Source organism: Solibacillus sp. R5-41 (genome assembly GCF_002736105.1).
Taxonomy (GTDB): Bacteria; Bacillota; Bacilli; order Bacillales_A; family Planococcaceae; genus Solibacillus.
The window spans coordinates 1-57,671 of sequence record NZ_CP024123.1 but is presented as its reverse complement, the minus strand read 5'-3'; the positions used below and the strand labels follow the sequence as shown (position 1 = coordinate 57,671).

45 protein-coding genes, 1 tRNA gene, 6 rRNA genes, 1 other RNA gene and 1 other annotated feature (1 of these 54 running past the window's edge) are annotated in these 57,671 nt (G+C 39.2%); of the genes, 9 read left to right on the top strand and 44 right to left on the bottom strand.

All coding sequences use genetic code 11. The features are described 5' to 3' along the window. The 7 genes from CSE16_RS00265 to metG form a co-directional block, all read right to left on the bottom strand. Positions 1–65 carry the start of a small, acid-soluble spore protein, alpha/beta type gene (locus tag CSE16_RS00265; protein ID WP_099422040.1) on the bottom strand. It extends 127 nt beyond the left edge of the window, so 65 of the gene's 192 nt are visible here — the first part of the coding sequence; the start codon lies at positions 63–65; its stop codon lies beyond the left edge, outside the window. A gap of 380 nt (positions 66–445) precedes the next feature. Continuing rightward, positions 446–703 carry a biofilm formation stimulator Veg gene (veg, locus tag CSE16_RS00260; RefSeq protein WP_099425703.1) on the bottom strand — a complete coding sequence of 86 codons (258 nt, stop codon included), beginning with the start codon at positions 701–703 and terminating at the stop codon, positions 446–448. 140 nt (positions 704–843) lie between these two features. Beyond that, on the bottom strand, positions 844–1,731 hold the full coding sequence (gene rsmA, locus CSE16_RS00255; protein WP_099422039.1) for a 16S rRNA (adenine(1518)-N(6)/adenine(1519)-N(6))-dimethyltransferase RsmA: 888 nt from the start codon (positions 1,729–1,731) through the stop codon (positions 844–846). Then, entirely contained in the window at positions 1,724–2,287 is a 564-nt protein-coding gene (gene rnmV / locus CSE16_RS00250; protein ID WP_099422038.1) for a ribonuclease M5, read from the bottom strand. The genes rsmA and rnmV overlap by 8 nt, the downstream gene beginning before the upstream one ends. Before the next feature lie 280 nt (positions 2,288–2,567). After that, on the bottom strand, positions 2,568–3,767 hold the full coding sequence (locus tag CSE16_RS00245; RefSeq protein ID WP_099422037.1) for a resuscitation-promoting factor: 1,200 nt from the start codon (positions 3,765–3,767) through the stop codon (positions 2,568–2,570). A 385-nt stretch (positions 3,768–4,152) separates the two neighbouring features. Then, complete coding sequence (locus CSE16_RS00240; protein WP_099422036.1) at positions 4,153–4,926, bottom strand: TatD family hydrolase; 774 nt, start codon at positions 4,924–4,926, stop codon at positions 4,153–4,155. 250 nt (positions 4,927–5,176) lie between these two features. Further along, positions 5,177–7,135 carry a methionine--tRNA ligase gene (gene metG, locus CSE16_RS00235; RefSeq protein ID WP_099422035.1) on the bottom strand — a complete coding sequence of 653 codons (1,959 nt, stop codon included), beginning with the start codon at positions 7,133–7,135 and terminating at the stop codon, positions 5,177–5,179. Positions 7,136–7,478: 343 nt separating this feature from the next. Here metG and CSE16_RS00230 point away from each other — a divergent pair, with 343 nt between their 5' ends. Then, on the top strand, positions 7,479–7,754 hold the full coding sequence (locus CSE16_RS00230; RefSeq protein ID WP_099422034.1) for a transition state genes transcriptional regulator AbrB: 276 nt from the start codon (positions 7,479–7,481) through the stop codon (positions 7,752–7,754). 159 nt (positions 7,755–7,913) lie between these two features. Here CSE16_RS00230 and rsmI read toward each other — a convergent pair whose 3' ends face one another. From rsmI to ffs, 19 genes are all read right to left on the bottom strand, one after another. Continuing rightward, on the bottom strand, positions 7,914–8,786 hold the full coding sequence (gene rsmI / locus CSE16_RS00225) for a 16S rRNA (cytidine(1402)-2'-O)-methyltransferase (RefSeq protein WP_099422033.1): 873 nt from the start codon (positions 8,784–8,786) through the stop codon (positions 7,914–7,916). Then, positions 8,767–9,045, bottom strand: a complete 279-nt coding sequence (locus tag CSE16_RS00220; RefSeq protein ID WP_099422032.1) for a GIY-YIG nuclease family protein — start codon at positions 9,043–9,045, stop codon at positions 8,767–8,769. The genes rsmI and CSE16_RS00220 overlap by 20 nt, the downstream gene beginning before the upstream one ends. Next, entirely contained in the window at positions 9,029–9,778 is a 750-nt protein-coding gene (locus CSE16_RS00215) for a tRNA1(Val) (adenine(37)-N6)-methyltransferase (protein ID WP_099422031.1), read from the bottom strand. Before CSE16_RS00215 ends, CSE16_RS00220 begins: the two co-directional genes overlap by 17 nt. A 95-nt stretch (positions 9,779–9,873) precedes the next feature. Then, positions 9,874–10,233: a DNA replication initiation control protein YabA gene (gene yabA, locus CSE16_RS00210; protein WP_099422030.1), complete on the bottom strand. Its 360-nt coding sequence runs from the start codon at positions 10,231–10,233 to the stop codon at positions 9,874–9,876. A 24-nt stretch (positions 10,234–10,257) separates the two neighbouring features. Continuing rightward, positions 10,258–11,073, bottom strand: a complete 816-nt coding sequence (locus CSE16_RS00205) for a PSP1 domain-containing protein (protein WP_099422029.1) — start codon at positions 11,071–11,073, stop codon at positions 10,258–10,260. Further along, positions 11,066–12,070, bottom strand: a complete 1,005-nt coding sequence (holB, locus tag CSE16_RS00200; protein ID WP_099422028.1) for a DNA polymerase III subunit delta' — start codon at positions 12,068–12,070, stop codon at positions 11,066–11,068. Before holB ends, CSE16_RS00205 begins: the two co-directional genes overlap by 8 nt. Before the next feature lie 451 nt (positions 12,071–12,521). Next, positions 12,522–12,962, bottom strand: coding sequence for a YaaR family protein (locus CSE16_RS00195; RefSeq protein WP_099422027.1), 441 nt, complete (start codon positions 12,960–12,962; stop codon positions 12,522–12,524). Positions 12,963–12,983: 21 nt separating this feature from the next. Further along, positions 12,984–13,313, bottom strand: coding sequence for a cyclic-di-AMP receptor (locus CSE16_RS00190; RefSeq protein ID WP_099422026.1), 330 nt, complete (start codon positions 13,311–13,313; stop codon positions 12,984–12,986). Between the two features lie 69 nt (positions 13,314–13,382). Continuing rightward, positions 13,383–14,012 carry a dTMP kinase gene (gene tmk / locus CSE16_RS00185; protein ID WP_099422025.1) on the bottom strand — a complete coding sequence of 210 codons (630 nt, stop codon included), beginning with the start codon at positions 14,010–14,012 and terminating at the stop codon, positions 13,383–13,385. Positions 14,013–14,031: 19 nt separating this feature from the next. Further along, positions 14,032–15,453: an aminotransferase class I/II-fold pyridoxal phosphate-dependent enzyme gene (locus CSE16_RS00180; protein WP_099422024.1), complete on the bottom strand. Its 1,422-nt coding sequence runs from the start codon at positions 15,451–15,453 to the stop codon at positions 14,032–14,034. A gap of 156 nt (positions 15,454–15,609) precedes the next feature. Then, positions 15,610–15,725 (bottom strand): 5S ribosomal RNA (gene rrf, locus CSE16_RS00175). Positions 15,726–15,785: 60 nt separating this feature from the next. Next, positions 15,786–18,712 (bottom strand): 23S ribosomal RNA (locus CSE16_RS00170). 210 nt (positions 18,713–18,922) lie between these two features. Then, positions 18,923–20,479 (bottom strand): 16S ribosomal RNA (locus CSE16_RS00165). Together the 16S, 23S and 5S rRNA genes form the textbook arrangement of a ribosomal RNA operon. A gap of 352 nt (positions 20,480–20,831) precedes the next feature. After that, positions 20,832–21,098 carry a pro-sigmaK processing inhibitor BofA family protein gene (locus tag CSE16_RS00160; RefSeq protein WP_099422023.1) on the bottom strand — a complete coding sequence of 89 codons (267 nt, stop codon included), beginning with the start codon at positions 21,096–21,098 and terminating at the stop codon, positions 20,832–20,834. Positions 21,099–21,194: 96 nt separating this feature from the next. Then, positions 21,195–21,410, bottom strand: coding sequence for a YaaL family protein (locus CSE16_RS00155; RefSeq protein ID WP_099422022.1), 216 nt, complete (start codon positions 21,408–21,410; stop codon positions 21,195–21,197). A 16-nt stretch (positions 21,411–21,426) separates the two neighbouring features. Then, a complete protein-coding gene (gene recR / locus CSE16_RS00150) occupies positions 21,427–22,023 on the bottom strand; it encodes a recombination mediator RecR (protein WP_099422021.1) in 597 nt (198 codons plus the stop codon). A 72-nt stretch (positions 22,024–22,095) separates the two neighbouring features. Continuing rightward, entirely contained in the window at positions 22,096–22,410 is a 315-nt protein-coding gene (locus CSE16_RS00145; RefSeq protein ID WP_099422020.1) for a YbaB/EbfC family nucleoid-associated protein, read from the bottom strand. A gap of 27 nt (positions 22,411–22,437) precedes the next feature. Further along, positions 22,438–24,192, bottom strand: coding sequence for a DNA polymerase III subunit gamma/tau (dnaX, locus tag CSE16_RS00140; protein ID WP_099422019.1), 1,755 nt, complete (start codon positions 24,190–24,192; stop codon positions 22,438–22,440). A gap of 176 nt (positions 24,193–24,368) precedes the next feature. Continuing rightward, positions 24,369–24,636: signal recognition particle sRNA large type (gene ffs, locus CSE16_RS00135), an RNA gene on the bottom strand. 130 nt (positions 24,637–24,766) lie between these two features. Between ffs and CSE16_RS00130 the strand changes: the two genes are divergently transcribed. The 4 genes from CSE16_RS00130 (at position 24,767) to CSE16_RS00115 (ending at position 28,511) form a co-directional block, all read left to right on the top strand. After that, a tRNA-Ser gene (locus CSE16_RS00130) sits at positions 24,767–24,859 on the top strand. 158 nt (positions 24,860–25,017) lie between these two features. Further along, the gene (locus CSE16_RS00125; protein WP_099422018.1) at positions 25,018–26,280 is read left to right on the top strand and encodes an ATP-binding protein; all 1,263 of its coding nucleotides are present in this window, start codon (positions 25,018–25,020) and stop codon (positions 26,278–26,280) included. Between the two features lie 2 nt (positions 26,281–26,282). Further along, positions 26,283–27,161, top strand: a complete 879-nt coding sequence (locus CSE16_RS00120; protein WP_099422017.1) for a response regulator — start codon at positions 26,283–26,285, stop codon at positions 27,159–27,161. Between the two features lie 81 nt (positions 27,162–27,242). After that, positions 27,243–28,511, top strand: a complete 1,269-nt coding sequence (locus CSE16_RS00115) for a cation:dicarboxylate symporter family transporter (RefSeq protein WP_305849724.1) — start codon at positions 27,243–27,245, stop codon at positions 28,509–28,511. 98 nt (positions 28,512–28,609) lie between these two features. On the opposite strand, the gene CSE16_RS00110 is transcribed toward CSE16_RS00115, so the two are convergent. Continuing rightward, on the bottom strand, positions 28,610–29,236 hold the full coding sequence (locus CSE16_RS00110) for an RraA family protein (RefSeq protein WP_099422015.1): 627 nt from the start codon (positions 29,234–29,236) through the stop codon (positions 28,610–28,612). Between the two features lie 160 nt (positions 29,237–29,396). On the opposite strand from CSE16_RS00110, the gene CSE16_RS00105 reads away from it, so the two are divergent. Further along, positions 29,397–29,777, top strand: a complete 381-nt coding sequence (locus CSE16_RS00105; RefSeq protein WP_099422014.1) for a sodium:proton antiporter — start codon at positions 29,397–29,399, stop codon at positions 29,775–29,777. A gap of 76 nt (positions 29,778–29,853) precedes the next feature. Here the strand turns inward: CSE16_RS00105 and CSE16_RS00100 are convergent, their stop codons facing one another. Together CSE16_RS00100 and CSE16_RS00095 are read right to left on the bottom strand one after the other, a co-directional pair. Next, entirely contained in the window at positions 29,854–30,522 is a 669-nt protein-coding gene (locus CSE16_RS00100) for a deoxynucleoside kinase (RefSeq protein ID WP_099422013.1), read from the bottom strand. Positions 30,523–30,524: 2 nt separating this feature from the next. Further along, entirely contained in the window at positions 30,525–31,157 is a 633-nt protein-coding gene (locus CSE16_RS00095; protein WP_099422012.1) for a deoxynucleoside kinase, read from the bottom strand. Positions 31,158–31,569: 412 nt separating this feature from the next. Here CSE16_RS00095 and tadA point away from each other — a divergent pair, with 412 nt between their 5' ends. After that, a complete protein-coding gene (gene tadA / locus CSE16_RS00090; RefSeq protein ID WP_099422011.1) occupies positions 31,570–32,064 on the top strand; it encodes a tRNA adenosine(34) deaminase TadA in 495 nt (164 codons plus the stop codon). Positions 32,065–32,142: 78 nt separating this feature from the next. Beyond that, on the top strand, positions 32,143–32,829 hold the full coding sequence (locus CSE16_RS00085; protein WP_099422010.1) for a YwaF family protein: 687 nt from the start codon (positions 32,143–32,145) through the stop codon (positions 32,827–32,829). Here CSE16_RS00085 and CSE16_RS00080 read toward each other — a convergent pair. Next, positions 32,824–33,258, bottom strand: coding sequence for a GNAT family N-acetyltransferase (locus CSE16_RS00080; RefSeq protein WP_099422009.1), 435 nt, complete (start codon positions 33,256–33,258; stop codon positions 32,824–32,826). The genes CSE16_RS00085 and CSE16_RS00080 overlap by 6 nt on opposite strands. Before the next feature lie 63 nt (positions 33,259–33,321). Next, entirely contained in the window at positions 33,322–34,614 is a 1,293-nt protein-coding gene (gene serS / locus CSE16_RS00075) for a serine--tRNA ligase (RefSeq protein ID WP_099422008.1), read from the bottom strand. 97 nt (positions 34,615–34,711) lie between these two features. Continuing rightward, positions 34,712–34,924, bottom strand: a binding site (T-box leader). A gap of 153 nt (positions 34,925–35,077) precedes the next feature. On the opposite strand from serS, the gene CSE16_RS00070 reads away from it, so the two are divergent. After that, positions 35,078–36,475: a MocR-like pyridoxine biosynthesis transcription factor PdxR gene (locus CSE16_RS00070; protein ID WP_099422007.1), complete on the top strand. Its 1,398-nt coding sequence runs from the start codon at positions 35,078–35,080 to the stop codon at positions 36,473–36,475. A 4-nt stretch (positions 36,476–36,479) separates the two neighbouring features. On the opposite strand, the gene asnB is transcribed toward CSE16_RS00070, so the two are convergent. The 13 genes from asnB to dnaA all read right to left on the bottom strand — a co-directional run bounded on the left by asnB (position 36,480) and on the right by dnaA (position 57,332). Further along, positions 36,480–38,306, bottom strand: coding sequence for an asparagine synthase (glutamine-hydrolyzing) (gene asnB / locus CSE16_RS00065; RefSeq protein WP_099422006.1), 1,827 nt, complete (start codon positions 38,304–38,306; stop codon positions 36,480–36,482). A gap of 243 nt (positions 38,307–38,549) precedes the next feature. Next, a complete protein-coding gene (locus tag CSE16_RS00060) occupies positions 38,550–39,884 on the bottom strand; it encodes a D-alanyl-D-alanine carboxypeptidase family protein (RefSeq protein ID WP_099422005.1) in 1,335 nt (444 codons plus the stop codon). Positions 39,885–40,022: 138 nt separating this feature from the next. Then, the gene (guaB, locus tag CSE16_RS00055; protein WP_099422004.1) at positions 40,023–41,489 is read right to left on the bottom strand and encodes an IMP dehydrogenase; all 1,467 of its coding nucleotides are present in this window, start codon (positions 41,487–41,489) and stop codon (positions 40,023–40,025) included. 286 nt (positions 41,490–41,775) lie between these two features. After that, positions 41,776–41,891, bottom strand: a 5S ribosomal RNA gene (gene rrf / locus CSE16_RS00050). 60 nt (positions 41,892–41,951) lie between these two features. Further along, positions 41,952–44,878: ribosomal RNA gene (locus tag CSE16_RS00045) — 23S ribosomal RNA — on the bottom strand. A 210-nt stretch (positions 44,879–45,088) separates the two neighbouring features. Then, positions 45,089–46,645 (bottom strand): 16S ribosomal RNA (locus CSE16_RS00040). 525 nt (positions 46,646–47,170) lie between these two features. Then, the gene (locus tag CSE16_RS00035) at positions 47,171–48,247 is read right to left on the bottom strand and encodes an HD-GYP domain-containing protein (protein WP_253896134.1); all 1,077 of its coding nucleotides are present in this window, start codon (positions 48,245–48,247) and stop codon (positions 47,171–47,173) included. A gap of 194 nt (positions 48,248–48,441) precedes the next feature. Beyond that, a complete protein-coding gene (gene gyrA / locus CSE16_RS00030) occupies positions 48,442–50,919 on the bottom strand; it encodes a DNA gyrase subunit A (RefSeq protein ID WP_099422002.1) in 2,478 nt (825 codons plus the stop codon). A 278-nt stretch (positions 50,920–51,197) separates the two neighbouring features. Next, positions 51,198–53,123: a DNA topoisomerase (ATP-hydrolyzing) subunit B gene (gene gyrB / locus CSE16_RS00025; RefSeq protein WP_099422001.1), complete on the bottom strand. Its 1,926-nt coding sequence runs from the start codon at positions 53,121–53,123 to the stop codon at positions 51,198–51,200. Positions 53,124–53,209: 86 nt separating this feature from the next. Continuing rightward, a complete protein-coding gene (gene recF / locus CSE16_RS00020; protein ID WP_099422000.1) occupies positions 53,210–54,322 on the bottom strand; it encodes a DNA replication/repair protein RecF in 1,113 nt (370 codons plus the stop codon). Between the two features lie 3 nt (positions 54,323–54,325). Beyond that, entirely contained in the window at positions 54,326–54,562 is a 237-nt protein-coding gene (yaaA, locus tag CSE16_RS00015) for a S4 domain-containing protein YaaA (RefSeq protein WP_099421999.1), read from the bottom strand. Positions 54,563–54,684: 122 nt separating this feature from the next. Beyond that, positions 54,685–55,821 carry a DNA polymerase III subunit beta gene (dnaN, locus tag CSE16_RS00010; RefSeq protein WP_099421998.1) on the bottom strand — a complete coding sequence of 379 codons (1,137 nt, stop codon included), beginning with the start codon at positions 55,819–55,821 and terminating at the stop codon, positions 54,685–54,687. 167 nt (positions 55,822–55,988) lie between these two features. Beyond that, the gene (gene dnaA, locus CSE16_RS00005) at positions 55,989–57,332 is read right to left on the bottom strand and encodes a chromosomal replication initiator protein DnaA (protein ID WP_099421997.1); all 1,344 of its coding nucleotides are present in this window, start codon (positions 57,330–57,332) and stop codon (positions 55,989–55,991) included. Positions 57,333–57,671: the final 339 nt, after the last annotated feature.

Sequence of the window (57,671 nt, the reverse complement as noted above, 5' to 3'; positions counted from 1 at the left end):
TAAAATCCGAGTTCCTTGGCGATCTCTTCTTTAAGACGGTACGACATGATTTTTTGTTTTGCCATGCAGAAAACCTCCTTTGTTGAAAGTTCCTTTGTTTAAATTAAACATCGGCTTTCTTGATCAAAAGTTTCGTTGACCTTTCTAGTATGTACAAAAAATAAAAAGACATACGTTGGCTAACTTGATGATAATTAAGAAGGCTAAATCATTGATTTTAGGAGGATTAGGATTTCTTTAAATTTTTTTGCCCACTAAAAAAACACTCAAAAATGAGTGCTTTTATCAAGTATACCTTGGCGTACTTGTGACCAGATTTTACCCAGCAGGCTCAATAAAATCCGTTTAAAAATCTGTGACATCCGTCAGGGCTTAACTTCTTTCAGCGGGTGCCCAAAACATCTGCTGAAAGAAGTTAAAATATTAAAAATAAGTACTAGAAAAACTATTTGACGGCTGCAACTGCATCATCTAAAAAAGTAATCTCTACTGCTTCTGTAAGTATATCTGTGTAACTGTAAGATACGCGCTTAAACGCACTGTTTTCTTGATTAAGCTCAACGACGAATATTGCGTGATAAGTTTCGCTTAAAACCCCTTCACATTCAATCGTTTTCTTGCGACCACCGTTTGCTCGTAATTGCAAACGTTTACCCAAATGACCATCTAACAACTTTTTAATGTCTGCTAAAGTTTTTGGCATTTTCGCATACACCTCACTATTAAATACTTTAACATGAAGTGAAATATTTGTCAATAAAATATAATATTTTATCACCAAAAAACCCAAACCGTCAACTCTTTTATATGCGTTTTTCAGATTTTTTTTGAACACTATTCATTTTATTGTCTCATACAAAAGTTTGGGTGTAGGAAATCTGCCAATTGACCGAATTCTTGGATCGTTAATGTCTCTCCTCGTCGAGATGGGTCAATTCCAGCTTTCTCTAATGCTTCTATAATTTTTTGCTTATTTTGCTTGCCATTCATTAAACCATTTTGTAAATTATTTAAAATTGTTTTACGACGCTGTGCAAATGAAGCACGGGATACTTCAAATAAGAAGTCTTCATCAATTACTTGAACAGGCGGTGTGTCATGCTTAATTAATCGAATCACAGCTGAATCAACATTTGGTTGTGGCATAAATACCGTTTTTGGTACAATCATAGCCACTTCTGCCGTCATATAATATTGGATGGCAATCGATAATGAGCCGTACGCTTTAGTACCAGGCTTTGCAGAAATGCGGTCAGCTACTTCCTTTTGCATCATAACTACAAACCCGCGAATTGGTAAACGATCGTTTAATAGTTTCATTAAAATTGGCGTTGTTACATAATAAGGTAAATTTGCGACAACCATAATGTCTTCAATTCCTGGAAATTCCTGTTCAATTACGTTCACTACATCTGCTTTTAAAATATCTGAGTGGACAATTTTTACATTATCGTACGGGCTTAGTGTATCTTCTAATACCGGCAATAAGCGCTGATCAATTTCAAACGATACTACTTTTTTCGCTTCACGTGCTAAATGTTCTGTTAAGGCACCAATCCCCGGTCCTACTTCGATTGCACCACTGTTTTCTGTTAAGTTCGCATGACTCACGATATTACGTAAAATATTTGGGTCAATTAAAAAGTTTTGCCCTAAACTTTTTTTGAATGAAAATCCGTATTTTTCCAATATTTCTTTTGTGCGAATTGGCGTTGCAATGTCTTTATACATGCTGTTCCTCCTGATCTAATTCTTGAATAGCTTCTGCAAATTGTTCCGTCGTAATTTGGAACATCATTAATCGTTTATGGAGCTGTTTTCCATTGGTCATGCCTATATTTAAAATCTCTCCTAATTGATCACGTCTTGCTTTTGATTGTGGATGACCAATTAATCGAGCCATCATTAAATCTTCTAATGTAATTTGTTCTATTATTTGTGAATCCGTTAGTGTATACACATTGGCCAGTGCCTCACGTATATCCGCGTCACTCGCATGTTCAATGCCTAAGCCTTTACCATTTTTCGCAATCGTTTTTGCTTTGGCTAAAAACGCATGCTTCACACCCGGTACACGCTCTTCAATAATGGCGCGAATCCGGCGTCCAGGATAATCGGGATCTGTAAAAACAATAACCCCTCGCTTTTTTTGAGCATGGGCGATCCGGCGAAGCGCTTCTTCAGAAATTGCTGATCCATTTGTTTCAATTGTATCGGCACCTGTCGCTCGTTTAATGGCTGTTGTGTCGTCTTTCCCCTCTACAACAATAATCTCTTGTATATCCAAGAAACGTTCCTCATTTCTAACTTAGTCTTTCGCTATTTTACCATAATTAACGGCTGCTTACTTCGCTTATGGTTCTTCTTGTGTTTCACAGAGAAAATTGCACCTGTTCATTACTAGCATGAAGATACATCACCTGCTCTAAGAACTCGCTTTAAAATACCATTTTTCTTCCCCACTAAAAAAGCTTTCTCGCCATCAGTCAATGAGCGAGAAAGCAATATTACATTTTGGAATAACCCTTCCTTCGTGAAACAACGCACAAAGAAAGGATTAGGAAAAGTTAATTTAATACTTTCATACGAACTTTTTTGCGTCCCCAACTATTAGCTTCGGACTCGGATTGCACTAAAATATCGATTTTCTTCCCCTTAATTGCACCACCAGTATCTCCGGCTACAGCATAACCATACCCTTCTACCCATACTTTCGTGCCTAACGGAACAATGCTTGGGTCTACCGCAACAATCTTTAAATTTGGATTATCGCGCAAGTTAATACCCGCTGCTGAAATCCCTGAACATCCCGGACAATAAGGTGTATACGCAGTCGCTTCTACATAAAATTCCTTACCATTCGTTGGTTCGGCCGAACGAGAAACGCTCGCTGTTACAACTTTTGTTCCCACAGAGACTACTTTTGTCTTTGCTGCTTCTACAACATTTTCAGATGCTACTTGTTTCGATATGGTTTTCCCGTTTTCTTTGACGACATTGTACGTCCGTTCAACCTTACCTTTTTTACCTTCTGTCACTACTTTTTCTTTACCCTTCAACAACGAAGAATCATTTTTCTTTTCAACTGCGAAATCTATTGATTCCTCCACTACATCGGTAACCTTTTCTACGCGAACAACTGCGATTTTTTCATTTGGAGTGATAACTTTTTCCAAATCTTTGTCTACACGATCAAATTCATTTAACTGAATTCCTTGTTGTTTTAAAAAGTTAGCGACCGTAGTCGAAGTGGACCATACTTGTCTCTTTTCTAAGCCATCGACAAGCGTTAACTGAAACGCTTTTTGAATATCGATTTTGTTATCTGCTCCTACTTCTGTATCTAAGCTATGCGATATTATATCTTGCTCTTTTACTTCGATATTTGCTTCTTCCAAAATGTTCTTCACTACTTTTTCAGTTGTCCAAACGATTGACTGATTTCCGTCAACTGAAATGACTATTTCTTTTGCCTGTTCCCATTCAATCGACATTCCACTGTCGATTTCGGTACTCAGTGAGGGTGATACTTTATCATGCTCTGATATATCTATATTTTCTGCTTCTAAAAGCTCGGCAACCGTAACTGCGTGTGTGTATAATTCGGTTGATTCACCGTTTACAGTTAATGCAACTGGTGTTTTCGTTCCTTGATAAAGAACAAATGTAATTACGAATACAAACAGGGCTATCGAAATAATTCTTACTCCTGTTTGCTTACTCCTCAATGATCCTAAGAACTGGCTTTTCATGGAATGATTTGACATGAAAATAACGCCTCCTTAATACAAAGTTGGATTATACGGACTAGTTTTCTTGCTGTCAATAGAAAGGATTTCCTAATAAAAATGATAACTTTACTGAAACTAGTGCTACAACTAGTATTGGAGGCAATTTTTAATACTAAACATTTATTTTTAAATTGAGATATATTTTTTGTCGAAAAGACTCATTGAATGCGAAAATATCAATTACACCTTTGCATAATTGCGGCCAGATTTTGAATTGTACTTGCTCAATTAACTTCCTTCAAAACCTGTGATATCTGCCGATGGCTTCATCTTCATTTAGTGTGATTTCTCTACTGAATGAAGATGGAATTTTACCGACAAATACTTCACTTTTTAGTCCTTCAACTATTACTAAAATTTATTATTCAATTTTAAAAAAGCGTTTTGCATTTTCCGTCGTTTTTTTAGCAACTTCCTCTACTGGCAATTCTTTTAATCGAGCAATTTCCTCAGCGACTAATGGGACGTACGAAGGTTCATTACGTTTTCCACGGTAGGGATGCGGTGTTAAATACGGTGCATCAGTTTCGATTAATAAGTACTGTAACGGAATTTCGGTTGCTACTTCTTTTGGTTGACGAGCATTTTTAAATGTTACTGGGCCTCCAAGACCGATCATAAAGTTCATTTTGATGCATTCATTTGCTGTCTCAACACTTCCACTGAAACTATGCATAATCCCACCAACTGACGCTGCATTTTCTTCTTGTAAAATTCGAACCACATCTGCTGTTGCTTCGCGATTATGAATGATAATTGGCAAATCCAATTTTTGAGCTAACTGAATCTGTTTTCGGAACCAATATTCCTGAATTTCTTTCGGTGATTTATCCCAATAATAATCTAGTCCTGTCTCTCCAATTCCAACGACTTTTGGATGTTTTGCAAGCGTTTCTATCCATTGCAAATCCTCCTCTGTACAGTCAATTGCATCTACTGGGTGCCAGCCAATGACCGCGTATAAAAAATCATAGTCTTCAACTAACTTCATCGCACGCTCGATTGTTTTACGGTCAAAACCAATGACTACCATTTTTTCTACATTTGCTGCCAGTGCGCGATCAATAACCTCTTGTAAATCTTCATCATATTGATCTGCATTTAAGTGGACATGTGTATCGATATAAGTGCTCATTCCCAATTCTCCCATCATATATTGTATGTGAATAAATAAGTACTAATTTACCCGAATTATTAAATTTCCATTACAGAATGTATCGATTTTGTCATTATACTTATATAACATCTTTTATTTAGTTGTTACGAACTACTTTTTTTACTATTTTTAACATTTTAAAATTATATTAATATATCTTATTCTGTTTGGTACATTTAAAATGATGAAAAGTCTGCCGAACAACATACGTTCAACAGACTCCATTCATTTATTTTACTTGCGCACCATTTGTAAGTTTTGGATCTACCGTAGCAAGTGTTAGTACCCCATCATGGGAGCCAGCCAAAATCATCCCCTGAGATAATTCACCACGAAGCGTTACCGGTTTTAAATTGGCCACGACAATTACCTTTTTACCGATCAATTCCTCACATTTGTAATGCTCGGCAATCCCCGATACGACTTGACGTTGTTCATAACCTAAGTCTACTTGGAGTTTCAATAATTTTTTTGCCTTTGCTACCGGTTCACATGCCGTAACCGTTGCAACACGTAAATCAACTTTCATGAAATCATCGATCGTAATTTCATCTGTTTGTGGTGCTTCTACTGCCACCACTTCTTCTTGAGGTGTTTTTACGGATGCTTTCATTTGTTCGCGAATATAAGAAACTTCGACTTCGACTTCTAAACGCGGGAAAATTGGTGTTCCTTTTTCTACCACTTTTATATTTTGTGAAATAGTATTACCGAATGTTTCAATTGTGTCCCATTCTAGCAGTTTTTCATCAAATCCTAATTGATCAATAATTTGCTTTGGCGCAGTCGTCATAAATGGTTGTAATAATACAGCAATATGACGTAGGCTTTCTGCTAAATTGTACATCACAGCAGCTAATTTTGGTTTGTCTGCTTCATCTTTTGCTAATACCCATGGAGATGTTTCATCAATGTATTTATTTGTGCGTGAAATAAGCGACCAAAGCTCACTTAATGCAATACTAAATTGCATTTTTTCCATACTTTCTTCATATTTAATATGAACATTTTCTGCATGTGCTTTTAATGTCGCATCAAACTCGGTTGCTTCTAAGTTTTCTGTTGGAATTACACCATCAAAATACTTATTCATCATCGATACAGTACGGTTTAAAAGATTGCCTAAATCATTTGCTAAGTCAAAGTTTGTACGCTCAACAAACGACTCCGGTGCAAATACCCCATCTTGTCCAAATGGCAGCTCACGTAATAAGAAATAACGTGTTGCATCTAAGCCATAACGTTCGATTAACATTTCTGGATACACGACATTTCCTTTAGATTTTGACATTTTCCCGTCTTTCATCATAATGAAGCCATGTGCAAAAATTTTCTTCGGTAATGGTAAATCCAATGCCATTAAGAAGATTGGCCAATAAATTGTATGGAAACGAACAATATCTTTCCCTACTACATGTACATCTGCTGGCCAATACTTATTAAATAGTTCTTCATTGTCTGAACCGTAGCCAAGCGCCGTAATATAGTTTGTTAATGCGTCTACCCACACATAAATAACGTGCTTTGGATCTCCAGGCACTTTAATGCCCCAGTCAAATGACATACGAGAAACTGATAAATCCTCGAGACCTGGTTTAATGAAGTTATTAATCATCTCATTTTTACGAGATTCAGGTTCAATAAATTCTGCATTTTGTTCATAATATTTTAGTAATCGATCTGCATATTTTTTCATATTAAAGAAATAAGACTGTTCTTTAACCTTTTGCACATCACGGTTACAATCGGGGCACTTTCCATCGACTAATTGCGTCTCAGTATAGTAAGACTCACACGGCACGCAATATAGTCCTTCATATTCACCTTTGTAGATGTCGCCATTGTCTAGGAATTTTTTGAAAATCTTTTCCACCGAATTCGAATGACGCTCTTGTGTAGTTTGAATAAAGTCATCGTACGTAATATCCATAGTAGCCCAAAGTTTTTTTGCTACATCTGCAATTTCATTTACGTAATCTTGTGGATGCTTATCTTCCTCTTGTGCTTTTTCTTGGATTTTTTGACCATGCTCATCCATGCCCGTTAAAAATCGTACATCAAAGCCTTTTAGTCGTTTGTAGCGCGCAATCGCATCAGATGCAACCGTTGTATACGCTGTACCGATGTGGAACTTCCCACTCGGATAATAAATCGGGGTTGTTATATAAAATGTTTGTTTTTCACTCACGGCAATTGCCTCCATTTGCTTTACAGTATCTTCTTTATTCTAACGAAGTACGAAATTTGTTTCAATCAAAGTTTATTACAACTCCTTTATTGTTGAGAAATAATGACTAAAACTTGGTAAATAGTTAGAACTTTTCAACTATTAGAAAATCTTTTTATTAAAAATCGTTAAAAAAAGCAGGTATAAACCGAAATATAACAAAAAAGTTTCTTAAAAATAGTAAATCTGAATACTAATTAATTGACGATTATGGTATTAATTGTTATGATTTAAAATAGACAAGGAATCAATGTCGAATTTTGACGAAATATAATATCTATCATAAATAGGAGGAAATATTGATATGAAATCAACAGGTATCGTTCGTAAAGTCGATGAATTAGGGCGTGTAGTAATTCCAATAGAATTACGTCGTACATTAGGCATTGCAGAAAAAGATGCATTAGAAATTTACGTTGATGACGATAAAATTATTCTAAAAAAATATATGCCTAACATGACTTGTGCTGTAACTGGCGAAGTTTCAGACGACAATATGCGCTTAGTTGGCGGCAAACTTATTTTAAGTTCTGAAGGCGCAGAAATGTTAGTGAAAGAAATCCAATCAAACATTAAATAATTAGCGTCATTTAACGAAAGGGAAATCTCAATAATTGGGTTTTTCCCTTTTTGCTTTTAGTATGGGCAATGAAACTGCTAATTATTAGTATGGGCTATGTTCTACTACCTTTTCCATAAAAAAACTGTGAAGAGCAATTCCCCTCTTCACAGTTTTGCATTATTGATGATACGCTTGATAAACTTCTCGCTTTGGTAAGTTACGTAATTTCGCAACTTCCTTAATCGCATCTTTAGACGATAGCTGACTTTCTTCTATTAAATACTCCACATGCTGCTCCAAAGTGAAGTTCGTCCAGTAAGCTTCCTCTTCTTCGGTAATTTCACTTGCTGAATTTCCCTCTATTACAATACAAAATTCCCCTCGAATTTCATTTTGCTGTGACCATTCAATGGCTTCCGTTACTGTACCACGTAAAAACTCTTCAAATTTCTTTGTTAATTCACGGGCTAGTGTAATCTTTCGGTCCCCTAGCACAAGTTCTAAATCCTTTAATGTCTCTTTCAATCGATGGGGCGCTTCATAAAATACTAATGTTTCTTGGCGTTTTGCTAATTTTTCTAGTTGCACACGACGATCCTTTTTATTACGTTTTAAAAATCCAAAAAAATAAAACGGCTGTGGTGTCAGCCCAGATGCAATTAAAGCGGTTAATGCAGCATTGGCACCCGGAATTGGTACGACTGCAAATTCCTCCTCAATGGCTTTTACAACTATGTCTGCTCCTGGATCTGAAATGCATGGTAAACCTGCATCACTAACAAGTGCAATGGATTTCCCTTCTCGTAAATAAGCTAATAATTTCTCTCCGCCGACTTCTATATTATGTTCATGATAACTTATGAGTGGCGTTTGAATATCAAAGTAATTACAAAGTTTTTTCGTATTGCGCGTATCCTCTGCAGCAATGACATCAACTTCTTTTAAAATACGTAAAGCACGTACAGTCATATCCTCTAAGTTGCCAATCGGTGTCGCAACTAAGTATAAACAGCTACCTTGCTCGTGCTGACTACTTTTCTGTGATTTCATCGGTAGGTCTCCTCATATATTCTATTTTTTTTATGCGTGGTAATTGCTTAAATGCATATTCTGCACGCATTGCCTCTTGTTTTGTCTCAAATAGTTCATAATAAATACACTTTACTGGACCGCGTGCCCTCGTATATTTCGCACCTTTACCAGTATTATGCACAGTAATACGTTTTTCCAAATCATTTGTATAGCCTGCATAGTAGCTTGTATCACGACATTCTAAAACGTAAAAATAATGCTTATTTTCCTTCTCCATAAAGCAGTGCCCTCACTTCTGCTGTGTATTCATTATTATCCTCATACACATAAAGTGGCGGTAAAATTTTTAAATCTGGCTTTCCATCTTTAATGGCTTCAATTAATAATGTATTCGCCTCTTTCCCTCGCTTCGGGTAAACAAATTGAATACGCTTTGGCTCAAGGCGATTCGCCCGCATTGCCGCCACGATATCCAGTAAACGCCCAGGACGATGAACAAAAGCCGCTTTACCACCTTGTTTTACTAAACGACTCGCTGATTCAACCGCTTCCTCTAACGTTAAGTACAGCTCATGTCGCGCAATCGCATAATGTTCACTCACATTTTTTTCACTGAGTTCATGTGCTAAAAAATACGGTGGATTGCATGTGACCGCATCATATTGTTCAATCCCTAACGTTGCTGGTGCTTCTTTTACATCGCCTAATCGCATCGTTATTTGGTGCTGTAATTCATTATATTGAATGCTGCGCGTCGCCATATCATACAATCTCGGCTGTAATTCGACACCTATTATTTCTGCCTTTGTTCGAGCACTTAAAAATAATGGAATGACACCATTTCCCGAACATAAATCGACAATTTTCCCTTTGCTTCTTGGGACTTGGACAAAACGCGATAATAATACAGCATCTAATGAAAATGAAAAGACAGATGGGCTTTGAATAATTCGCAACTCCTCAGCCAACAAATAATCTAATCGTTCGTCATCCTTTAACCATTGTTCCACAACTATTCCTCCGTTTAATTTTCCTTATAAACTGTTTTGATTGAATAAAGTAAACAAAAGACTGATATCTACAATTGCAGATTCAGCCTTTACGTTTAACCATTTTGTTTATTTAAAAATGATAGACAGAACAAACAATCTTCACCTTTACGCGAGCTACCAAAATGTACATGACATACATGGAATCCTTCATGATAAAGACGTGCTAAATTATCATAACCTTCCCCAATATCAATGGCTTCCTTTTTAAGCTCTTCTGTTTTTTGAACAGCACCGGCCTCATTTGCCAACAGTTCCTCTAAACGTGTTCGAAGGTGAAGGTTTTCTGTTTGAAGCGTCTGATGCTCCTCCATCATATGGGCAACAAATTGCTTTAGCGCATTAAATTGTTGCTGCATTGATTCAAGCTGTTGTTCGAACTCCATAACAGTATCTAAAAAATTACGGTCCTTCACTCAAACCACCCCATTAATCTCTATCTATATAAGATTTTTTTCACATTGTAACAATTCATCCAATGTATACTCAACCATACGCTCTTGCTTCGCTAAATATACTTGAATTAAACGCTCTAAAATATTTAATCCAATTACTTTGCCCTCTCCATCAGGTGTCAATGTTATTTCACCGATGTCGGGCATACCTTCTTTTGCCATTTCATAATCATCATTTTCATATTTCAAACAACACATTAAACGGCCACATAAACCTGAAATTTTCGTTGGATTTAGTGATAAATTTTGATCTTTCGCCATTTTAATCGATACCGGATCAAAATCCCCTAAGAAGGTTGAACAACAAAGCATTCTTCCACACGGGCCAATACCACCTAGCAATTTTGCTTCATCACGTACACCAATTTGACGAAGCTCAATGCGCGTACGGAAAATCGACGCCAAGTCCTTTACAAGCTCTCTGAAATCGACGCGTCCCTCTGCTGTGAAATAAAAAATAATTTTATTGCGATCAAATGTGTATTCTACGTCTACAAGCTTCATTTCTAGCTCATGTTCCGTAATTTTTATATTGGCTAATTCAAACGCTCGATTCGATTCGATTGAATTTTCCTCAACTTGTATACGATCGCGATCGTCTGCTGGGCGCACAACTTGTTTTAATGGTAAAACGACGTCATTTTCGCCTACGTGACGCATCGGTACAACTACTTTGCCATACTCTATACCGCGAGCAGTTTCTACTATGACATATTCCCCTACTTCTAGAATATATGCTGCTGGATCAAAATAATATATTTTACCCGCCTTTTTAAAGCGAACTCCGACTACATTATACAAATGTATACCCCTCCTGAAGATTCAGCATTAGCTGCTCCATCAATAGCGTGCGATTCATATTACGATTTAAAGCTGCACGCGAATGTAACACAGATTGCATTTGAAGCGATAATCGTTCATATGTCATATGCAATGCCATGTCATTGAAACGTTGATACATATCAGGATATGTACAAGTTGCCTGTTGATTTGCTTTAATCGCTACCATATCACGATACGCAAATAATAACAAATCGAGTGCCTGCTCCATATCTTCCTTTTCTTTGAATAATGGAAGCCACTCTTCATGAACTAACAATAATGCTTCATGAACATTTTGATGAACCGTCTCTATTGATTTTAACACTGTTTTTCGCGCAAGTACAAATTGCTCGTCATTTGCTAATGAATAAGCTGTATCTAACTCATTCGTTAACATACTAACAGTCGCTGCCATTGAATTGGTTATTCCTTTATCTATTAAAGCTTGGACAAGTACTGGACGTGGTGCTTTTGCAAATTTAATATGCTGACAACGGGAACGAATTGTCGGCAATATTGCCTGAATTTGCTCCGTTAATAATAGTGCAACAACATGCCCATCCGGCTCCTCCAAGAATTTCAGTAACATATTGGCTGATGTAACATTTAACCTGTCGGCGTGATGAATTACGTAAATCTTTTTACCTTCTTCCACACCTGTCATCTTCATTTCAGCAATTAAATCCCGTACTTGGTCAATTTTAATGAACTGTCCGTCTGGCTCTATTTGTTGAATATTCGGATGATTTCCCGAATCCACGCGTCTGCAATTTCGACATGTTTCACATGGAACATTTTTTGTCATATTTTCGCATAGGAGAAGTTTTATAAAAAACGACACGATACCACGTTTACCTGTTCCTTTTTCACCATCAAAAATATAGGCATGTGCCAAACGATTTTTCTCTACAATCGTTTGGAGCTGCTTCATTACTACGGGCTGTAATGTTGTTAGCTCTTCTATTGTTCGTTTCATTATCTTCACCTTTTCATTCGTTGCTTTCTTACTATTAACATTTATAGTGTTCGCTTTAATTGGACATTCGTTTCCAGCAAGAATACAACACCCTATGGTCACAAAGGCTTTCTCTGAATACCTTCTTCTTCATTATTACTGTCTATCATATTACTCACCGTAGAAGTCAATGAGGATGGCATCAACTTCAATAGCATTGTGTAATAATTATCAATTACGCCTCAGATAACTCTTGTCCAGATATTTTTCGAGCTTACTTGAAAAGCTTTCCTTAAAAATCTTTGACTTCCGCCGGGTATTTGGGGCAAAAAGATGTTCGTCACTATGGCGTTGACCTATTCAGTCGGAAATTGAACCCCTCTCATAAAAGTTGAGGACTTTTGCTGAAGCACGTTAAAGCGATACTAGAAAAAATCCCGTGTCTAGTGCGCGACAAAGACACGGGGATACTTTACATATAAAGATTAATTAAGAGACCTTTGATTTCGCCAATTTTCGCTAATAATTCAATAGATTCTTTTTCTTCATTTAATATATCTTCAGCTAACTCAACAAGTCGTTCGTCGATTGTTTCAACAATTTTTAAGCGTCTACCTTCACCAAAACGATTCCATGTATGAGATTGTTTCATCTCTAAACCATAATCCACCGCTTCTTGTAAAAAACGCTTCACCAGCATTTTAAATCGTGCAAGTTCTCGTAAATTACGCGAACGCGCGACACGGTTACCCGCTGCTGAAATGTCACCTAAAAGCCTTGTCAGTTGCTCTGTTTGCATTTTAGATCCTTGTTTCAAAACCATATCACCAAAACGATTATTGCCTTGGTTTGTTGGACGTAAATCATTGCGATTAGTATTCATACCAAGTCGGATATCTTGATTGATTTTCATTTATCTATCGCCTCCACTATATTAAAAATGGTGGAATTGATCGATTGGTAAAACAAAGACAATTGCTCCGCCAACTTCAACTTCCACAGGGTACGGAATATAAGAGTCTGCATTTCCACCCATTGGCGAAACTGGTGCTACCATTTGTTCACGTGATCTACAGTTTTCACGAATAATATCCAATAATTTCGGTATTAACGAATCATCCGTACCAATTAAAAATGTTGTATTTCCAGAACGTAAAAAACCACCTGTACTTGCTAATTTCGTCGCACGAAAGTTATTTTTCGTCAAAGCATTTGATAATCGGTTACTATCTTGATCTTGCACAACTGCTACTACTAACTTCATCCGTACTCACCCCTTCATTGAATTGGTGCTTCTATTATATCATAACTTGAAGGTCCACTTCATTTACTTTTACCCTAATATTGGATTTAAAATCCCCCATACCTCTTCGACAACATCCTCTATCTGCTGATCCGCGTTGATTACACGGAATCGATTTGGATAACGTTTCATTGCTTCTTGATAGCCTTCATACACCTTTTGATGGAATGCTAACCCCTCGACATCTAGGCGATTTATTTCATCTGAACGATTAGCATGAATTCGTGCCAAACCTTTTTCGGGTGCAATATCAAAATAAATTGTGATATCCGGAAGCCTTTGACCAATTGCAAATTGATTAATTAATAACACTTCATCTACACCAATTCCTCTTGCATGACCTTGATATGCAAGGGAAGAATCAATAAATCGATCACATAGTACATGCTTTCCTTGCCCCAGTGCTGGTATGACTTTTTCATAAAAATGTTGCGCTCTTGCCGCTGCATAAAGTAATGCCTCTGTACGCTCATTCATCATTGTATGTTCAGGATTTAAAATGACGGAGCGGATTTTTTCTGCAATTTCGATACCACCAGGTTCCCTTGTCAGTAGAACATCTTTTTGATTTTGCTGTAAACGTTCTCCTATTGATTTTAATACAGACGTTTTCCCTGCACCATCCGGACCTTCAAATGTTATAAATAAGTTCCCTTGCATGTTTATATTCTCCCCTTTTTCATTTTATGACATAAATTAGTTTTTCATGTAAACGATGCTCTCCTTGGAAAGCAGCACCCATTGCTAATAATTCCTCTAGTTGACTCAACTTTGCAACCGTAATTTTTTCACCTGGAATAAATAATGGGATTCCTGGTGGATATGGTATTAATGTCGATGCAGCAACACGGCCAATTGCCCTCACATAAGGTACCCATTCTTTTTCAGCACGTTCAATTTGGGCAAAACTTAATTCAGGCTTAGTAAGTGCAGACATTTCAATTCCCAGTTGATTTACTTGAGCTAAATGACCTGGTGATTCTTTTAATTGTATTAAAGCCTCTTTCATTCGAATTCTCAAATCTGCAAATGGATACGTGTCTCCATGCTTTAATAAAGGTAAAATTAATAGGACTTGATTGGCATCTGCTAATTCGACAAATACCTGCATTTTCTCCAATGCTAGTTTCAACTCAAAGCCTGTATATCCTGGTGCTCGTACAATTAATTTTAACAAATCATCTACTTCAACGACTTGAAGCTCAGTTAATGTTTGTAACGATTCAATCAATTGTTTACGCTTCTCCATTAAGTAAACAAAGTCACTTTCCGTATACCCCGTCACATACTGCCTCGCATCATCTAATGACGCCAATAGTAAGTAAGAGGGACTACTTGATTGAAGCATCCGTAAATAATGATTTACTTTTTGAGCATCTACCCGTGTCGACTTAATATGTAAAAAAGAAGCCATTGTCATAGCTGGCAATGTTTTATGTGCAGATTGTACAACAACATCAGCTCCCAAATCTAACGCAGAAGCAGGTAATTGACTACTGACAGTCAAATGGGCACCATGCGCTTCATCTACAAGTACAGGAATCCCCTTTCCGTGACAATATGAAATTTGTTTTTCTAAATTTTTTGTCGTAACACCATAATAAGTAGGATAAGTTAATATTACTGCTTTTGCATCAGGATATAAATTTAGTGCTTGTACTAATTGTTCTAGTTGGACACTCCCCGCAGTTTGACTTTGTTCGTGCCATTTTGGTGCAATATAGACGGGATTGATACCCACTAATTCTAACGCGTGAAAAATTGATTTATGCGCATTTCTTTGCACGATGACCGTATCCCCTTGCTGACACGTTGCATAAATCATCGCTAAATTACCGACCGTTGAACCATTTACTAAAAAGAAGCTTTGTGCTGCTCCATATGTTCGAGCTAATAATTTCTCTGCTTCTAAAATGGCCTCTTCCGGATTATGAAAATCATCTAATCCTGTTAATTCTGTTACATCATATGTTAACGCTTTTTTTATTCCATTTGGTAAGTTAGAAAGCATTCCATTCTTATGCCCTGGTACATGCAATGAGAGCGGCTTATTTTTTATAAATTTTTGTAATGCTTCTACGATTGGTCTTTCTCTTTTCATCGTTACACCTCAACAAAGTTTATCTTTCTTCCTATTATAAGGTGGTCTGTAAAATCCGACAAACCCCACATCCTTTAAACAACTTATATATGCACTTTTATTTTATGATTTCTTTAACAATAAAAAACCCACTGATTTCTCAGTGGGTTTTAATTTGCGAAGCGATGTCCTACTCTCACAGGGGGAAGCCCCCAACTACCATCGGCGCTAAAGAGCTTAACTTCCGTGTTCGGTATGGGAACGGGTGTGACCTCTTTGCCATCATCACTTCACTATGAAAGATTGTTCTTTCAAAACTGGATAAACGTTTCATTGAAATTGTGCAATAAATTGTGGTTAAGTCCTCGACCGATTAGTATTCGTCAGCTCCATATGTCGCCACACTTCCACCTCGAACCTATCTACCTGATCGTCTTTCAGGGGTCTTACTTACTTGCGTAATGGGAAATCTCATCTTGAGGGGGGCTTCATGCTTAGATGCTTTCAGCACTTATCCCGTCCACACATAGCTACCCAGCGATGCCTTTGGCAAGACAACTGGTACACCAGCGGTGTGTCCATCCCGGTCCTCTCGTACTAAGGACAGCTCCTCTCAAATTTCCTACGCCCACGACGGATAGGGACCGAACTGTCTCACGACGTTCTGAACCCAGCTCGCGTACCGCTTTAATGGGCGAACAGCCCAACCCTTGGGACCGACTACAGCCCCAGGATGCGATGAGCCGACATCGAGGTGCCAAACCTCCCCGTCGATGTGGACTCTTGGGGGAGATAAGCCTGTTATCCCCGGGGTAGCTTTTATCCGTTGAGCGATGGCCCTTCCATGCGGAACCACCGGATCACTAAGCCCGTCTTTCGACCCTGCTCGACTTGTAGGTCTCGCAGTCAAGCTCCCTTATGCCTTTACACTCTACGAATGATTTCCAACCATTCTGAGGGAACCTTTGGGCGCCTCCGTTACTCTTTAGGAGGCGACCGCCCCAGTCAAACTGTCCGCCTGACACTGTCTCCTACCCCGTTAAGGGGCATGGGTTAGAAGTTCAATACAACCAGGGTAGTATCCCACTGACGCCTCCTTCGAAGCTGGCGCTCCGAGATCTCTGGCTCCTACCTATCCTGTACAAGTTGTACCAAAATTCAATATCAGGCTACAGTAAAGCTCCACGGGGTCTTTCCGTCCTGTCGCGGGTAACCTGCATCTTCACAGGTACTATAATTTCACCGAGTCTCTCGTTGAGACAGTGCCCAGATCGTTACGCCTTTCGTGCGGGTCGGAACTTACCCGACAAGGAATTTCGCTACCTTAGGACCGTTATAGTTACGGCCGCCGTTTACTGGGGCTTCAATTCGTAGCTTCGCTTGCGCTAACCACTCCTCTTAACCTTCCAGCACCGGGCAGGCGTCAGCCCCTATACTTCACCTTACGGTTTTGCAGAGACCTGTGTTTTTGCTAAACAGTCGCCTGGGCCTATTCACTGCGGCTCTCGTGCGCTTGCACGCTCAAGAGCACCCCTTCTCCCGAAGTTACGGGGTCATTTTGCCGAGTTCCTTAACGAGAGTTCTCTCGCACACCTTAGGATTCTCTCCTCGACTACCTGTGTCGGTTTGCGGTACGGGCACCTCTCACCTCGATAGAGGCTTTTCTTGGCAGTGTGAAATCAGGAACTTCGTCCATACGGACTCGTCATCACAGCTCAACGTATCAGTGTGCGGATTTGCCTACACACACGCCTTACTGCTTGAACAGAGACAACCAACGCTCTGCTTACCCTATCCTACTGCGTCCCCCCATTTCTCAAACGGTGAGGAGGTGGTACAGGAATATCAACCTGTTGTCCATCGCCTACGCCTATCGGCCTCGGCTTAGGTCCCGACTAACCCTGAGCGGACGAGCCTTCCTCAGGAAACCTTAGTCATACGGTGGACGGGATTCTCACCCGTCTTTCGCTACTCATACCGGCATTCTCACTTCTAAGCGCTCCACCAGTCCTTCCGGTCTGACTTCAACGCCCTTAGAACGCTCTCCTACCACGCATCCATACGGATGCATCCACAGCTTCGGTGAATCGTTTAGCCCCGATAAATTTTCGGCGCAGCGTCACTCGACCAGTGAGCTATTACGCACTCTTTAAATGGTGGCTGCTTCTAAGCCAACATCCTGGTTGTCTAAGCAACGCCACATCCTTTTCCACTTAACGATTACTTTGGGACCTTAGCTGGTGGTCTGGGCTGTTTCCCTCTTGACTACGGATCTTATCACTCGCAGTCTGACTCCCGTGTATAAATATCTGGCATTCGGAGTTTGTCTGAATTCGGTAAAGCGAGATGCCCCCCTAGTCCAAACAGTGCTCTACCTCCAGTATTCTCAATCACGAGGCTAGCCCTAAAGCTATTTCGGAGAGAACCAGCTATCTCCAGGTTCGATTGGAATTTCTCCGCTACCCACACCTCATCCCCGCACTTTTCAACGTGCGTGGGTTCGGGCCTCCAGTAAGTGTTACCTCACCTTCACCCTGGACATGGGTAGATCACCTGGTTTCGGGTCTACGACCACGTACTAATTCGCCCTATTCAGACTCGCTTTCGCTGCGGCTCCGTCTCATCAACTTAACCTCGCACGTAATCGTAACTCGCCGGTTCATTCTACAAAAGGCACGCTATCACCCATTAACGGGCTCTAACTACTTGTAGGCACACGGTTTCAGGATCTATTTCACTCCCCTTCCGGGGTGCTTTTCACCTTTCCCTCACGGTACTGGTTCACTATCGGTCACTAGGTAGTATTTAGCCTTGGGAGATGGTCCTCCCAGATTCCGACGGAATTTCACGTGTTCCGCCGTACTCAGGATACATTCAAGAGGGAATGAGGTTTCACTTACAGGGCTTTTACCTTCTATGGCGGGCCTTTCCAAGCCGCTTCAACTATCTCATTCTTTTGTAACTCCGTATAGAATGTCCTACAACCCCAAAGAGCAAGCTCTTTGGTTTGGGCTCTTCCCGTTTCGCTCGCCGCTACTCAGGGAATCGAATTTTCTTTCTGTTCCTGCAGGTACTTAGATGTTTCAGTTCCCTGCGTCTGTCCTCAACACGCTATGTATTCACGTGAAGATACTATGTGATTAAACATAGTGGGTTCCCCCATTCGGAAATCTCTGGATCAAAGCTTACTTACAGCTCCCCAAAGCATATCGGTGTTAGTGCCGTCCTTCTTCGACTCCTAGTGCCAAGGCATCCACCGTGCGCCCTTATTAACTTAACCAATAAGTTACACTTACTCAAATGAGTAAGATTTTAAAAGATTGCACGATCAATTTCTTGATCATTTGTTTATTTATTGCTTTCAATGTCGTTTTATCCAGTTTTCAAAGAACAAGTTTTGAAGTATTTCATCATAAAGATGAACCTTCAAAACTGAACAGCAAACGTTAATGTTTCATTCCATAAGGAATGATTCCGAATATATCCTTAGAAAGGAGGTGATCCAGCCGCACCTTCCGATACGGCTACCTTGTTACGACTTCACCCCAATCATCTATCCCACCTTCGGCGGCTGGCTCCATAAAGGTTACCCCACCGACTTCGGGTGTTACAAACTCTCGTGGTGTGACGGGCGGTGTGTACAAGGCCCGGGAACGTATTCACCGCGGCATGCTGATCCGCGATTACTAGCGATTCCGGCTTCATGTAGGCGAGTTGCAGCCTACAATCCGAACTGAGAACGGTTTTATCGGATTAGCTCCCCCTCGCGGGTTGGCAACCGTTTGTACCGTCCATTGTAGCACGTGTGTAGCCCAGGTCATAAGGGGCATGATGATTTGACGTCATCCCCACCTTCCTCCGGTTTGTCACCGGCAGTCTCCTTAGAGTGCCCAACTAAATGATGGCAACTAAGAATAAGGGTTGCGCTCGTTGCGGGACTTAACCCAACATCTCACGACACGAGCTGACGACAACCATGCACCACCTGTCACCGTTGTCCCCGAAGGGAAAACTGTATCTCTACAGTGGTCAATGGGATGTCAAGACCTGGTAAGGTTCTTCGCGTTGCTTCGAATTAAACCACATGCTCCACCGCTTGTGCGGGCCCCCGTCAATTCCTTTGAGTTTCAGTCTTGCGACCGTACTCCCCAGGCGGAGTGCTTAATGCGTTAGCTGCAGCACTGAGGGGCGGAAACCCCCCAACACTTAGCACTCATCGTTTACGGCGTGGACTACCAGGGTATCTAATCCTGTTTGCTCCCCACGCTTTCGCGCCTCAGTGTCAGTTACAGACCAGATAGTCGCCTTCGCCACTGGTGTTCCTCCAAATCTCTACGCATTTCACCGCTACACTTGGAATTCCACTATCCTCTTCTGCACTCAAGTTTCCCAGTTTCCAATGACCCTCCACGGTTGAGCCGTGGGCTTTCACATCAGACTTAAGAAACCACCTGCGCGCGCTTTACGCCCAATAATTCCGGACAACGCTTGCCACCTACGTATTACCGCGGCTGCTGGCACGTAGTTAGCCGTGGCTTTCTAACAAGGTACCGTCAAGGTAGCGCCAGTTACTACGCTACTTGTTCTTCCCTTGCAACAGAGTTTTACGAACCGAAATCCTTCTTCACTCACGCGGCGTTGCTCCATCAGACTTTCGTCCATTGTGGAAGATTCCCTACTGCTGCCTCCCGTAGGAGTCTGGGCCGTGTCTCAGTCCCAGTGTGGCCGATCACCCTCTCAGGTCGGCTACGCATCGTTGCCTTGGTGAGCCGTTACCTCACCAACTAGCTAATGCGCCGCGGGCCCATCCTGTAGTGATAGCCGAAACCATCTTTTAACTTTCGAACATGAGCTCAAAAGTGTTATTCGGTATTAGCCCCGGTTTCCCGGAGTTATCCCAATCTACAGGGTAGGTTACCCACGTGTTACTCACCCGTCCGCCGCTAACTTTCAAAGGATGCAAGCATCCAATGAAAGTCCGCTCGACTTGCATGTATTAGGCACGCCGCCAGCGTTCGTCCTGAGCCAGGATCAAACTCTCCATAAAAGTTAGTTTGAAAGCTCATTTGCTTTGCTAGCGTATCAACATAAAGTTGATATCTATGTTTTGTTTAAGTTCATCACTTAAACGTTTAAATCATTAACGTTTGCTTGTTCAGTTTTCAAGGTTCATTTCGTCATCTCTTTCGAAGTGACAACTTTTATATCTTAACACAACATCTTATATCTTGTCAACAACTTTTTTGAAGTTGTTTTCCGCTGTCTCTCAACAGCAACTTTTATATAATACCATTGCATTACTTTCTTGTCAACAAAAGTTTTTCGATATTTATTATCGTCTTTGCGACTTAAATTAATATACCACGATAACTTTAAATATACAACCCCTTTCTGTATATTTATATGATTAATATTAATAATCCCATACAAAGTAATCCTGGAATACCTAAGAGGGTAATTGTTACGACTGAAAAGGTATTTATTGGTACGTGAAAACCATATCGACTTAATATCATGTTCCCTACAAATAAAAGAACAATTACTAGCGCTAGCTTAAACCAAAACATCGCAAAATATTCAAACAGCGCACCAAATCGTTTATTTTTTCTTACTAAAAATAAAAACAAGAGCAACAAACAGCCTAAAGCTACAATAATGTAACGCATTGCACCATCCTTTAAAGAACTTTATTGGTAACATATGCTGCTGTTGCCCCTCTTATTTCTATACTGAAAATATTATCAATCATACATACTGTCTTATCATTTAATTAAAACGCGTCGAATACGTGCTTCTTTATATAAATAATAATGAATACTTTCTGCTCTTTTACGTTCAGCTATAATATCTAGATTATAATCATCCATTAATTCTTCAAACACTTTTGCATTATGCAAATCTTCTTTTGTTTCTTTAATAGAAGAAACTAGTTTTTCATCGAACTCTTTCTTTAATTTTCCTTTACGGGAAAATAGCATGACTGTCCCCTCACTTTTACAGCTCGCGACGCCCTTCTAATGCTTTTGATAAAGTTACTTCATCTGCATATTCTAAATCGCCACCTACCGGTAAACCATGTGCAATGCGTGTTGTACGAATGCCTGACGGTTTAACGAGACGAGAAATATACATTGCTGTCGCTTCACCTTCTATTGTAGGGTTCGTTGCTAATATTAATTCTTGCACTCTTTCATCATGTAAACGTGTTAGTAACGAGGCAACATTAATATCCTCAGGTCCTACACCGTCCATTGGAGAAATTGCTCCATGTAAAACATGATACAAACCTTGGTAATCACGCATCTTTTCCATTGCAATGACATCTTTCGGATCTTGAACAACACAAATCGTCGATACATCTCGTTGCTTATCAGAACAAATATGACACGGGTCAATATCTGTTATATGCCCACATTGCGAGCAGTACATTAAGTTTCGTTTAGCATCAACTAATGCCTTAGCAAAAGATAAAACGGTATCTTCCTTCATCGTTAAAACATGAAATGCTAGACGTGCTGCTGTTTTCGGCCCAATTCCAGGTAGTTTCATAAAACTATCAATTAACTTTGATATTGGCTCTGGATAATGCATTCATTCTTCCCCCTTTAAAAAGGCACATCTCGAATTGACCGAGATGTGCTTCTACAAAAACGAACGATTCAATTAGAAAGGAAGGTTCATTCCTTGAGTGAATTTGCCCATTGTTGATGATGTTGTGTCTTCTACTTTTTTAAGCGCTTCGTTTGTTGCCACAACGATTAAATCTTGTAACATTTCGATATCATCTGGATCTACTACTGACTCATCTAAAGCAACTTCTAATAATTGACGCTGACCGTTCATAACAACTTTCACCATACCGCCACCAGCAATACCTTCAAATTGTTGTTCATTTAAAGCATCTTGCGCTTCCATCATTTCTTTTTGCATTTTTTGCATTTTCTTCATCATACCTTGCATATTACCCATACCACGCATAAATAAGTTCCTCCTTATACTTCATTATTATTCTTCGACAACATCAACAAAGTCTTTTCCAAATCGTTGTTCTGCCTCAACTATTAATGGATCTTGCGCTTCCACTAGTAGTGCATCTTCTATAAAAGGTTGTTCTTCAAGCAAATGCGGTTGATCAGTTACCTCGTTTGAATTGGCTTCTTGCTTCTTTTGGTCCAAGCCATTTTCTTTTATAAAGTTTTCTCGCAACTTGAGCCATGCTTGCTCCGGAATACAAAGCACTTCATATTGAATGCCTGTTTCCATAGCAATTCCTTGCGTAAACAACGAAACAAGTCCTTTATTGTCTGCTACCATTTGACAATGAATATCATACTTGAATTTTAACACAAAAGCATCCGAATTTGCCGCAACAGGCTCTGCATCAGCTAAAAGTGCTGCTTGAGATCTTTGCATTTGCGATAATGACATTGCCCAGGCAGCCTTAATCTTTTGAATATCCGTCTTACTAGCGGTTTTTAAAACTTCCTTAATGCGCCCATTCGGAGGATTATATTGATTACCTGCCGGTCGTACACGCTGTGGAGAAGGGGTTTTTACTTGTTGCGCCGGTACCCCACCGTTTTGTAATTGTTGCGATAACTGTCCAACAATATTTTCCAATGATGTTAATTTACCCGCTAAAGCAGAATCCACTCCAGTTGTTACAGGAGCATTCCCTTTAAGTTGAGCCATTTTTAAAAGGGCTGTCTCTAAATAAATTTTCGTGTGATGTGAAAAGCGCATTTCCTGTTGTGTTTTTGCCAAAATATTAATAAACCCATACAGTGTGTCTGCATCAAAATTTTGGGCTAGCTCTACAAATTTCTGTTCGTGTGAAATAAATTCAAGCAGCTCTTCTAACGTTCCATCCATTTGCAATAACAATAAATCTCGGAAAAACGTTATAAAATCTTCCGCTAAACGTAACGGCTCTTTTCCATCCGCGATTAAATTTTCAACAATACCTAACACACTAGCAACTTCTTTTTCTTTGAGTAAACAAGCAATATCGTAAAATGCATCTTGGCTAACCGACCCCGTCACAAGTAACACATCTTCTAATTGGATAGATTCATTACTAAAAGAGACTACTTGATCCAGTAAACTTAATGCATCACGCATACCACCGGCTGCCGCTTGTGCAATTATTTTAAGTGCCTGCTCATCATAATTCATTTGGATATCTTCAAGGACGATTTTCATTCGCTCGACAATATCTACGGAAGATAGTCGTTTAAAATCAAAACGCTGACAACGAGAGATAATGGTTGCAGGTAGTTTATGTGGCTCTGTCGTCGCTAAAATAAATACCGCATGTTCAGGGGGTTCTTCTAATGTCTTTAATAAGGCATTAAACGCACTCGTAGACAGCATATGCACTTCGTCAATAATATACACTTTAAAACGAGCATCTGCTGGAGCAAAACGGACCTTCTCAATAATATCCCGCATTTCCTCTACTCTTGAATTCGAAGCTGCATCGAACTCAATTACATCTGTATGCGATCCTTCTGTAATACTTTTACATGTAGCGCATTCATTACATGGCTCACTGGCAGGGGCATTTTCACAATTTAACGCTTTTGCAAAAATTTTAGCTGTACTTGTCTTCCCAGTACCTCGAGGCCCTGAAAATAAATAAGCATGTGTTGTTTTATTCCCGAGGAGAGCATTTTGAAGGGTCCTTTTCACATGTGTTTGACCAGACATTTCGCGGAATGATTGTGGTCGATAAACACGATAAAACGCTTGATATGTCAACCTTCCCCTCTCCTTTTCTCATTAAAATTTGGTACTTTTATTATAGCATATTCTTATTTGAAATATATTTCAAAAACACGTCTAATTTAATTAATACAAAAATTCCCATTTATTATTTTCTACTAAAAAACGCACTCATCTTTAATGATGAGTGCGTTTGAATTGGCAAATTAATGCCGTGCACCTTTCTTCGACTGCCGCACATAAGCGTTACTTCTGTCGCCAGCTCAAGTTAGGCGACCCCGCGGCACATAAGTGATACCACTTAATGCTGCTTCCTTCCGGACCTGACATGGTTCATGGGTACTTATTGCGCAGGACCCAACCGTCAACACTACGTGCAAAAGGCAGACCAAACAATACGGACAGCCTCAGAAAAGGAATTCAATCTTGCTAGAGCGGATTGCAAGTTACAGGGCACCGCTACCTCCCCATCTAGCACGGCACTACCTAGTATACTAAGTGCATACTAAAAATGCAACAAGTTGCCTCTACAATTTTTTTGAAATTATTATTGACTTAATTCATATCTCATGCTAAATTTATAAATGTCGAAAAAACGACATTACCTATTGGAGGTATACCCAAGTTCGGCTGAAGGGATCGGTCTTGAAAACCGACAGGCGGGTAACACCGCGCGGGGGTTCGAATCCCTCTACCTCCTCCATTTTAAATTTAACCGTTACTGTATGTATCGGATTTTTTTACCTATAACTTAAAATGACAGCACTATATCTTTTGAGATATAGTGCTTTTTTATGTTTATATATGTTCTTTTCTTGTAAAATAAAATACTTAACACTTTTCAGTAAAGGCGGTTCTTTTTTGGAGACAACACAACCTCTCACAAAAACAATAAAGACTATTTTGATTATGCTATTGATTGCGCTGCTCACAGCAATTGGTAGTGAAGTAAAAATTATGCCATTTGACAATGCGTCATTTCGATTTGGACTCGGTAGCATTATTTTCTTTTTTGCGCTTTTAGTGCGTCCAGTACCAATCCTATCAACAGGAATCATCACAGCGATTACAGTTATTACATGGCGTACTGTATTTAATATGTTACAAAATGAACATACTACATTTGTGTCATTTATTGAGTATGTACCAGCAGGACTTTTTTATATTGTTTTTGCAATATGTATACATGTCATCCCTTTTGAGAATATTAAAAAGCGCCCTTTCCTTTTAGGATTATGTGGCATGTCTTTTGAGGTCATCGCCAATACACTCGAACATATCGCAACAGCCGTCTTATATGCACCACAGTTGAATACATCAAATTCTCTTTTGCTATTTGTATTCGTCGGGTTTTTACGAAGCTTTTTTGTTGTTGGTTTATATAGTGCAATTTCACTTTCCGAACAAAAAAAACAACTACAACATTTAATGGCTATTCATTCTGAGTTGTACGTGGAAGTACTTTATATTCGAAAATCGATGGATCAAGTCGAACAATTAACTGTTAACAGCTATCAGCTTTATAAAAAACTAAAAGCAATCGATTCTACTTTAGGCAAAGAGGCTTTATTAATTTCACAGGAAATGCATGAAATTAAAAAAGATCATGAACGTATTTATGCAGGCTTAGCGAAAATTACAAATACGGAATTTAAGGATGCCTTTTTACTATCCGATTTACTCAATTATATTGTAGAAGCGAATGAAAACTATGCACAACTACAACAAAAAACAATCCAATTTAAAACCATTTGTCCAAATGATTTTAAAACAAATGAGCATATCGCATTGTTAGCCATTTTAAATAATTTAATGGCCAATGCTGTTGAAGCAATCGAACATCAGGGCATCATTACCTTAACAGTAAAAATCCATTCAAATACAACGGAATTTATTGTAGAAGATAATGGGATAGGGATTGATATGCATCTGTTACCCGTTATTTTTGATGTCGGCTATACCTCGAAATTCAATACATTAGGTTATGCATCAACTGGTATCGGACTTTCACATACGAAAACAATTATCGAAAACCTGCAGGGCTCTATTACGGTAACAAGCGATCAATTAACGCGCTTTACTGTACGGATTCCAACAAATCTTTTACGTGAGGAGGAAAATTAACAATGCGTTATTTTATTGTTGATGACGATCGTGCTAGCCGCGTAATGCTATCGGACATTATTGATGAATTTGATTTAGGCACGGTTATTGGGGAGGCAAAAAATGGCGTAGATGCTATCCCCCAGATCCTCATGATGCAACCTGAATTTGTTTTAATTGATCTTTTAATGCCTAATCTTGATGGCATCGAAACAATTGAAAACCTGCACCAAAACGGTTTTGAAGGAAGTTTTATAATGATTTCTCAAGTAGCCAATAAAGAAATGGTGGCCGAAAGTTATGAAAAGGGTATCGAGTTTTTCATTCACAAGCCGATCAATAAAATCGAAGTACAAATGGTACTAAAACGCACTGAAGAGCAGCATCGTTTAAAAAATTCCATCCAGGCAATCCGTCAATCGCTTACAAATTTTGAAGTGCCTGATGTTAAAAATACAAAAAAAACGACACGAGATCATATTCAATCAATTTTAAATGATATGGGGATTGTTGGTGAAGTCGGGAGTGAAGATATCGTTAAAATTATTGAACAATTGCTTATCGAAAAGCATAAAATTGCACCACTCCCACCGTTAAAGGAAATTTATGAAAAAGTGGCCATGCTTACAAAAAATACACCCGATGACATTTTAAAAGAAAGTAAAGCAATTGAACAACGTGTGCGACGTACCATTTTAGCTAGTATGATCAACTTAGCTAATCTCGGTATTGTTGACTATACAAATTCCGAATTCGAATACTATACACCGCGCTATTTTGACTTAACTGACATCCGTCATTTAATGCAACAAATAGAAAATAATGACCAACGAAAAGCAAAGGTCAACATAAAAAAGTTTATTCAAGTTTTATATTCAGAAATAATTAGTAAAGCAGATTAGTCGGATTTTGTCGGATTTTGTATTTATCTTATAGAATTGGTTTAGGCTAGTCCTAAATCGAATTTTATTAGGAGGAACTATATTTTGAAAAAGTTTAAAATTAGCTTAGCCGCACAAATTTTAATCGGTTTGGTTTTAGGGATAATTGTAGGTGCTGTATTTTATGGAAACGCTAACATACAAACATACTTACAACCTATTGGTGACATTTTCTTAAACTTAATTAAGATGATTGTTGTACCGATTATTATTTCCACTTTAATTGTTGGTGTTGCTGGTACTGGTGACATAAAGCAATTAGGTCGTCTTGGCGGAAAAACGCTTATTTATTTTGAAGTTATTACAACAATTGCGATAATTGTTGGGTTATTAGCAGCGAACATCTTCCAACCAGGTGTTGGCGTAGATATGAGCCAGTTAGAAAAGACTGATATTTCTGCGTATGAAGAAACATCAGCTCAGCAAGAAGATCAAGGTCCATTTCATATTTTAGTTGATATTGTACCTAGTAACATTATCAAGGCAATGGCTGAAGGCGATATGCTCGCGATTATCTTCTTCTCTGTCATCTTCGGTCTTGGTGTAGCCGCGATTGGAGAACGAGGTAAGCCTGTACTTGCATTCTTCCAAGGAACCGCCGATGCGATGTTCTGGGTGACAAACTTAATAATGAAATTCGCTCCATTTGGCGTATTTGCATTAATTGGAATTACCGTTTCCAAATTTGGGCTATCCTCTCTTGTCCCACTTGGAAAATTAGCTCTATTAGTTTATGGGACGATGATCTTTTTCGTTATCGTTGTATTAGGGATAACAGCCAAAATTTTCGGCATTAACATCTTTAAATTAATTCGTATGATTAAAGACGAGCTATTACTAGCATTTACGACATCATCATCCGAAACTGTACTACCTCGCATCATGGAAAAAACGGAAAAAATGGGTGCACCAAAGGATATTGTTTCATTTGTTATTCCAACTGGTTACTCATTCAACCTTGATGGTTCAACACTTTACCAAGCAATTGCTGCACTCTTTATTGCACAAATGTATGGAATTCATTTATCAATCGTTGAACAAATTACATTAATGCTTGTGTTAATGGTAACGTCAAAAGGAATCGCAGGTGTACCAGGGGTTTCATTCGTTGTACTGTTAGCCACGTTAGGTACTGTCGGTATTCCAGTTGAAGGTTTAGCATTCATCGCAGGTATTGACCGTATTTTAGATATGGGGCGTACAGTTGTAAATGTTATCGGGAATACAATAGCTACTCTTGTTATGGCGAAATGGGAAAAACGCTTTGATGAAAAGAAATTTGCTGAATATCAGGCAGCTAACTTAAAATAATTTAGTAAATTGACACGAACGGATGTCCAGAATTTATAAAATGCAGCATTTCAGCTTTTATGTTGAAATGCTGCATTTTTCATGTGGATTCAAATTATTTATTTTAGAACTTTTGCCAAATACGCGCGAATTGATTGCTCTCCGTTATGTAATGCTTGTTGTTCACGCGCTTGGTCTTTTGTAACTTTTTCTTCCGCCGCTTGAATCACCCATTCAACATCTGATTGGGGAACGATGACTACCCCGTCAATATCTCCAATAATATAATCCCCGGACTGAACAGCCACACCACCTAAGGAAATGGCTCTGCCTACTACACCACCGCCATTTTTATTCCCCGCTGCAACCGTCGTTCCTATTGAGAATATTGGAAAATCAATGGCTCTTGCAGCTGCTAAATCACGAATAACACCATCTACAACAAAGCCTTGTACGCCCACTCCTTGCGCGAGTTGCATAACAAAATCCCCTGCTACTGCACGGTTATTATTACCTTTTGCATCTATTGCTATAATATCCCCTTTTTCTGCCTTACTAATGGCCTCTAACACCGCACCATTTTCCCCGTCAGGTAAGCGTACAGTTAATACACGTCCTGCTATTTTAAAATGGTCGGCTAGTGGCTTAATCGATGCATCCACATTTGTGTGTCCCCCTGTAACATCCGAAATCGCCGTAGTTGGTAATGCCGATAAGCGTTGTTCTAACATTGGTACTGTCGTCATATTTCCATCCCCATTTCATATGCTTTTACAAATACCTAAAATTTGTAATTACTACTCAGCATAATAGATATTTCATTTTCAACGCAATATTTTTTAAAAGTTTTGTTACAACGTTCTCTATCTGGGGAATACTACTTACACGTAAAAGGAGGGCTTATGTATGAACAATCGACTTATTCAAAAGGCAATTAATGACTCTGGTATACCTATCTATAAAATGACTACTTTCGATATTGATGTCGTCGCCCGATTAACAGGTGGTATCGCACCCACTATTGCTTATTTCCATAAAGAAAAAGAGGTAACGGATGATATACGTGCCATTCGCTTTCATTTCGAAAATCCTACCTCCCATATTGAAGATTACAGTGCGTTTCAATCCATGTTATTTGAAAAAGAACAGCGAGCTATTAATGAACTGTATGAAGCCATCAGCATCAAACCTAAAAATATGTCGAACGGGATGCAGCTTGTGTGGAGCTTTTTCGTCCTTCTACTCGTTACCGCTCCACTTATAATCGCTGTATTTATATTAAAATGAGCATGGAAGCCCATTTCTTGAACCAGAAAAGAGGTGTTTTGATATGAAATCAAAAACACCTCTATTTTAAGCTCTATTATTTTCGTAAATGACTCGTTTGTTCCAGCATATGACCAATACGCGCCACAACATGATCCACTTGCTCTGGGTTTTCCTTTAAATCATAATCATTAATATTAATTCGTAGTACCGGACAAGCATTGAAGTCATTGATCCAATTCTCATAGCGGCTATGCATCTCTTCCCAGTATGCATGCGGTGTTTGCTGCTCCATCTCGCGCCCACGCTCTTGAATTCGTCCAATGACATCATCAATTGAGCCTTCTAAATAAACAAGTAAATCTGGATGAGGGAAATAAGGGGTCATCACCATCGCGCCAAATAAATTAGTATACGTTTCATAATCTGTCGGCGTCATCGTCCCTTTATCATAGTGCATTTTTGCAAATATACCCGTATCCTCGTAAATTGAACGATCCTGAATAAACCCTCCCCCATATTCAAAAATACGCTTTTGCTCCTTGAAACGCTCTGCTAAAAAGTAGATTTGTAAATGAAAGCTCCATTTCTCAAAATCATCATAAAATTTATTTAAATATGGGTTCGTATCCACCTTTTCAAAAGATGTTCGGAAATTTAACGCCTCTGCTAACGCGTTTGTCATTGTCGATTTTCCGACACCGACCGTTCCTGCAATCGTAATAACCGCATTTGCTGGGATGTTATATTTTTCTCTTAAATTCATGATTAACGCAAACTCCTTTGTTGCAACTTTTCTTTAATAATTTTTAATATATTTTGCAAATCTTCTTCATTTTTCACGAAATCAAGCGCGTCCCCATCGAGATAAATAACCGGTATGTCTGGATGTATTTTCTCAAAATGGCCAATAAATTCATGATAATCCTTCGATAGTTGCTCCATGTAATCACGCGAAATATTTTTCTCAAATTCACGACCGCGCATGGTAATTCGCTCCATCAGTTTATCCAGGCTCGCATGCAAATAAATGACCATATTGGGCTTTGGCATATCTTTTGTCAATATGTTATAAATGGCCTCGTACTTTTCATATTCAACCGGCTTTAATGTCCGTTTCGCAAAAATTAAGTTTTTAAAAATATGATAATCCGCTACAACTGAACGTTGCTTATCTAAAATATGATTAATATCCGAAAGCTGCTTGTAACGATTGCAAAGAAAAAACATCTCGGTTTGAAAGCTCCATTCATCTATATCCTCATAAAACTTCCCTAAAAACGGATTTTCATCAACAATCTCTTTTAACAAATGGTACTTAAACGCCTCTGAAATCGCTTTTGATAACGACGTTTTACCCACACCAATCGGACCTTCTACTGTTATAAACGGCTCAGACACTAGAAGTCCCCCTTCTCTCCATATAGTCAGTGCTTTTCATTTTATCACAGTGAATCGACGACAACAAAATAAATTAGTTTACAAAACAACATATTCCATTTCTGAGGAAATTTAGCCTGTATAATCTATAATGCATTGGCGTTATTGCGTCCAGATTTTTTTCGAGCTTGCTCAAATAAATCGTCTAAAAAATCTGTGACATCCGCTGTATCATTGGGCCAACACGATATTGGTCAATCCAGCGTTGCAACACGATGCGGCGTTATTAGCCTGAGTACCTCTTCTCAACTGGAGTTTGAACCCCCACTGAAATAGTGTCATACTTGACATTCATTCTCCACTTATAGAAGTAGTGGAATTCTACTGAAATAAGTTAAAGCCATGCTACAATAAACGGAAGGGGCGATTAAACATGACGACGAACAATAAAGATCATTATTATATGGAAGTAGCACTAGAAGAAGCGCAAAAAGCAGCTGCTCTAGGAGAAGTGCCAATCGGTGCAGTTATCGTCTATCAAGATGAGATTATTGCACGTGCACACAATTTACGAGAAACAACGCAAAACGCATTAACACATGCGGAAAGTATGGCCATTCAGGAAGCATGTAAAAAAATCGGGAGCTGGCGCTTAGAAGAAACGACCCTTTATGTCACACTAGAGCCTTGCCCAATGTGTGCAGGCGCTATTTTACAATCACGGATTCCACGCGTTGTATACGGCGCGCGTGACTTGAAGGCGGGATGTGTTGACTCCTTGTATCGCCTTTTAAACGATGAACGATTTAATCATGAATGCGAAGTAACAGAAGGTGTTTTAGCAGATGCATGTGGACAAGTTTTAACTGACTTTTTCCGCGCTTTGCGTGAACGAAAAAAAGCGAAAAAAAGATTACGAAAAGAATAGCTGGCAAAACAAACTTAGTATCAAAACAACAGGAAACGACGGCTCTTCTTATTCACTAAAATTGAATAGGAGCTTACTATGAACGGATTTACTTTATTCGATTCGACCCATATCATTTGGCTTGCTAGTATTATAATTATATTAATTTTTCTAATATATCTTTATAAGTTTTCTAATATAGTAAATCAACCATTATATTTGAAATCTGTTTTTTGGTTACTACTTCTTTTAGAATGTGCTAAGCAACTCTTTTTACTTGTAAAAGGGCAATATTCCTACTGGAGCCCTCCACTGCATTTATGTGGGCTTGGCATTTTTATCACAGGTTGGCATGCTTATTTTGGGAGCCGTACAACCTCAACCATACTGTATGCCTTAACATTACCTGGTGCTGCAATTGCGCTCCTATTTCCAGGGTGGACGGCTGATCCAGTAGGAAGCTTTCTACATGTGCACAGTTTTTTATTTCACTCACTCCTGCTCGCTTTTATTTTCCCGTTACTCATAACCAAACAGCTTGATTTACGCTGGCAAGATTTATGGCGAGCGGTCGTATTTTTGGTATTCATTGTACCTCCAATTTACTTTTATAATAGTCATTTTCAGACGAATTTTATGTTTTTAAATCGACCTGTTTCTGGAACACCGCTGCAATGGCTTTTTGATGCATTCGGCGCATCTGGATATTTAACTAGCTTAGTACTTGCTCTGTTGATTTATTGGTGCATTGCATACGCACCATTACTCATACGAAAAGAGCTATAATGCTTTTTCAAATACAACTTTATGACGGCCCTTTGCATCGATAAATGTTGAGGTAATCTCAAAGCCTGCTTTTATATTCACAATTAGCATCGCTTTCCTCTCATTGCGACCATATGTGCGAACGCGGCTATAGCCTTGTTGCTTGCACCACTCATGCTGTGCCGTCATACATTTCATCGCGATACCACGCTGTTGATATTGTGGATGAACCCCACCAAGCCAACTATAAAATACACCATCTGGCTGCTCATATCCTAGTTTAAATCCTGCAACAATGCCCTCCTCTAAAACAACGACAGCTAGTAAATTTACCTTATGTTGAAGCTTTTCTTCTTTTAAAATAGTCCCATCAAAAATTGCTCTATGCACTTGTTGAATGCCATCTATAATAGCTTTTGGTATTTCTTGTTGAAATAATTGGGTTTCCATTTCATTTACCTCTCCTTCTATTCAAAAAAAGGGGTACTCTTCGTAAAAGAGTCCCCCTTCTCATTATTTTGCTGAAATGACTTCTACGCCACCCATATATGGACGTAATACTTCCGGAATAATAACTGAACCATCTGCTTGTTGGTAGTTTTCTAAAAGAGCTGCTACTGTACGACCAATGGCTAAGCCTGAACCGTTTAATGTGTGTACATATTCTGGTTTGGCATTTGGCTCGCGACGGAAGCGGATATTCGCACGACGCGCTTGGAAATCTTCAAAGTTTGAACAAGAAGAAATTTCACGGAACATTTTTTGTGCTGGAATCCATACTTCTAAATCGTATTTTTTAGCAGCTGTAAAACCTAAATCTGCTGTACACATTTTTAATTTGCGGTACGGTAAACCTAATAATTGTAATACTTTTTCAGCATGACCTGTTAGTAATTCTAATTGCTCATAAGACTCTTCTGGTTTAACAAAACGTACTAATTCGACTTTATTAAATTGGTGCTGGCGAATTAATCCTCGCGTATCGCGGCCTGCTGAGCCTGCCTCTGAGCGGAAGTTTGCACTGTACGCTGTAAATGCTTGTGGCAACATGTCTACTGTTAAAATTTCATCGCGGTAATAATTTGTTACCGGTACTTCTGCTGTTGGAATTAAGTAGAAGTCTACTTCATCTTCCTCACGTACTAATTTAAATACATCCTCTTCAAATTTCGGTAATTGACCTGTACCTGTTAAGCTATCACGGTTAACAATTTGTGGTGGCAACATTTCTGTATAGCCGTGATGATCTGCATGTAAATCCATCATAAAGCTAATTAATGCACGCTCTAAACGCGCACCTAATCCTTTATAGAATAAGAATCGGCTACCAGCCACTTTTGCACCGCGCTCAAAATCTACGATATCTAAATCCTTCGCAATATCCCAGTGTGCTTTCGCTTCAAAATCAAATGTTGGTACGTTACCCCATGTATAATCTTCTACATTGTCTTCCTCTTCCGTCCCAACTGGTACAGATTCATGTGGAATATTCGGTAAACGCATCATCATATCTTTGAATTCTTGTTCAATTGCATTTAATTCCGTATCAAGTGTTTTAATTTCATCGCCTACTTGACGCATACGTGCAATAACTTCCGTTGCGTCTTCTTTATTGCGCTTCATCACAGAAATTTGTTCTGATACTTTATTACGCTCAGCTTTCAATTCCTCTGTTTTAGCTATTAACTCACGACGCTTTTTGTCTAATGGTTCAAAGTTATCTAAGTTTCCTAAATCTTCATTACGAGTCAGAAGCATTTTTTTCACTTCTTCAAAATTATCACGAACACGTTTAATATCTAACATATTTTCTTCCTCCTAAGTCAATTGAATTGATGATACTGCATGCTTTAATACGTTAGTGTATTAGCAAATTGAACACAAAAAAACCCTCCATCCCTATGAAAGGGACGAGAGCTACCCGCGTTGCCACCCTAATTGAATAGAACAAATCTATTCCACTTACTTAAATAACGACTTTGGTAAGCCGGCCAAGTTAAAGAACTTCAACTTCGCATCTCCAGGACGGATTCACAAGTGCTTTTATCAGCTTCCACCAACCGCTGACTCTCTTTGAAAAAACATACTTGCTACTACTTCCTATCATCGAATTCAACTATAAATTTAACCATACTGTACTATATACATCACATTTTTGCAAGTTTCAGCTAAAATATTCCTAACAAGAGCGGATTATGCTATACTTTCCTGGCATTGTTCACTTTTAAAAAATTCAATATTTTAGCACAGTCAATAAGGAGGCGATTTTATGCTTTATTTTCAATTACACAAGGAAAATAGTATTCCACTATATGAACAACTTTATATTGGCATTAAAAATGCTATCTCTAAGCAGCAATTAGCTGTCGGTGCCCGTCTTCCATCTAAACGGGAGCTGGCTGATTTTTTTAGTATTAGCCAAACAACCGTCGAACTAGCATATGCACAACTTCTTGCGGAGGGCTTTATTATGTCTAAGCCACGTGTTGGCTACTTTGTCGAGGAGATTGATGAGCTTCCATTTATCGTTCCAGTGAATGCCGAAATCAACAGTATGGCGGAGGAAAAACCTACATATGCGATTGATTTTTCTTCTGCTCAAATAGATGAAAATTCCTTCCCCTTTACGATTTGGCGTAAGTATGCAAAGGATGTGCTCGATACACCTTTCAAGCATTTATTACAAACCGGCGAGCGTCAAGGAGAGCTAGCTCTCCGAAGTGAAATCGCCAATTACTTGCATCAATCACGCGGCATTAAATGCACCCCCGAACAAATTGTCATTGGTTCAGGTACAGAGCAACTTTTGCCCATGATTTTAAAATTATTTGATGATCATGCGAAGTTAGCACTTGAAAATCCAGGATACTCACCAATCCATCGAGATCAGCTAAAACAGCGTGCCATCCCTGTACCCATTGATACGGATGGACTCATCATCGAGGAATTACAAAAAACTGCGGCAAATTTAGTTTATGTGACACCTTCACATCAATTCCCAACAGGTGCTGTTCTTTCAGCCAATCGGCGCACACAGCTTTTGAAATGGGCAGCGCAAGCACCTAATCGCTATATTATTGAAGATGATTATGATAGTGAGTTTCGCTATACTGGAAAACCAATCCCTGCACTGCAAGGACTCGATCAAAATGAGCGTGTAATTTATTTAAGTACGTTTACAAAATCATTAATGCCCTCGTTACGTGTGGCCTTTTTCGTGTTACCTCCTGCTTTGTTAAAACGATATCAAACTGATTTTACGTATTATTCGGCAACCGTTCCTCGATTTGAGCAACATATTTTAGCAAGATTTATGAAAGACGGCCATTTTTCAAAGCACTTAAATCGCATGCGTAAAATTTATCGGAAAAAGCATGATAAATTAATCGAAATTTTTTCTAGTCAATTTCCCGAAGTTCATATTTCAGGGGATGCAGCAGGTACACATTTACTGATTTCGGTGCCACATCACCAAAATGAACAACAGCTTCATGACATTGCTTTAAAACAGGGGATTCACATTGCCCCGCTATCAAACTATACATTAACCGCAAATCCATACCGTGAACGTGTCTTTTTATTAGGCTTTGGCAATATTCCACTGACATTATTAGAGAGCTATATTCAACAATTAATGGCCTGTTGGGGTATTCATAAAAAGAAATAAACCTTTAAGAAGGTAAAATTTCAATTTGATAATGGTCAAACCAATGATGCAGTTGAATTAAATACGCTATTAATTGGGGACCTGCCATCAATTGCCCAAACCACGGAACCGTAAAGGACTTTCCACCTGATTCAAGAAGCTGCTGCAATTTTTCTTGATCAAATAACTCATGTAGGACCGATTTCTTCTGGCTTAAAATAGTACGTAATTCCTGCTGTACGCCCGTCGTATAAGCCGGGTGATACGTTTTAGGATAAGGGTTCTTTTTACGATAGATTACATCTTTTGGTAAGATGTCTTCAAATGCTCTTCGTAAAATACCCTTCTCCATTCCTCCAGCTGTTTTCATTTCCCAAGGAATATTCCAAACGTATTCCATAACCGTATAGTCCGCAAAAGGTACACGTACTTCTATACTCGCTCCCATACTCATACGATCACTACGCTCAATTAACGTTTGCATGAAATATACATTATTTAAATAAAATAATCGCTGACGTTTAACCTCAATAGCATTTCCTACAAAATGAGGCATCTCTTTTACAGATTGTTCATAGCTATTTTGCATATATTCAGCAAGTTTAAGTCGGTCTTGCCAAAGCGGTGTTAATAATTGTTGACGTTCCTTTGTTGAACGTAGCCACGGGAAGTGTTGCTGCTCCTCTTGTTGATGAAACCATGGATAGCCACCAAATACCTCATCCGCACATTCTCCAGATAAAGCAACGGTAAAATCGCGACCGATTTCCTTACAAAATAAATACAGTGAGCCATCGATATCAGCCATACTTGGCATATCTTTCATATATAATACGTCTTTTAATGATTGTACTAACTGATTTTGTGTAAAAACGATTTCCTGATGCTTTGTTTGGAAAGCTTGTTGCATCTTCTCAATCCAGTAGCCATCTTGTGATACTTGAAATGCATTCCCTTTAAAGTGCTGATCATTGCCTTCATAATTGACCGAAAATGTACTTAATGTTTGATTGGATAGCGCATATTTCTTTGCTGCAATGGCTGTAATAATACTTGAATCTAGACCACCTGACAGCATTGTACAAAGAGGCACATCACTCACTAATTGGCGTTCAATTGCATCTGTTACGAGGCATCTCACCTGTTCTATCGTGTCTGGTAAAGAATGTGAATGTGCTTTACTTTGAACGTCCCAATAACGCCAGCTTTTTGATACTGATTTTGTTACATTCATCGCATGGCCTGGCTTTAATTCTACTATATCTTTAAAAATGCCATCTCCAGGTGTTCGTGAAGGACCTAAACTCAATAAAGCAGCAAGACCGCGATAATCAATTTGAGCTTTTACACTTGGATGACTTAAAATGGCCTTGATTTCTGAACTAAATATAATTCCATCTGGTAATTGCTTATAAAAAAGTGGCTTTATCCCCAAATGATCGCGGCCTAAAAATAAGCTTTGTTTTTCATCATCCCATATTCCAAAAGCAAAAATGCCATTAAAATAATTTACACATAGTTCACGCCATTGAATAAATGCGGTTAAAATTACTTCCGTGTCTGAGGTTGTTGAAAATTGGTGTCCCTTTTGTATTAATAAATCGCGCACAGTTGCTGTATTGTAAAGCTCTCCGTTATAAACAATGGTAAACCCCTGTTTTGTCATTGGCTGCCCACCACCGCCTAAATCGATTATAGAAAGTCTACGATGTCCAAGCAGTGCATGCTCGGTGCAATGAACCTCCCCTGCATCTGGCCCTCGATGTATTAATGTAGCGGTCATCTTTTTTATGTTCTCAGTATGATTACTTAAGTCCTGTTCAAAATTAACCCATCCAACAATTCCACACATATTTTCAATCCCCCCATCCATTACTTTATGAAACAGATAAAAATTGTATAATTTGTCCAAATAAAAAACACATAATTCTCAACTCGAGAATTATGTGTTTCTTAATTTTATATTAAAATCTGTGACATCCATCAGGGGCTTTGGGCCAACATGATGTTGTTCACTCATGCGTTGCCACACGACGCGGCGTTACTAGCCTGGGTTCTACTACTTCAGTGGAGGTTACCCTCCCGCTGAAGTAAGTTAAACAGCCCCACCAATAAAGCTAAATATACCATTCCATAAATTACTGAAGAAGTTTGCAGCTCCTTGGAAGAATAGTGACACCTTACCTGCGCGTTCTACGCTTTCTGTTGTCACGACATCTGCTGTAATGCTTGAACCATCAATAAAGCCATAATCTGTGCCTTCAGTACGCTCCACTACAACTTGTCCAACAACTTTACCCTCTTTGACATCCGCTTCTAATTCATCCACCTCTAAAGATAATTTAGGAACGTACAAATCTTTCTCATTCGTATTAACCAATATTGAAATTGGCTCTTTTACAGCAATTTTTACCACGTCTTCTTTACCCTTAATAACAGGTATTGACTTTTGTTCGTCAAAAACGTAATTTGCTGGAATAACTTCATGTTTCGTAAATTGTCCAAAGCCATAATCGAATAATTTCGCTGTTGCATCAAAACGTGCCTTATAAGAACCAACACCTTTTGAATCAACTGCTTTCATTACGACTGCAATTAAACGCGTATCTCCACGCTTTGCTGTTCCTGTAAAAGTATGTCCTGCAAAATCTGTTGTCCCTGTTTTTAGCCCATCTACGCCTTCATATTCATAGACAAGGCCAGGAAGCATGAAGTTCCAGTTTGACATTTCAATAGCATCTGAAGTACCTTCACGGAATGTTTTCTTTGGAATTTTTGCAGTTTCTAACATTTCCGGGTGATCCTTTAATAAATGATAAGCAAGCTTTGCAACAGAGCGAGCAGGCATAACATTTTCATCATTTTCACCCGTTCCAGCAGGGTGCATCCCTAGTAAATCTGAATTATTTAATCCTGTAGAGTTAACGAATTTATAATTTTCTAAGCCCAACTCTTCTGCTTTTTTATTCATTAACTTTAAAAACTCTGTTTCTGTACCTGCAATCGTTTCAGCAATCGCAATGGTAGCTGCGTTAGCAGAATAGATTGCCATTGCTTCATACAATTCTTTAATTGAATACGTACCATCTTGACGTAAAGGAACATTACTTAATAAACGATTTTGAGAAACTTTATATGTATACTCTGTTACGTTATATTGCTGATCCCACGTTACTGTCCCCTCTTTAATAGCGTCAAGTAATAAATACTCCGTCATCATCTTTGTCATACTTGCAATTCCAAGTGACGTACCTGCATTTTGCTCATATAAAATTTTCCCTGAATCTGCGTCAATTAAAATTGCTGCATCTACTGTTAATCCTAAATCTGTCTCAGCATTTGTTGTAGCAGGTGCTATTCCTAACATGCTAAGTAACAATAGTGGAATCATTAAAAAACTCATCAATGATTTTTTGTTTACTTTCTTCACGAGGCTACCTCCAAATAATTATTATTTTTCTTGTCTCCGTAATTTTATCATACGCCCCACTCAATTGGGGATTCCTTTTCATAAAAAAACGCTACTATCGTTCTTTTGACGACAGTAACGTTTGAAAGTTTCATGTAATTATTGGATAGAGTAGTTTGGTGCTTCTTTCGTTATTTGTACATCATGTGGATGAGACTCACGTAAACCTGCACCTGTCATTTTAATAAATTGCGATTTCTCACGTAAATATTCAAGGTCTGGTGCACCACAGTAACCCATACCTGCACGAATACCACCAAGTAATTGATGAATTGTATCTGCTAAAGGACCTTTGTATGGAAGACGGCCTTCAATGCCTTCTGGAACTAATTTTTTCGCATCCTCTTGGAAGTAACGATCTTTAGAACCTTTTTCCATCGCACCAAGTGAACCCATACCACGGTATACTTTGAAACGACGACCTTGGAAGATTTCTGTTTCACCAGGGGATTCTGAAGTACCTGCCAGTAATGAACCAAGCATTACGACATGTCCACCTGCTGCAAGAGCTTTCACAATATCACCAGAATATTTAATACCGCCATCAGCAATAATTGTTTTACCGTATTCACGAGCAATTGAAGCTGCATCATACACTGCTGTAATTTGAGGTACACCAACTCCTGCAACTACACGAGTCGTACAAATTGAACCTGGTCCGATACCTACTTTAACAACATCTGCACCTGCTTCGAATAAAGCACGAGTACCTTCTGCTGTCGCTACGTTTCCAGCAATAATATCTAATTCTGGGTATGCTGCACGGATATCTGTAATAGTGTTTAAAACGCCTTGTGAATGGCCATGTGCTGTGTCAATTACGATAATATCTACTTGTGCTTCTACAAGCTTCGCGATACGTAGCATTGTGTCTTTAGAAACGCCTACTGCTGCACCTACAACTAAACGACCGTGCGTATCTTTCGCAGCATTCGGAAATTCGATTACTTTTTCAATATCTTTAATTGTAATTAAACCTTTTAATTTACCGTTTTCATCTACTATTGGTAATTTTTCGATTTTATATTGTTGAAGAATTTTTTCTGCGTCTTCTAATGTTGCGCCGACAGCAGCTGTAATTAAATCCTCTTTCGTCATCACATCATTAATTTTTAAAGAGTAATCTGAAATGAAGCGTAAATCACGGTTTGTAATAATACCAACTAACTTTTGATCTTCCATATTATTTACAATAGGAACACCTGAAATGCGGTATTTGCCCATTAAGTGCTCAGCATCAAATACTTGATGTTCTGGCGTTAAGAAAAATGGATTTGTAATAACGCCATTTTCCGAGCGTTTTACTTTTTCAACTTCTTCTGCTTGCTCATCAATGCTCATGTTTTTGTGAACAATTCCGATACCGCCTTGACGGGCCATAGCAATTGCCATTCTTGCTTCTGTTACAGTATCCATCCCTGCAGAAATCATTGGAATGTTTAACTTAATTTTCTTTGTTAATTGTACAGATAAGTTTACATCTTTAGGTAAAACTTCAGAGTGTGCTGGCACTAATAATACATCATCAAATGTTAAGCCTTCTTTAGCAAATTTTGTTTCCCACATTTTTGAGAGTTCCTCCTGTTATAAAAGAATATTATTGTAAGGTTATCAACGTGAACCTCGACTGTCAAGAATCTTTAAAAAGTAAAATTATTCGGAATATTAAACCTTTTTTCTGGGAGTAATATTTATTATCATACTACATTTTTTAATAATAATAATAATAAAATTGTTTTTTATTTAGATCTTATATATGTTTATTTCATGCAGTAATAATTATTAAACATAGGATAATTATATAATTTTTATTTACCAAAAAACCCACTGATTTCTCAGTGGGTTTTAATTTGCGAAGCGATGTCCTACTCTCACAGGGGGAAGCCCCCAACTACCATCGGCGCTAAAGAGCTTAACTTCCGTGTTCGGTATGGGAACGGGTGTGACCTCTTTGCCATCATCACTTCACTATGAAAGATTGTTCTTTCAAAACTGGATAAACGTTTCATTGAAAATGTGCAATAAATTGTGGTTAAGTCCTCGACCGATTAGTATTCGTCAGCTCCATATGTCGCCACACTTCCACCTCGAACCTATCTACCTGATCGTCTTTCAGGGGTCTTACTTACTTGCGTAATGGGAAATCTCATCTTGAGGGGGGCTTCATGCTTAGATGCTTTCAGCACTTATCCCGTCCACACATAGCTACCCAGCGATGCCTTTGGCAAGACAACTGGTACACCAGCGGTGTGTCCATCCCGGTCCTCTCGTACTAAGGACAGCTCCTCTCAAATTTCCTACGCCCACGACGGATAGGGACCGAACTGTCTCACGACGTTCTGAACCCAGCTCGCGTACCGCTTTAATGGGCGAACAGCCCAACCCTTGGGACCGACTACAGCCCCAGGATGCGATGAGCCGACATCGAGGTGCCAAACCTCCCCGTCGATGTGGACTCTTGGGGGAGATAAGCCTGTTATCCCCGGGGTAGCTTTTATCCGTTGAGCGATGGCCCTTCCATGCGGAACCACCGGATCACTAAGCCCGTCTTTCGACCCTGCTCGACTTGTAGGTCTCGCAGTCAAGCTCCCTTATGCCTTTACACTCTACGAATGATTTCCAACCATTCTGAGGGAACCTTTGGGCGCCTCCGTTACTCTTTAGGAGGCGACCGCCCCAGTCAAACTGTCCGCCTGACACTGTCTCCTACCCCGTTAAGGGGCATGGGTTAGAAGTTCAATACAACCAGGGTAGTATCCCACTGACGCCTCCTTCGAAGCTGGCGCTCCGAGATCTCTGGCTCCTACCTATCCTGTACAAGTTGTACCAAAATTCAATATCAGGCTACAGTAAAGCTCCACGGGGTCTTTCCGTCCTGTCGCGGGTAACCTGCATCTTCACAGGTACTATAATTTCACCGAGTCTCTCGTTGAGACAGTGCCCAGATCGTTACGCCTTTCGTGCGGGTCGGAACTTACCCGACAAGGAATTTCGCTACCTTAGGACCGTTATAGTTACGGCCGCCGTTTACTGGGGCTTCAATTCGTAGCTTCGCTTGCGCTAACCACTCCTCTTAACCTTCCAGCACCGGGCAGGCGTCAGCCCCTATACTTCACCTTACGGTTTTGCAGAGACCTGTGTTTTTGCTAAACAGTCGCCTGGGCCTATTCACTGCGGCTCTCGTGCGCTTGCACGCTCAAGAGCACCCCTTCTCCCGAAGTTACGGGGTCATTTTGCCGAGTTCCTTAACGAGAGTTCTCTCGCACACCTTAGGATTCTCTCCTCGACTACCTGTGTCGGTTTGCGGTACGGGCACCTCTCACCTCGATAGAGGCTTTTCTTGGCAGTGTGAAATCAGGAACTTCGTCCATACGGACTCGTCATCACAGCTCAACGTATTAGTGTGCGGATTTGCCTACACACACGCCTTACTGCTTGAACAGAGACAACCAACGCTCTGCTTACCCTATCCTACTGCGTCCCCCCATTTCTCAAACGGTGAGGAGGTGGTACAGGAATATCAACCTGTTGTCCATCGCCTACGCCTATCGGCCTCGGCTTAGGTCCCGACTAACCCTGAGCGGACGAGCCTTCCTCAGGAAACCTTAGTCATACGGTGGACGGGATTCTCACCCGTCTTTCGCTACTCATACCGGCATTCTCACTTCTAAGCGCTCCACCAGTCCTTCCGGTCTGACTTCAACGCCCTTAGAACGCTCTCCTACCACGCATCCATACGGATGCATCCACAGCTTCGGTGAATCGTTTAGCCCCGATAAATTTTCGGCGCAGCGTCACTCGACCAGTGAGCTATTACGCACTCTTTAAATGGTGGCTGCTTCTAAGCCAACATCCTGGTTGTCTAAGCAACGCCACATCCTTTTCCACTTAACGATTACTTTGGGACCTTAGCTGGTGGTCTGGGCTGTTTCCCTCTTGACTACGGATCTTATCACTCGCAGTCTGACTCCCGTGTATAAATATCTGGCATTCGGAGTTTGTCTGAATTCGGTAAAGCGAGATGCCCCCCTAGTCCAAACAGTGCTCTACCTCCAGTATTCTCAATCACGAGGCTAGCCCTAAAGCTATTTCGGAGAGAACCAGCTATCTCCAGGTTCGATTGGAATTTCTCCGCTACCCACACCTCATCCCCGCACTTTTCAACGTGCGTGGGTTCGGGCCTCCAGTAAGTGTTACCTCACCTTCACCCTGGACATGGGTAGATCACCTGGTTTCGGGTCTACGACCACGTACTAATTCGCCCTATTCAGACTCGCTTTCGCTGCGGCTCCGTCTCATCAACTTAACCTCGCACGTAATCGTAACTCGCCGGTTCATTCTACAAAAGGCACGCTATCACCCATTAACGGGCTCTAACTACTTGTAGGCACACGGTTTCAGGATCTATTTCACTCCCCTTCCGGGGTGCTTTTCACCTTTCCCTCACGGTACTGGTTCACTATCGGTCACTAGGTAGTATTTAGCCTTGGGAGATGGTCCTCCCAGATTCCGACGGAATTTCACGTGTTCCGCCGTACTCAGGATACATTCAAGAGGGAATGAGGTTTCACTTACAGGGCTTTTACCTTCTATGGCGGGCCTTTCCAAGCCGCTTCAACTATCTCATTCTTTTGTAACTCCGTATAGAATGTCCTACAACCCCAAAGAGCAAGCTCTTTGGTTTGGGCTCTTCCCGTTTCGCTCGCCGCTACTCAGGGAATCGAATTTTCTTTCTGTTCCTGCAGGTACTTAGATGTTTCAGTTCCCTGCGTCTGTCCTCAACACGCTATGTATTCACGTGAAGATACTATGTGATTAAACATAGTGGGTTCCCCCATTCGGAAATCTCTGGATCAAAGCTTACTTACAGCTCCCCAAAGCATATCGGTGTTAGTGCCGTCCTTCTTCGACTCCTAGTGCCAAGGCATCCACCGTGCGCCCTTATTAACTTAACCAATAAGTTACACTTACTCAAATGAGTAAGATTTTAAAAGATTGCACGATCAATTTCTTGATCATTTGTTTGTTTATTGCTTTCAATGTCGTTTTATCCAGTTTTCAAAGAACAAGTTTTGAAGTATTTCATCATAAAGATGAACCTTCAAAACTGAACAGCAAACGTTAATGTTTCATTCCATAAGGAATGATTCCGAATATATCCTTAGAAAGGAGGTGATCCAGCCGCACCTTCCGATACGGCTACCTTGTTACGACTTCACCCCAATCATCTATCCCACCTTCGGCGGCTGGCTCCATAAAGGTTACCCCACCGACTTCGGGTGTTACAAACTCTCGTGGTGTGACGGGCGGTGTGTACAAGGCCCGGGAACGTATTCACCGCGGCATGCTGATCCGCGATTACTAGCGATTCCGGCTTCATGTAGGCGAGTTGCAGCCTACAATCCGAACTGAGAACGGTTTTATCGGATTAGCTCCCCCTCGCGGGTTGGCAACCGTTTGTACCGTCCATTGTAGCACGTGTGTAGCCCAGGTCATAAGGGGCATGATGATTTGACGTCATCCCCACCTTCCTCCGGTTTGTCACCGGCAGTCTCCTTAGAGTGCCCAACTAAATGATGGCAACTAAGAATAAGGGTTGCGCTCGTTGCGGGACTTAACCCAACATCTCACGACACGAGCTGACGACAACCATGCACCACCTGTCACCGTTGTCCCCGAAGGGAAAACTGTATCTCTACAGTGGTCAATGGGATGTCAAGACCTGGTAAGGTTCTTCGCGTTGCTTCGAATTAAACCACATGCTCCACCGCTTGTGCGGGCCCCCGTCAATTCCTTTGAGTTTCAGTCTTGCGACCGTACTCCCCAGGCGGAGTGCTTAATGCGTTAGCTGCAGCACTGAGGGGCGGAAACCCCCCAACACTTAGCACTCATCGTTTACGGCGTGGACTACCAGGGTATCTAATCCTGTTTGCTCCCCACGCTTTCGCGCCTCAGTGTCAGTTACAGACCAGATAGTCGCCTTCGCCACTGGTGTTCCTCCAAATCTCTACGCATTTCACCGCTACACTTGGAATTCCACTATCCTCTTCTGCACTCAAGTTTCCCAGTTTCCAATGACCCTCCACGGTTGAGCCGTGGGCTTTCACATCAGACTTAAGAAACCACCTGCGCGCGCTTTACGCCCAATAATTCCGGACAACGCTTGCCACCTACGTATTACCGCGGCTGCTGGCACGTAGTTAGCCGTGGCTTTCTAACAAGGTACCGTCAAGGTAGCGCCAGTTACTACGCTACTTGTTCTTCCCTTGCAACAGAGTTTTACGAACCGAAATCCTTCTTCACTCACGCGGCGTTGCTCCATCAGACTTTCGTCCATTGTGGAAGATTCCCTACTGCTGCCTCCCGTAGGAGTCTGGGCCGTGTCTCAGTCCCAGTGTGGCCGATCACCCTCTCAGGTCGGCTACGCATCGTTGCCTTGGTGAGCCGTTACCTCACCAACTAGCTAATGCGCCGCGGGCCCATCCTGTAGTGATAGCCGAAACCATCTTTTAACTTTCGAACATGAGCTCAAAAGTGTTATTCGGTATTAGCCCCGGTTTCCCGGAGTTATCCCAATCTACAGGGTAGGTTACCCACGTGTTACTCACCCGTCCGCCGCTAACTTCCAAAGGATGCAAGCATCCAATGAAAGTCCGCTCGACTTGCATGTATTAGGCACGCCGCCAGCGTTCGTCCTGAGCCAGGATCAAACTCTCCATAAAAGTTAGTTTGAAAGCTCATTTGCTTTGCTAGCGTATCAACATAAAGTTGATATCTATGTTTTGTTTAAGTTCATCACTTAAACGTTTAAATCATTAACGTTTGCTTGTTCAGTTTTCAAGGTTCATTTCGTTATCTCTTTCGAAGTGACAACTTTTATATCTTAACATAATCTCTTATGTTATGTCAACAACTTTTTAAAAGTTGTTTTCACTGTTTTTCAACAGCAACTTTTACATCTTAACAAATACATTATAACCTGTCAATAACTTTTTTGTTATCTTCTAAATGTATATGTATTTATTTAAATGACTTTTTATATAATATCAAACATATTTAATTACGTCAACAGTTTAAACAAAAAAAGTACTACACGATTTTTTAGCTGTTATAACTATAATAAGAATGTAGTTGCGTAAACAAAAAAAGAACATCGCCACAATTAAAATCAATTAAGGTAATGTTCATCTTTATAATTGAATAGCCCTTATTCCATTACTAATAGTACAAGGTAAAATAAGATTTTATTATTCTTTCGTAATGACTCGTGAAATATAAAAGTTTCGATTCATTGCTAAATCAATAATCTCACCTGATGTTATTAATCTAACAAGTGGACGTGTTGGTGCGTATTTATTAATGAACATTACTTCGCCCAACTCTAAATTGGATAATTCAATTTTTGTACCAATCGGTAAATCTACAACAATATCTACAAGTGCTTGGACAATTTGAACATCAAATTTACCAAACTCCTCTTCTTTAATCATTTCAATTACTTTAAAGGGAGATTGCTTTAAACGATATAGTCGCTCACTTGTCATTGCATGGAATACATCCGCTACAGCGATAATTTGAGCAAAGCTCGTAATTGAACCCATCTTTTCACCCTTTGGATACCCACTGCCGTTTAAACGCTCATGATGCTGATAAATTGCAACTTTCATGACCTCTTTAACTGCTGGTAAGTCTTTAACAAGTAAATAACTATAATATGGATGCTTTCTAACTTCTGCAAATTCAACTTCTGTTAGTGCACTTTGCTTATCACGAATACGAGGTGAAACTTTTGACATGCCACTATCTGCAAGCATACCCGCAATAGCTATTTGAATTATATTACCACGATCATGTCCTAATTTTTTAGCGATAATTGATGCAATTAATCCTGTAGCAATACAATGATGGTATAAATAATCTTTAGGGTTAGAATAGCTATTTAAATCAAATAAATAAGATCGGTCTTCTAATACCTTTTCAATTAAAGGTATTATTATCCCTCGAACCTTTGTAATATCGATTTTTGCACCGGCTTGCCAATTTCCAAACTCCTTTTTTAATTGAACAATCCCATCATAATAATAAGTTTCGAAACTTGTATACTTCGGTAATGTAATTGTCGTTGCTTCTTCTCCTGATTGTTCTTCAGTAATTGATTCGCTTTTTTTACCTTTGTATATTAAAATTTTTTTTAAGTTAAACATTTCAAAAATACGTAAATGTTCATGATTAATTTTTGTGTTTTTATAAATGATTGGATATTGTGTATTAGCAAAAATGTCTTCAGCTATAATTTCCCCTAAGCGTAACTCTTCAACTCTCATAAATACTGCGTCCAATGTAATGCACCATCCAATTTAAGTAATTTATCCCTATTGTATCGAACAATCTAATTGTTGAGAAGATGATTTTAAAGTTTTGTAGTTCAAATATCATTTGGTTACCCTAAAAAAACTGGATGTTAATGAGAAGTAAGAAAGAGCTGCACAAAATGCTTGTGCAACTCTTTCCATTTAAATTATTCTGAATCCTCTTCTTCTTCTTCTTCATCAACTTCAGAGGTATCTATGTCTTTTTTTACGCGTGCCACAGTTGCTACATATTCATCTTCTGCCAAACGAATTAAACGTACGCCTTGTGTGCTACGACCAATAACAGAAATATCTTTTACATCCATACGAATCAACATACCGTTAATCGTAATTAACATAATATCTTCTGTTCCATCGACAGCTTTAACAGCACACATCTTACCGTTTTTCTCTGTAATCTGCATTGTTTTTAAACCTAAACCACCGCGACTTTGTAAGCGATATTCGGCTTCAGGTGTACGTTTACCGTAACCTTTTTCTGTTACGACTAAGATTTCCTGCTCTGGCTCTAAAATTTCCATTCCAACCACATGATCGCCTTCACGTAACTTAATACCACGTACACCGGCTGCTGTACGTCCCATTGAACGGATGTCCTCTTCTTTAAAGCGAACTAACATCCCTTCACTCGTACCAATAATAATTTCTTTCGTACCATCTGTTAAATGGACAGAAATTAAATCATCATCATCTCGTAATGTGATCGCAATTAATCCATTTGTACGGATATTGGCAAATTGAATAACTGGTGTACGTTTTGTAACACCTGTTTTTGTCGTAAAGATAAAGTATGCATCTTCTTTGAACTCGGCAACACGAATCATTGCCGTTACTTTTTCTTCTTTATCAATATTTAATAGGTTCACAATCGGCAAGCCTTTTGCTGTACGTCCATACTCTGGAATCTCATATCCTTTTGCACGGAATACTTTCCCTTTTGATGTGAAGAATAAAATCGTATCATGTGTAGAAGTGAATAATAAATGCTCTACGAAATCGTCTTCGTTTGTACCCATCCCTTGTACGCCACGACCACCACGCTTTTGCGAACGATATGTATTCGCAGCTAAACGCTTAATATAGCCATTATGCGTTAACGTAATAACTGAGTTCTCACGTGGAATTAAATCCTCGTCCTCAATCATTTCTAGTCCACCCGCAGTAATTTCTGTACGTCGGTTATCATTAAAACGCTCTTTTATTTCGCTAATTTCAGTACGAATAATATCTACAACTTTTTCTTCATCTGCTAAAATCGCTTTTAATTCGCCAATTAACGTTTGAAGTTCTTGATATTCTGCTTCAATTTTTTCTCGTTCTAATCCACTTAAACGAACAAGACGCATATCTAAAATGGCCTGTGCCTGACGTTCAGTTAAATTAAATCGCTCCATTAATTGAGGTCTTGCCTCTTCACCATTTCGAGAACCACGAATAATGGCAATGATCTCATCAATATGATCTAAAGCAATACGTAAACCTTCTAAAATATGTGCGCGCTCTTCTGCTTTTCGGAGTTCGTATGCTGTACGACGTTTGATAACTACTTTTTGATGCTCTAAGTAATGGTATAGCACATCCTTTAAGCCTAATACTTGCGGCTGTCCATCAACAAGCGCAAGCATATTCACACCAAAGCTAGATTGCATAGCCGTTTGTTTATATAAATTGTTTAGTACAACATTGGCATTTGCATCACGACGTACTTCGATTACAATACGCATCCCATTACGGTCAGATTCATCACGTAAGTTTGTAATACCATCGATTTTTTTATCGCGTACTAACTCAGCAATTTTTTCAATTAACTTGGCCTTATTTACTTGATAAGGAAGTTCGTTTACTAATATCGTTTCTTTGTTATTAGAAGTTTGCTCGATTTCAACTTTTGCACGAATCGTAATAGAACCGCGCCCTGTTTCATAGGCACGACGAATACCGCTGCGTCCTAAAATAATTCCCCCTGTAGGGAAATCGGGACCAGGGATAATTTCCATTAACTCTTCTGTTGTAATCGCTGGGTTATTTGCAATAGCCAAAACACCATCAATTGTTTCGCCTAGATTATGTGGTGGAATATTTGTCGCCATACCAACGGCAATACCAGTAGCACCATTAACAAGTAAGTTCGGATAACGTGCCGGTAACACTTTTGGCTCATTTTCACTACCATCATAGTTTGGTTCGAAATCGATTGTATCTTTGTTAATATCGCGCAGCATTTCCATTGCGATTTTTGACATACGTGATTCGGTATAACGCATCGCTGCTGCACCGTCACCATCAATTGAACCAAAGTTCCCATGACCGTCTACAAGCATATAACGATAGCTGAAATCTTGTGCCATACGTACCATTGCTTCGTAAATAGAGGAGTCACCATGTGGATGGTATTTCCCCATAACATCCCCAACGATACGGGCACTCTTTTTGTAAGGTTTATCTGCTGTATTTCCTAATTCCTGCATCCCGTATAAAATACGACGGTGTACAGGTTTTAGACCATCACGAACATCTGGTAAAGCACGCGAAACGATAACACTCATCGCATAGCTTAAAAAGGATGATTTGATTTCAGTTGTAATATTTCTTGATTCAATATGTCCATGTTGAATGTCAGACAAAATAAGGACCTCCTTCCAATTGCACTAACTTTAATTAAGAAATTACGCATCGGCGTAATTTCGTCCAGATTTTATTCGAGCTTCTTCGAATAAAATCTGTGCCATTCGCCGCGTGCTTTGGGCCAATACAATGTTGGTCACTCAGGCTTTATCGCAGGACGCGGCATTCTTAGCTAGAGTCCCATTACTTTAGCCGGGGTTTGGACCCCTACTAAATTAAGAGTATATTCGGCATGCATGCCCCACTTATAAAAGTGGAGGGCTTCTGCTGAAGCAAGTTAAACATCCAAGTCTTGCACGTATACCGCATTTTCCTCGATAAAATCACGACGGGGACCTACTTCATCACCCATTAAATGGTCAAAAATTCTATCGGCTTCAATGGCATCATCCAGTTCTACTCGAATTAATGTACGGTGTTCTGGATCCATTGTTGTATCCCATAATTGTGTTGCATTCATTTCACCTAAACCTTTATAGCGCTGTACATTTGGCTTTGGTAATTTAGGTAGACGTTGTAAAATTTCTTCTAATTCGGCATCTGAATAACAGTATTCTACATGCTTGCCTTGCTTCACTTGGTATAATGGTGGTTTGGCTGCATATACATAGCCAGCTTCAATTAACGGGCGCATGAAGCGGAAGAAGAAGGTTAATAATAAAACACGAATATGCGCGCCATCTACATCGGCATCGGTCATAATAACGATTTTATGATATCTCGCTTTTTCTAAATTAAATTCCTCACCAATACCTGTACCGAAAGCTGTAATCATTGCACGTATTTCCGTATTTGATAAAATACGATCTAAACGTGCCTTTTCAACGTTTAGTATTTTCCCGCGCAACGGTAAAATTGCTTGGAAATGACGATCACGCCCTGATTTAGCAGAACCACCAGCAGAGTCACCCTCTACAATGTAAATTTCTGATTCAGCGGGGTTCGTAGATGAACAGTCTGCTAATTTACCAGGTAAGCTCGATACTTCAAGAGCCGATTTACGACGTGTAAATTCACGTGCTTTTTTCGCTGCAACACGTGCACGGGCTGCCATCGTTCCCTTTTCAACAATTTGACGGGAAATGGTAGGATTTTCAAGCAAGAAACGTTCAAAGCCTTCAGAGAATAACGCGTTTGTAATTTGACTCACTTCCGAGTTACCTAGCTTTGTTTTCGTTTGCCCTTCAAATTGTGGATCTGGATGTTTGACAGAGACAATTGCTGTTAATCCTTCACGTACGTCTTCACCCGTTAAATTCGTATCTGCATCTTTTATTAAATTGGCTTTGCGGGCATAGTCATTAATGACACGAGTTAACGCTGTTTTAAAGCCCGATTCATGTGTACCACCTTCGTACGTATTAATGTTGTTAGCAAAAGACATAATTGTCGAGTTAAAACCAGCATTATATTGCATTGCGATTTCTACCGTAATACCTTCTTTTTCACCAAAAACGTCAATTGGGTTATGAATCGGTTCTTTATTGCTATTCAAATGTTCCACGTATTCTCGAATTCCGCCTTCAAAGTAGAAAGTCTCAGAACGTTCTTTCCCTGTGCGTTCATCTGCGATTACAATGCGAATTCCACGGTTTAAGTAGGCTAACTCACGGATACGCGTTGCTAAAATATCGTATTCATATTCCGTTGTTTCTTTGAAGATTTCCTCATCCGCTTTGAAACGTGTTATTGTCCCGTTAGTTTCTGTTTCACCGATGACTTTTAGTTTTTGAACTGTATGACCACGTTCAAATTTAATTTCATGAACTTTACCGTCACGATGTACTTGAACAATTGTTTCACTTGATAATGCGTTTACTACCGAAGCACCTACGCCATGTAAACCACCTGATACTTTATAGCCACCACCGCCAAATTTTCCTCCGGCGTGTAAAACAGTCATAATAACTTCAACAGCAGACATTCCCATCTTTTCTTGAATATCAACTGGAATACCTCGACCATTATCTTCTACACGAATCCAATCATCTTGTTCTATTGTGACTGAAATGTTCGTACAATAACCGGCTAATGCTTCATCGATACTATTGTCTACGATTTCCCACACTAGATGGTGTAACCCCTTTGAACTTGTTGCACCAATATACATCCCCGGACGTTTACGAACCGCCTCTAAGCCTTCTAATACTTGAATTTGATCCGCATCATATGACTGATGGACTTTATGTTCTTCTAAAGTCACTATAGTTCACCTACTCTTTCATAACTTCAGTATGCTTCTCTTTATAAAAGCGTAATACTTTTATTTTTTAAACGCTCACTTTAATGCTACTCAATACTTCCCTGTTGCACAGAAAATAGTTTGGCTTGTTTAATTGTGTCATGGTGAATTCCATCCACGCTTGTTGTTGTCACAAAAGTTTGGACTTCCCCTTGAATTGTATTTAATAAATGCGATTGACGATAATCATCTAATTCTGATAACACATCATCAAGCAGTAAAATTGGTGTTTCCTTTGTTTCTTGTTTAATTAATTCAATTTCTGCAAGCTTTAAAGATAATGCCGTTGTCCGCTGTTGACCTTGAGAACCATAAGTTTGAACATCATAATCATTCACAAAAAATTGCAAATCATCACGATGTGGACCAACTAAAGTAACACCACGGTCAATTTCTCGCTGTTTTACTTCAGCAAGTTTTTTTTCCAAATATTTGGCCATTTCTTCAGCAGTCCAACTAGCTTCCATTCCTGTCACAGGACGATACTTAATAACTAGTTTCTCTAAACCACGAGAAATACCGAAATGAATTGGTTCTGCCCATTCTTGTAAGAGCTCCATAAATTGAAATCTTTTACGAATAATTTGAACAGCAGCTTGAATATATTGCTCCGTATAAATATCAAACATCATGTCATTTGCTAATGATGCTCTTCCTTGATTACTTTTTAATAAATGATTACGCTGCTTTAAAATTTTTTGGAATGTAAGTAAATCGTGTAAATAAACAGGTGAAATTTGCCCGATTTCCATATCGATAAAGCGCCGCCTAATCTGGGGGCTACCTTTCACAACATGTAAATCTTCTGGGGCAAACATGACAACATTCATTTGACCAATGTAATTGCTCAACTTAGTTTGCTCAAGATGATTGATTTTGCCCTTTTTACCTTTTTTTGAAATCGTTAATTCGATTGGAACACGACCATAACGCTTTTCAATCACACCTTCTATTTTAGCATAATCCGCTTCCCAACGTATTAATTCTTTATCGTTGGATGTACGATGAGATTTGGCCATTGCTAAAACATAAATCGATTCCATTACATTTGTTTTACCTTGCGCATTTTCGCCGATAAATACATTAATTTTGGATGAAAAATCAAGTGAAAGCGATTCATAATTACGATAATTTTTTAGCTGCAAGCGCTCGATATTCATGAATTACATTTCCTCATTTTGAATGAATGCGTCAATAATACGGAAACGTCCTGTCCCTGGAATATTCACAAGATCTCCGTGGCGTAACTTTCTCCCTCTACGATCTTCCGTTTCACCATTTACAAATACTTCATGTTCACTTAAAAACCATTTTGCCATACCACCAGAACTAATTGTATCGGTCATTTTTAACGCTTGTCCGAGCGTTATGTATTCTGTGTCAATTACTAAGTCGTTCAACGTAACCCAGCCTCCTCGAAAATAAAGTCTATCTTTCTATCATACCTAAAAATTGATGAGAAGTAAAAAAAGATAGCCACTGAAGGTGACTATCCTAACAATTCAGATCATGAAATTTTTGATTAGTACGTACGGACAGGTAAAATTAACTGTAAAATAGCGTCATCTGCTACTGAACGTAAAATAAATGGTCTCATCGCACCAGTAAATTGGATAATGACATCTTGCCCATCAATTGCTTTTAGAGCCTCCATCATATATTTCGCACTGAATGAGATTTTTAAAGTATCCCCATCTAACGCTTCAACTTGAATTTGTTCTTCTACCTTACCAATTTCAGGTGAATTGGATGAAATTTCAATTGTTTTGGATTCTAATGTTTCAAAACGTACGACATTATTACGATCTTCACGAGCAAGTAATGATGCTCGGTCAATTGCTTGTAATAATAACTTTCCGTTAATCGTTACATTTGTTTTGTAATCTTCAGGAATTAATCGAGATGTATCTGGATAGTTGCCTTCAAGTAAACGTGAGAAAAACAGGACATCCTCTGTTTTAAATAAAACTTGTTGATTCGTTAAGACGATTTGTACAGGATTTGTTGAATCATCTAAAATTTTGAAAAGTTCATTTAAACTCTTTCCTGGAATAACAACTGATGTAATATCTGTTGGTAAATTTTCTAGTTTCACTTTACGTCTTGCTAAACGGTGACTATCCGTTGCGGTGCATATTAATTCATCCGCTTCCACCTTCCAGTTGACACCTGTTAACACTGGGCGACTTTCAGAAGTAGCAACTGCAAATACCGTTTCGCGAATAATTGATTTTAATAAATCAGCTGGAATTGAAAATTGTCGATCTACTGATAGTTCAGGTAATAACGGATATTCAGATGCATCAGAACCGATTAGATGGAATTCTGATTTACCTGAGCGAATATTTGTAGCAAAGCCATTTGTTACTTCAATTTCAACTTCATTTGTTGGTAATTTACGAACAATTTCATTGAACATACGGGCCTGTAACACAATTGAACCCGTTTCACTAATGTTTATAATTTGTTCGCCGTTCTCTTCAACTGGAATAAATGTTTGAATCGTAATATCTGCATCACTACCAGTTAGGCTAATTCCCTCATTGGTTACATCTATTTTTATTCCCGTTAAAATTGGAATTGTTGTTTTTGTATTAACAGCTTTCATAACATCATTTAGTCCATTTAAAAAACGGTCACGTAAAATATCAAATTTCATTATTTAACCTCACTTATATATTATTTATTTATTAAAGATATTAATAGATATAGTAATAGGGGCTGTGGATTTGTGGATAACTACTATTCTAGCTAGTATTATCACATTATTCACATGTTAATAACTTGTGAATAGCATTGTGTGAAAAAGGTTAAGTTATACACAGCTTATTTACCTAGCATACTGCGTATTTGTTTAATATCTTGCTGTAATTGTTGATCTATTTTTGATAACTTTGAAATTTTTTCATGTGCATGGATAACGGTTGTATGATCTCGTCCACCAAATTCTTCCCCAATTTTAGGCAATGAAAAATCGGTTAATTCTCGTGATAAATACATCGCTACTTGACGTGGAAAAGCAATCGATTTTGTACGTCGCTTCGTAGTAAAGTCTTCAAGTCGAATATTGAAATGCTCCCCGGTAGCTGTTTGGATATCAAAAATTGAAATCATGCGCGGCTTGGAGTTTGGCATAATGTCTTTTAATGCTTCTGCTGCTAACTCTGGCGTAACATCCTTATTCACTAATGAAGAATAAGCAACAACGCGAATTAAAGCACCCTCTAGTTCCCGAATGTTTGTATCGACTTGATTAGCGATATACAGCATTACTTCATTCGGAATATCTAGACGGTCTGCTTTTGCTTTTTTACGTAAAATAGCGATACGTGTTTCTAAGTCTGGTGGTGCAATATCGGTAATTAATCCCCATTCAAAGCGAGAACGTAAGCGATCCTCTAATGTTGGAATTTCTTTTGGTGGTCGGTCACTTGAAATTACAATTTGCTTCGATTCTTCATGCAGTGTATTAAATGTATGGAAAAATTCCTCTTGTGTTGATTCCTTCCCAGCTAAAAATTGAATATCGTCGATTAGTAGAACATCTACATTTCGGTATTTGTTTCGGAAATCAATTGTCTTATTATCTCGGATGGAGTTAATAAATTCATTTGTAAATTTCTCAGAAGAAAGATATACAACATTTGCCTTCGGGTTATGTTCTTTAACATAATGTCCGATTGCATGCATTAAGTGCGTTTTGCCTAAGCCTACTCCTCCATAAATAAAGAAGGGGTTATATGCTTTAGCAGGGGCCTCAGCGACAGCTAAACTTGCTGCATGGGCAAATCGATTTCCAGAACCAATGACAAATGTATCAAATGTATATTTAGGATTAAGCATCCCGGGCGTTGTATCATGTTGATCGCTATTTCTTGCTTGTGTAATAGGTGGAGGAAGTTCAAAATCATCTGTATTTTGATCCTTCTGAACAACAAACTTTATGAGCAAATCTTCACCGGTCAATTCATTTAAAATGCCCGTAATCATATGAACATAATAATTTTCAAGCCAATCACGGGCAAAAGAGTTAGGTGCTGAGATCGTGACATTTGTGCCACTATGAGCCAGCAGTTTGGTTGATTTCAACCAAGTATCAAAGCTCGGCTTTGAAATTTTCTGTTCAGCTTGGGTAAGCACAGCATTCCATAAATTATCTAAATGTTCCAAGCTAGTTCTTCCTTTCATTAGTTCATGTCTTTCTAAAGCCATATTAAAAAGAGATGCAATATGATTCATTTATATGGTCATTTAACAGTGCGTTAAAATATGCATTTTTCATAAAAAATAATAAGTCATACACATAACTATACGCTGTGGATAACTGTTATACAAGATAGGTGTAAAAAATTGTCCACAGATTATTAACAGTTGTGGATAAAATATTTCCCGAAAAAGAATTCCACAAAGTAAAACACAGTTATCGTATCAAATAAATGCAGGCATTTCAATACTTAAACAATCTTATCCACATAAAAATTGGTTATTAACGTTTGAGTTGTCCACAGG

Coding starts and splice junctions, on each gene's coding strand:
- veg (WP_099425703.1), bottom strand. CDS start 703: ATGCCAAAAACTTTAGCAGACATTAAAAAGTTGTTAGATGGTCATTTG.
- rsmA (WP_099422039.1), bottom strand. CDS start 1,731: ATGTATAAAGACATTGCAACGCCAATTCGCACAAAAGAAATATTGGAA.
- CSE16_RS00245 (WP_099422037.1), bottom strand. CDS start 3,767: ATGTCAAATCATTCCATGAAAAGCCAGTTCTTAGGATCATTGAGGAGT.
- CSE16_RS00240 (WP_099422036.1), bottom strand. CDS start 4,926: ATGAGCACTTATATCGATACACATGTCCACTTAAATGCAGATCAATAT.
- CSE16_RS00230 (WP_099422034.1), top strand. CDS start 7,479: ATGAAATCAACAGGTATCGTTCGTAAAGTCGATGAATTAGGGCGTGTA.
- rsmI (WP_099422033.1), bottom strand. CDS start 8,786: ATGAAATCACAGAAAAGTAGTCAGCACGAGCAAGGTAGCTGTTTATAC.
- CSE16_RS00220 (WP_099422032.1), bottom strand. CDS start 9,045: ATGGAGAAGGAAAATAAGCATTATTTTTACGTTTTAGAATGTCGTGAT.
- holB (WP_099422028.1), bottom strand. CDS start 12,070: ATGAAACGAACAATAGAAGAGCTAACAACATTACAGCCCGTAGTAATG.
- CSE16_RS00195 (WP_099422027.1), bottom strand. CDS start 12,962: ATGAAAATCAATCAAGATATCCGACTTGGTATGAATACTAATCGCAAT.
- CSE16_RS00190 (WP_099422026.1), bottom strand. CDS start 13,313: ATGAAGTTAGTAGTAGCAGTTGTGCAAGATCAAGATAGTAACCGATTA.
- tmk (WP_099422025.1), bottom strand. CDS start 14,012: ATGCAAGGGAACTTATTTATAACATTTGAAGGTCCGGATGGTGCAGGG.
- CSE16_RS00180 (WP_099422024.1), bottom strand. CDS start 15,453: ATGAAAAGAGAAAGACCAATCGTAGAAGCATTACAAAAATTTATAAAA.
- CSE16_RS00160 (WP_099422023.1), bottom strand. CDS start 21,098: ATGCGTTACATTATTGTAGCTTTAGGCTGTTTGTTGCTCTTGTTTTTA.
- CSE16_RS00155 (WP_099422022.1), bottom strand. CDS start 21,410: ATGCTATTTTCCCGTAAAGGAAAATTAAAGAAAGAGTTCGATGAAAAA.
- recR (WP_099422021.1), bottom strand. CDS start 22,023: ATGCATTATCCAGAGCCAATATCAAAGTTAATTGATAGTTTTATGAAA.
- CSE16_RS00145 (WP_099422020.1), bottom strand. CDS start 22,410: ATGCGTGGTATGGGTAATATGCAAGGTATGATGAAGAAAATGCAAAAA.
- CSE16_RS00120 (WP_099422017.1), top strand. CDS start 26,283: ATGCGTTATTTTATTGTTGATGACGATCGTGCTAGCCGCGTAATGCTA.
- CSE16_RS00110 (WP_099422015.1), bottom strand. CDS start 29,236: ATGACGACAGTACCAATGTTAGAACAACGCTTATCGGCATTACCAACT.
- CSE16_RS00105 (WP_099422014.1), top strand. CDS start 29,397: ATGAACAATCGACTTATTCAAAAGGCAATTAATGACTCTGGTATACCT.
- CSE16_RS00100 (WP_099422013.1), bottom strand. CDS start 30,522: ATGAATTTAAGAGAAAAATATAACATCCCAGCAAATGCGGTTATTACG.
- tadA (WP_099422011.1), top strand. CDS start 31,570: ATGACGACGAACAATAAAGATCATTATTATATGGAAGTAGCACTAGAA.
- CSE16_RS00085 (WP_099422010.1), top strand. CDS start 32,143: ATGAACGGATTTACTTTATTCGATTCGACCCATATCATTTGGCTTGCT.
- CSE16_RS00080 (WP_099422009.1), bottom strand. CDS start 33,258: ATGGAAACCCAATTATTTCAACAAGAAATACCAAAAGCTATTATAGAT.
- serS (WP_099422008.1), bottom strand. CDS start 34,614: ATGTTAGATATTAAACGTGTTCGTGATAATTTTGAAGAAGTGAAAAAA.
- CSE16_RS00070 (WP_099422007.1), top strand. CDS start 35,078: ATGCTTTATTTTCAATTACACAAGGAAAATAGTATTCCACTATATGAA.
- asnB (WP_099422006.1), bottom strand. CDS start 38,306: ATGTGTGGAATTGTTGGATGGGTTAATTTTGAACAGGACTTAAGTAAT.
- guaB (WP_099422004.1), bottom strand. CDS start 41,489: ATGTGGGAAACAAAATTTGCTAAAGAAGGCTTAACATTTGATGATGTA.
- CSE16_RS00035 (WP_253896134.1), bottom strand. CDS start 48,247: ATGAGAGTTGAAGAGTTACGCTTAGGGGAAATTATAGCTGAAGACATT.
- recF (WP_099422000.1), bottom strand. CDS start 54,322: ATGAATATCGAGCGCTTGCAGCTAAAAAATTATCGTAATTATGAATCG.
- dnaN (WP_099421998.1), bottom strand. CDS start 55,821: ATGAAATTTGATATTTTACGTGACCGTTTTTTAAATGGACTAAATGAT.